The sequence below is a fragment of the Mesorhizobium sp. B2-5-13 genome (assembly GCF_006440535.1).
Taxonomy (GTDB): domain Bacteria; phylum Pseudomonadota; class Alphaproteobacteria; order Rhizobiales; family Rhizobiaceae; genus Mesorhizobium; species Mesorhizobium salmacidum.
The window spans coordinates 277,602-334,572 of record NZ_VFUI01000005.1 but is presented as its reverse complement, the minus strand read 5'-3'; the positions used below and the strand labels follow the sequence as shown (position 1 = coordinate 334,572).

Below are 56,971 nucleotides of genomic sequence, written 5' to 3'. Positions count from 1 at the left end.
CTCCGACCTCTGTCTGGTCAGATCACCTTGGCCCATTCATCGATGGTCTTCGGGTTAAGATCGATCTGCTTGTTGGCCCGGATGACATGGCTCGAGGCGTCCACCTCACAGGGCCCCATGCCCGGGATGTCGACGCCGTTCTTGATCTCCGTGCCGGCCGCGACCGTCTTGCCGAGCGCGACCATCGCATACCCTGAATCGACCGGGTTCCAAAGGAAACCACGGGTGATGGCGCCGGACTTCATCAGCTTCTGGCCCTGGCTCGGGATGAATGGCCCGACAACGATGACCTTGCCTATCTGGTCGCGGTCGCTGACGGCATTGCCCGCACCGATCGGCCCGTTCGCGCCGAAGATGAGGAACCCCTTCAGGTCGGGATTTGCCTGCATCTGGTCCATGGCGGTCTTGTAACTGTCGTCGACGCTATTCGAGACACCAAAGCGGTCGCCGACCTGTTGCATCTTAGGATATTTCTGCTTCTGAAGTTCAAGCGCAAAATCAGCCCACAGATTGTGCTGCACCACAGTCAGGCCGCCGACGAAGACGACATACTTGCCCTCGCCGCCGATCGCCTCGGCGAAGGCTTCGAGATGGGCCTCGCCAAAGGCCTTGTCCTGGATGAGTTCGATGTCCCAGTCGGCATTCTTCTGGCCGGGCGATTCATTCATGATGACCTTGATGCCGGCGCTCTGCGCCCGCTTCAGGACGGGCTCGAGCGCCTTGCCGTCATTCGGCACGACGCCGATCACGTCGACCTTCTTGGCGATCAGGTCCTCGATGGCCCGCACCTGCTCGGCGGGATCGTCAGTCGTCGGATTGATGATCGACGCGTCGACGCCAAGATCCTTTCCGGCCTTGAGAACGCCTTTCTCGACGTTGTCGAACCACGGGATTTTGACCTTGCCTACGATGCCTATCTTGGCCGGTTCGCCGGCTGCCCGGGCGGCGGCAGGTGCTAGGGCCGTTATCACGCCTAAAGCCGTCGCGCTCTTCATGAACGTGCGGCGGGAAATGTCGCGCATGGAAAGTTTCCTCCCATTCCAAAGTGGACAGGCCACTTTAGCCCGACCCACCTTCGAACGCAAGTGTCGCTTGTTCGAGTCAGCGTCGCAGCGCCGATATGCGTGAGAGTGCGGCGACGTCGGACTCGATCATCGCGCGGGTGCTTTCCTCGATATGGTCGAGATGCGCCGACATGGCCTCCGCCGCGCCTACGGCGTCGTGATCGGCAACGGCGCGAACGATCCTTTTATGTTCGCCAAGGCTCCGGCGGATGAGGGCAATGTCCTCGGTGGCGCGGCGGCGCACATCGAGCCCCATGTTGTAGAGCCCGTAGGCTATGCGATCGAGAACCGTGTTGCCGGACATATGCCAAAGCCTGCCATGAAACTGCGCGTCGAGAATTCTGAAACCCACGGGGTCAGCCAACACGTTCTCATGCGCCACCAGCATGCCGTTGAGCGCCTCGACATCGGCATCGCCAGCATTGACTGCCGCCTTGCGCGCGATCTCGATTTCGATGATGCGGCGGCTCTCGAATACATCCGCAAGGTTGGAGGGTGTGAGTGACAGGAAGAAGTCGAGCGGCGCAAGCAGGGTTCGCGCATCGAGGCTGGTGATGTAAGCGCCGCCGCCGTGCCGGCTGTCCACCACGCCTAGCGTCGACAGGGCTCGTATCGCCTCGCGCAGACTCGGCCGGCTGATATTGAGGATCTCGATCAGCTCGCGCTCGGAAGGCAGCCGGTCTCCGGATCGCAACATGCCAGTTCGCACTAGGTCGAGGATTCGATTGACGACCGCCTGGGCAACGCCGGTGTTGGCGGCCTGCAGCGTCTCAGCTATGGGGTGCAGCTTCGTGCCTGCCCGCTTCGACGGCCTGTCGGAACGTTGTGTCATGAGCTTTCCCATGCCTCCGCGGGTTTGAATTCGCCCCAGCTCGGTATGGGCAGTTGTAGCCCGTTTTTGATCCAGAGAAATCGCCCGTTTATGTGGGCGGCGTTTTCGCCCATCAGCCTTTCGATGAGCTCGCTCGCCTTTTCGGGATCATCGCCACCCGTCCGCTCGACCCAGGCCGCCCACTCGCGATAGCGTTCGGCGACAGGTCCGAGATCCGACACGCCGTCGCGGATATCGGCCCACATCTCCGTCTTCACGTCGCCCGGATGGATCACATTCGCCGTTACGCCGGTGCCTTCGAGCTCTGCGGCGAGATGGCGCGTGAACTGATTGAGCGCGGCCTTGCTCGTGCCATAGGCGCTGTTGATCGGCCCCGGCTCATGCAGGGCAGCGGCGGAGGTAATGTTGACGATGCGCCCCCAGCGCTTGCGGACCATGTCTTCGACGAAGGCGCGGCTGGTCAGGTAAGGGCCGATCGTATTGATCATTACCGTGTTGATCCAGGCCGCCGGATCGGTTTTCCAGACCAGTTGGATGGGGCCAAAGATGCCGGCCGCGTTGACAAGGATCGAAGGCGATCCAAGGCGCGCTTCGACCTCGCTCTTGATCGAGGCGACGGACTCGGCGGATGCCACATCGCCAGGGATGATGATGCCGGACCCGCCCTTCGATTCCAGCTGCCCCAGCGTGTCCTTGAGCTGGTCAACGCTTCGCGAAACCAGCGCGACCCTTATGCCGTGTCCCGCCAGGCGAAGCGCCGCCAGCCGCCCAATGCCCCGGCCCGCGCCGGTGATCAACGCAACCTTACCTGCCAAGCCTTCCATGCTGTCCTCCAGCAATTGCGCAGAATGGATAGCGAAATTGAAGTGGTCTGTCCACTTGGTCATCTCGCATCCCTTACTCGGATTTGAAAGGCCTCTTGGACCCGTCGCTTGGAGTGATTGTAGGGAAGAAAGTTGGGGCGGCCGCGGGCGTCCCGGGAATGCCGACAATTATGGCTCGTTGAAAGCTGCGTCCAGCCAAAGGCGAAATGAACCCATATGCTTCGCGCCCGCCAGAGCCGCTTCTGTGTCTGGCGGCGGTTCGATTCCGATTTCCGGATTCGAACTGGATGCTGCTAAGATACTAAAAAATAAAAGAAATCCACAAAGTTGGCTTTTTATCTTACGAAATGACGGAAATACACCCGATGGGTTAGACACCAACAAAAATACCAACATAGCGTCTTAAGTAGCGCTATAGTTGTACCAAGAAATTATGTCGAAAAAACAAAAGCTTACATGGATAAAAAGTGCCCAGATGCGGAATCCAAGCAAAGGAAATCGGGTTTTGTTTTTCAAGCGCTTGGGACCCGCACAACGCCAGCACTAGCCAACACATATACCAACAAAATATTTCTGCGGATTGGTTCGGTTCCCGAATATTACTCGCGGGCCCCGGCTCGGCGCAGCTTGACTGCCGCCGGTCGCCGTTAAGGCCGTCTGAGTTCGTCAAGCGCATGGCGCAAGTTGACCGAAGTGACCTCCTACTGACGTCTTGAACGTCTGCTTCGCGCCCAATTTCCGCCCGTTGAGGTCAACTCTGCTACTCACCATAAGTGGACAGTGCCCGGGCAGGGCTCGTTCGTTGGAGTTCTGACCCGAAGCAGCCAGAGCCAAAGATCGAGCTCAGCCATCACCCCCTTCGGGCAACAGTCTCGACCGACGCGATCAGGCCGGCTGAAATACTTTCGCTCATGTTTTTGACCATCTCGGGGCGCCGCGCTCCCATGAGTGTCTGGACGCCCAGTACTGCTCGCCCTGTAGTCGCCTGGGCGCGCTGCCGCGCGAAATGGTCAAGCGCAACATCGCGCCGCTGGCGCTCTGACAAAATCTCGAACCCCGCCGCGGAAAGCGTGTCACGGTACTGCTCTGGCGCGGCGATCGCGTTCGTATCTGCCGTACTCGCCCATGGCAGCGGATAAGCCAGCTCGCCCGCCCCGGCGCGCATGACGTCGAAGACACCAAAACGCGCACCGCGCCAAGCACCCGCGCAACCTCCGAAAACAGTGCGCCCTTGTCGGCAATGTTCATTCCAACGTGCAACATGTAAGCGGCGGTGAACGATCCATCTGGGAAGGGCAGCCCCAACGCATCGCCTTGCTGCAACGAGACGAGCTCCTCGAGATGGAGCCAACTGGAAAGGACATTGCCGGCGTCAATGTAGTCGCGAGTAAGATCTATGCCAGTCACCTGGCAGCCGTAGTGCGCAGCAATTTGTCTGGCCGGTCCGCTGAGGCCGCAGCCGATGTCGAGCACTCGATGCGGTAAGCGCAAGTTGCCCTGCCAACTCTCCCGTGGCGGCGCGGCCGCCAATATGAAACTCGTCCACCGGCGAAAGGTCCTCGGCCGTGACCGTGCTTTCGGTTTTCCCCATGGCGGCAAGACCGTCACGGATGTCTGCGATCAGCGTGCCTTGTGCGTAGTGGTTAGCAACCTGTGAACGCGGCGCTGCTTCCATGATCATCGGCAGCTTCGTGGATCATCTCAGCCGACCATCGACATTCCCGAATTCGGTCGGTCCGACCATCATACCGTTCGATCCGATGAAGCCAAATGCGGCGACACGCCCAGTACGGCTATGGCCCAGCGATCGTGAAGGGTGGCCCGGTAATCTCCATGTCGAACTGGGCCGCGATCGCCTTGATTGCGGCCAGATCTCGCGGAATCTCCAGTCCCTGCCCGGCAACCGCCGGGAAAAAGCCTTCGAGACCTCCCGGGGACAGGATGGCGATCCATTGCGCAGGCTCGACGACGACGAACGCGTGCTCAACGCCAGCGGGAATGTGGAATATTTCTCCGGCGCTGCGTTCGGAAGTTTCCCCGGCGCGCCAGAAGCGCAGCCGTCCATGGAGAATGACGAAGATTTCGTCGGCCTCGAAATGGCGGTGGCGTGGCGGTCCGTCGCCCGGACCAGCATTGGATGCAAATGCCCCGAGCTTGCCGCCGGTCTCGCGCGCCGTCAGGAGCGTTTCGTAGTGCGTACCGTTCCAATCGGTCTGAGTACCAGGTGCTGCCCGCGTTTGCATCTTCGCCACATGTGGTTGGAGTGAAGCTTGATGGCGTCACGATAGCTACACGCTGACCTCGGGCGGTCGCCTCGTATGAACATATGAGATGCGGGGAGAATGGTTGTCAGCAAAGCCGGCTTCCGGCAGACTGCAGATCCTTCAGGTGAGGGAGCGGTGAAACCGGCACGCATGCACGACTTCGACGGCATGGTCGGACAGATCTACGATGCGGCGGTCGAACCCGGCCGCTGGCCGCAGGTTCTCGAGACGCTGTCGGATTTCCTCGAAGGCGCCGCCACCAAGCTGACGTTTCAGAACGCAAGGACGTTGCGCAGCGAAGCGAGTTCGGTGCGCATGCCGCCGGAGGCGGACCTCACCTACGCGCAGTATTACTACAAGACCAATGTGTTCCTGCCGCGCATCGCCAGGCTGCGCGCCGGCGCGTTGATTCCGGTGTGGGACCTCCTGCCGCGCGAAGTCTACCAGCGCTCCGAGTTCTACAACGACTTCTGCCGGCCCGGCGACATGTGCCACCCGATCGGGGTCGTGCTGGCCAACGAACCGGACATGCGCGTCGTTTTCACCTGCGGGCGCTCCAGGACAGCCGGCGAGTTCGAGCCCGAACATCTCGACCGGCTGCGCCGCGTCGGGCCGCATCTGGTTCGAGCGGCGAGCGTGGGATTGCGCCTCTCTCGTTCGGAGATCGCCAGGAGTGCCAATGTCGAGGCGCTCGACCGCGTCGCCCAGGGCGTGCTGATCGTGGCGGCGAATAGCGAAATCCTGTTCGCCAACCGGGCGGCCGAAGTGCTGCTCACCGAAGCCGACGGAATCAGGATCGAGAAATCGGCGCTGCGCGCAAATAAGCAAGCGGATGCCGCGCAATTTCGCCGGTTGATTGCCACGGCCGCAGAGCGGTCGGAGAACGCGGGCGGTGTCATGGCGCTTACGCGCCCGGCGCCGCGTCGGCCGCTGAGCGTGCTGGTGGCGCCGCTCAAAATCGAGTCGACATGGTTCGTGCCCGGCCGCCCAGCCGCGATCGTGTTCGTGGCCGATCCGGACAGAGCACCGCGGACCATGCAGGCCCAGTTGCGCGATCTCTACAGGCTGACCCCGGCCGAGGCGGCCGTGGCCACCGCGATCACCCGTGGCGAAGGGCTGCAGGCGGTCGCAGACGAAGTTGGCATCAGCCTGACCACGGCGCGCACCCACCTGCAGCACGTCTTCGAAAAGACGGAGACACGGCGACAGGCGGAACTGGTGCGCCTCATCGCGGCCAGTGGGTTTTACGAGCGACAATCGCTGGAGCGCAGCAAGGCTCGCCCAAGCTGGTCGCAAGAGCCTTCTGCAACTCGACGACATAGCACGCCCGCGGATCCGGGGGGCTGATCCTCACTATCCCTCTGCAGACCTGCCGGTCCGCTTGCGGCCCCATTCCGGTCGAAGCGTATATCCTCACCATGGAGAGAGGGCCGAACCTATCAGAAGGGCTCGTTTGGGGTAGTTTCCCGCCGCACGCTCTTAGTCGACTTAACGAGGAAGCCGGCATTCTATCTGGGCCGGCTGACAATTCGCGACCGCTGACATCACCATTGATAACACCGGAGGCCGCGGTTATGTCTGGACGGCTTTTCGCCAAGCGTGCTTACGCGCGCGTTGTGAAAGTTGAGAGCTGATTGGTGTCGTAGCGGTTTCGCAATTCGGCAAGCGCTTTTGGATTTGGCGCACCCTGTGCCGTCAGTTTGGCGAGTTCCTCGAAATAATGCTCATGTCCGGGCGGCGAGACGGTCATCAGGACACGAGCCGGACTTTCACTGATATTGGTGATGTTGTGCGGCACCCCCGGTGGGATGAACAGATAAGTTCCGGGCATTGCGCGAATCGTCCTATCGCCGACATCCCACTCACACTCGCCCTCAAGCAGGTAAAAAGTCTCTTCCTGCACTCGGTGAACATGCAGCCCAGTCGCGAAACCCGCCGGAATTGTCCAATCGAACATGCTCGTGTGTTTGGTATTTTCGCCGGTGACGAGGAAAACCATAGGGTGCCCATGTAGCATGATGCCCTTCTTCTCGGACCGTCCGCATTCGGCCCCAGCTCGGTTATTCACAATGTGAGTCCTTGGCCAATTCGGGCTAAATTGGCATGTCGAGTCCGCAATCAATCTCGTTCTTTGTTTTCGGGTTCGCCAGACCATACGAGATCAGGATGCTAGCCATCCGGTGCGCCATTGGATTTTGTCGGGAAATTCACACCCTCCGGGCCCACCATATTATAAATATCAACGGGTTAAACCAAAATCTACAGATTTTGGTGTGCCATTCCAGGTGGTTAGCTCGGCAGGCCTGATCAATTGTCGTTCCGGTTGTCCAGCTTCCTCCTTCTGTTATCACATCAGCAACACTTAACTCAGAGCTTCTGGGTCGCAAAGTGCTTTGACCGATAGGTGCGGTGGGGTGCGGCGAAGGCGTACGAATAGGTCCGTGAGGCGTCGGGCTGACAGGGGCAGAGATTTCGATGACACCAGCAGGCCTTCGCATGAAGCTCCGGGCTGGCTCACGCCGCTTCCCAAACCTGGTTCAGAATTCGCGCAGCGAGTGCTGCCTTGTCTTGGGTAGAAAGCGCCTGTAGTTATGGGCGACCATGTCGGGCATGTCTTGGATGGCATAGGTGGCCTGCTCGTAGGAACCCGTCTGCTTCAGAATATGGGTCGCCAGGACGTCACGCCACATTGTGCGGTCCGTGGGGTAGAAGACCGGCAATGGCGCCTCGCTTCGTGTAGGGAATTGTGATCCCATACCGCTGGATTGTCAGCTGCCAGGAATAAGGGTCACATCAGCGTTGGTAGGTCGAAATCTTTACTTGGAATGCTAAAGATTTAGGCCCTGAAGTGACAATGACATGAGATGTGTCGCGAATATATTGTCGTTGGGAAAGCGAAGTGGGCTTTCGGATCACATCCCGACTGCGGTTTGCTTTTTTGATTTCCCGAGGAATCGGGAGGGACTACCTTACTTTACAACTCGACGCCGAGCGTCTTCGCCCAGGCCAGTCCATCATCGGTTGTGGCACGAGGCTTATATTCGCAACCCACCCAGCCAGCGTAGCTTAGGTGCTCCAGCGCCGCGAATATGGCAGTGTATTGGACCTCACCCTCATCAGGCTCAACCCTGCTTGGGACGGCAGCGATCTGCACATGGCCAATCAGCGGCAAGTGCCTGGTAAGCCGGGTCAGCACGTCGCCCTGGCTGATGGCGACATGGTAGACGTCGAACATGATCCTGAGGTTTGGAGCGCCGACCCGGTCAATGATGTCGGCGGCGGCCTCGATCGAGGAATAGAAGTAGTTTGGCTTGTCGCGCTGGTTGATCGGCTCCAGCAAGATCGTCAAGTCTGGCGCAGCATTGGTGGCGAAGGTAAGGTTCTCGATAAAGACTTCTTTTGCTTGGCGCCCTTTGTCCGGGGCCGCGACGCCCGCCATCGCGTGGATCGACGTCGCGCCGGCTTGGCGCGCATAGTCGGCGGACATCTCGAATCCTCTACGAAATTCGCTCTGGCGTCCATCGATGGCGCCCAGTCCGAAATCGCCCATGCCGGTATCGCCGAGCGGCGTGTTGATCCCGAGTAGAGTCAGGCCGTGATCGATACAACGCTGCCTTACCAATTCCGCCGGCGTTGCGTAGGGCCAATGCAATTCGATGGCTTTGAATCCAGCTGCCGCCGCCGCGTCGATGCGCTCGACGAGCGGGCGGTCTGGCCACAAGAATCCTAGGTTTGCGGAAAAGCGGAGCATAGTCGATCCATCATTGGACGAAGTGTCCTGGGTTTTTGAATCCGAACGCTGTCTTGTTGATCAGGGTTCATGGTCGCTGATTAGGATGGCGTTCGTGGCGGCCACCGGATCCGCCATCATCAGGCATCTTGCGTCGACCAATTGGAAGCGCGGTTTCCCGTGGACCACGCCCCAACGCTTCCCCCGTTGTCTTCACGAATGAGGTCGCTGCCCTTGGCACCGATCATAATCGACGCAGCATTGGTGTTACCGCCAATCAGCCTCGGCATGATGGAAGAGTCGATAACGCGCAATCCCTCGAGACCACGAACTTTGAGCCTCGGGTCGACCGTCGCGAGCTCGTCAACTCCCATCCTGCAACTGCCAACCGGATGGTAGTCGGTTTCGGCCGTTTGGCGGACGAAGTCGAGGATCTGCTCGTCGGTCTTGACTTCGGCTAGCGGCGCATAGGGGCGAGACACATAGGGCCTGAATGCCTTGGACTCCATGATCTCCCTGCCAATCCTAACGCAAGCAATCATCTTCTTGGCGTCAATCGGATCGGACATGAAGTTTGGGTCGATCAGTGGAGCATCCAGAGGGTTCGACGAGGCGAGTCTGACTTCGCCGCGGCTGACCGGGCGCATGTTATTATTGTGCAGCGTTATGCCATTGCCGGGCAATTTGGTGAACCCGTGGTCAATGACCCACGCAGGCAGGAAGTGGACAGAGATATCGGGCTCCTCAAGCCCGGCCTCGCTCTTAGTGTAAGCAACAGCCTCGCATCCCGACGATGTGACAGGTCCTGATCTGAAGAGCAGGTAGCGGGCGCCGTGGATATATTTGTAGGGGAATCGCCCTGCATTATCGTAGGTGAGTTTGGTGGTCGCGTGCCAGATAGCCGCCGCGTCGAGATGATCCTGCAGGCCTTTGCCGACGCCAGGCAGGTCATGGACGACCGTCACGCCGGCTTGCTTGAGCTCACTTGCCGGACCGATACCGGAAAGAAGGAGCAGCTTGGGAGAATTGAAAGCTCCCGAGCTGACGATAACCTCGCGTGCCGCGCTCACCCTTGTGGTGCGGTTATCATTTCCTAGCAGTTCGATTCCGACGGCACGCCCTTTCTCGATGATGATCCGCGAAACGAGGGTGTTCGCGTAAACGTCAAGGTTCGAGCGGGATTTGCGCGCCGGATGTAGGAAAGCGCGGGCGGAGCTCATGCGCCGTCCGTCTTTCACAGTGTACTGGAAGTGGCCGACACCGTGCTGGGTAGCACCGTTGAAATCCTTGCTGCGTGGTATGCCGACTTCCGTACAGGCTTCGATAAATGTCGCGGTCAGAGGATTAAGGTAGGTGAAGTCGGTGACGTTCAGCGGGCCGTTGTTGCCGTGATATTGGTCGTGCAACCGGGTATTGGCCTCAAGGCGTTTGTATACCGGCAGAACGTCGTTGTAGCTCCAACCTGTGCAGCCATCCTCGGCCCAACGGTCATAGTCCTGGTGGCTGCCGCGTATATAAATCATGCCGTTGATCGAACTCGTACCCCCGATCGCTTTACCCTGTGGGATGAACATTTCGCGATTGTTCAGGTGCTTCTGAGGGGCCGTACGGAACGCCCAGTTGTACTTGGTGCCTTCGATCAGGCTCTGGATGCCGGCAGGCATGTGGATCATCGGCGACAAGTCTCGGCGACCGGCCTCCAGGATCAGGACCCGGACATCTGGATCCTGGCTTAACTCGCTTGCGACCACACAGCCTGCGGAGCCTGCACCGATGATGATGTAGTCATAGTCTTTACGCATTTTGCGCACCAATCGTTCGGGCAAGGAGGTGGCAATGGCTTAGCGCCATTGCGCGATGAAAAGAGATGAACGGCCAACCCCGTTTGGAGCTGACCTGGAGAGTTTGGGCGCTTCAGGCTGCCACCAGCCGAGGCCGCGCTGTATCCGCACCTGGGATCGGACGTAGGTCGGCGATCTGGGCTGCACGCCAGAGGCGATCCAGTTCAGCCGCCTGCATGCGCAGTTGCGGCGAACGCACCACCGGGCGCGAAATCGCGCCCACCATGTAGGCCACTTCCTTGTAACGGGTGTGCAGGTCCGCATATGGGAAGCCGTAAATCGCATGGTTGAGTGGCGCAAGACGACGATGAAGGGCCTGCGCATTTAGCAGGTCGCCCTTTTCGACGAGACGCAGCATTTCCACGCACTCGTAAGGAGCGAGTGCCGCGAGCCCGGACAGGATGCCGTCGGCGCCTGTCGAGAGGTTGTGGAAGAAGGTGGACCCGACCGAAGGCAGGCAGATGATCTTCTTGTTGAGAGATTTCAAGGCGTAGTAGTCACGATCATAACGTACGCAGTCCGCGGCCTGCGCCATCTTCACTCCGACCACTTGGTCGATCTCAGACGCCATCTTGATCAATGCTTCATGGGGATAGGAAAGCTGGTCGCCGGAGGCCAGCTGGAACAGCAGAATGGGCATGTCCAAGCTTTCCGCGACCTCCTTGTGGAAGTGGAAGGCGTATTCGGGGCTATGGTTAGCGTTGTAAGCCGAGAGGTAGGGTGAGCAGACCATGACCGCGTCGGCGCCCGCTTCCCGTGCCTCCTCGCCTCGACGTATTGTTGCCGGTGGCGCCCAATCGAATATCGCCGCTACGACCGCCTGACCGGGGCGGATGTGCTCCTTGTGCACGGCGACTGCGCGCTGACGCTCCTCTGTGGTCAGCGCAGGGGACTCCGCGGCAAATGCGTTGACGACAAAACCCTGGATCCCGGGCACCGATGCCAGGTCACGCGTGCGCTTGGCCATTTCGTCCCAGTCGACCTCAAGGTTGTTCTTGAAAGGCGTTATATTGGCGATCACCACGCCACCATCGAGCTTCATGGTCTCCTCCTATTCCGTGAGGGCGCCGACAATTTCGGCCGGACCCGAGACAATCTTCTTGGCAAAAAGGCGTTCTACATCGGCGTCCGACAAACCCATTTCATGCAGGATTTCGGAGGTATGTGAGCCGACTTCGGTCGAGAGCGTATGAAGTTCCGGCACCTGGCCATCGTAGCGTAGGGGATGGTTGACGAGCGTTGCCGTTTTCCCGTTGACCTCGACCTCGCGGAAGACGTTGTTAGCGGCGATCTGCGGATCGGCGGCAACAGCCTCATAGTCCTGGACGATCCCGTACCATACGCCGCGCGCATCGAAGGCTTTTGACAGATCGTCATACGTCCAGCTGCGAACGGCTTCGGCAACCGCCGCCGCCAGCGCGTCACGGTCGTCGTAGCGATCTAGGTGTTGCAGCGCCCGCAGGGCATCGCTGTCTAGCGCCTCGGCGACGTTAGAAATGTCATTGGTCGGGATCACGACCTGGGCGTCGGCGATACGATAAACGCCGGTCGGAGCTTCGTGGAACCAGGTGATCAGATTTTCCTGGCGGTCGAATGCCTCTGTTCCGGGCCGGCTGGACATGTAGTTCGTGAGTGGCTCGGTTTGGAGGTCCAGGCCGGAATTCAAGAGACTGCCTTGAACGTGGGTGCCCTTGCCCGTCTTCAGCTTCTTGATGTAGGCGGCCAGAACGCCCATGGCGAGCAAAGCGCCCCCGTGCTGATCGACGATAGCGCACCCTGCCGCCGTCGGACGATCGTGTGGGCCAGTGGCGGAAATGAAACCTGAACGGGCCTGGATGATCAGGTCTTGCGCCGTTCGGCCGACCATGGGTCCATTCAGGCCCCAGCCCGTGCCGCTTGCGAAGATGATATCTGGCTTGCGCTTCTTCAGGTCCTCGTAGGAAAGGCCGAGTTTGTCCATGACGCCGGTGCGGAAGTTCTCTACCACGGCGTCCGCCTGATCGATGAGCTTGAGAACCAGCTCCTTGCCCTCGGCCGACTTCAGGTCAACGGAAAAGCTTCGCTTGTTGCGGTTGGCCGCCAGGAAGAACCCGCTCACGCCGCCGACGAACACCTTGGCGCCGGACCAGCTTCTCTCGAATGGGCCCTTAGCAGGTTCGATCTTGATGACGTCGGCCCCCATGTCCGCCAGGTACTGGGTCGCAGCAGGCCCCTGCAGAAAGTGGCAGAAACTGACGATTTTCATTCCTTGCAGAAGCATTGTGCATTTCCTTGTGCGGTAAACGGTAGTTCTAGGCCGCGATGACAGGGGTCGCGGCGCGTCGATCCTGACGGTCGGCGATGTTCTGTTGGGTCGCGGGGTCAAACACGTGGATCTCTTCAGTAGCGATCGACAGGTTGACGGCTTGACCTGGTGACAGGCGCCGGAATGGGTCGACACGGGTCACTGTCATTTGCTTCTCGCCGAGGCGCACCTGAACGAGTTGTTCCGAGCCGAGAAGCTCGGTGATATCTACGTGGCCGGATGCGAAACTGCTTGAGCCGGCCCCATCGATGACGATGTGTTCAGGACGCAGGCCGAGCAGCGCGTTGGCACGTAGTGCCAGGACTGCCGCTTTCAAACGATCCGGCACAGGCATCTTAAGGTCACCGGCCGTGAAGAACGAGCGGTCCCCGATGGAGGTGATGCCGACCTCGATGATGTTCATAGGTGGCGAACCGATAAAGGTAGCGACAAAAATGTTCCTCGGGCGATGGTAAATGTCTTCGGGTGTTCCGGCCTGCTGGACCTCGCCGTTGGCCATCACAACGACGCGATCGCCGAGCGTCATGGCCTCGATCTGGTCATGGGTGACGTAGATAGATGTGGCGGTGATGCGGCTTTTAAGCCTTTTCAGCTCCTGCCTCATTTCCAAACGCAGCTTCGCGTCCAAATTTGAAAGCGGTTCGTCGAACAAAAAGAGTTTCGGATTCCGGACAAGGCAGCGGCCGAGCGCAACGCGCTGTTGCTGTCCGCCTGATAACTGGCGGGGTTTGCGGTCCAGCAATTTCCCGAGAGCCAAAACATCGGCGGCGCGTTTGATCTCGCTATCCACCTGCGCCTTCGGCATGCCGCGGTTTCGCAGTCCGAAGGCCATGTTGTCGTAAACGTTCATGTTCGGATACAGGGCGTAGTTCTGGAACACCATGGCGATGTCCCGCTGTGCGGGACTGAGGTGGTTTGCATGCTGTCCCCTAATAGACAGCTTGCCGGATGTGATGGTCTCGAGGCCGGCGACCATGCGAAGGGTAGTCGTCTTGCCGCACCCAGACGGCCCGACCAACACCACGAATTCGTCGTGCCCAAGAGAGAGGTCGATATCCTTCACGACTTGAACGGCGCCGTACGATTTGTTTATTCCGACGAGTTCCACGCCCTGCATCGGCCTTCTCCTCCGCAACCCAATTGCGCTTGACTACCTAAGGCGCGGCTTGTAATCGATTACAAAACACTTGTCTAGAGGCCATACATTGTCATTTCTCGAACGTGTTTCTTTCAGCCATGCGACATTCGGACCGAATGCGTCGTTCCGAACGTTTTTAGAGACCGTGGCTGAGACGGGTGCACGTGGCGTCGGTGTATGGACCGAACGGCTTGATGGCCTGTCGCCTGCTGCAGCGGGTGAGCTCATCCGGCACCACGGGCTCGCGATCAGCGGCGTGAACCGCGGAGGCTTCTTGACAGGTTCGACAAAGGAACAGCGCAACGCCGCGATCGACCAAACGCTGCGCCAGATCGAGGCGACGGCGGAATTGCACGCCGACACTCTGGTCATAGTTCCCGGCGGTCTGCAGCCCGATCTGAAGGATATTCGGGTGGCGCGGGACCAGGTGAAGGATGGAATAGCCCGCGTCGCGCCATTCGCGCGGGATCATGGCGTCCGTCTTGCAATCGAGCCATTCCACCCAGCTCTGTCGGCGCTGCGCGGCGTCGTGAATACACTCGACCTGGCTCTGGACCTCTGTGAGGATCATGGCGACCACGTCGGCGTCGTCACAGACATTTTCCACCTGTGGTGGGATCCCGGTGTCTATCAAGCCATTGGCCGTGCAGGCACGCGCATATTCGGCCATCATCTCTGTGACTGGAAACTGGACGCCGTCGATCCCGTCGCCGACCGAGCGGTGATGGGCGACGGAGTTGCTGACATCCCGGGGATCACGGCCGCGGTAATGGATGCGGGCTACTCCGGCTGGATGGAAATCGAGATATTTTCCAAAAATGACCTATGGACCATGGGGCCCTCAGCTATTGCCTCGCGATGCCTCGAACGGGCGCGAGAGTGTCTTGATGAGGCGGAGAAGATGCGAAAAATTTGACCTTTCGGGCGCTGTTGCCTTTGAGTGGGCGATCGTTCGAAACCTGATGAGGTCGATGTGGTCGGGAGTGTCGCAGGGAAAATGGTGCGCAAGAGAGCGCCAAGGAACAACGGGGGGCAACAGCAACCTCGTTTGGCCGACGTCGCCAAGGCGGCGCGGGTAAGCACGGCTACAGTTTCACGCGTCATGAACACGCCTGAGATCGTGACCGACGAGATTAAGGAGCGGGTGCTCAGCGCGATTCAGAAGCTCAAATGGGTGCCGAACGCGACAGCCAAATCGCTCAGGACGAGCCGCACACACACAGTAGGGGCAATTATGCCCACCCTCGACCACCAGAATTTCGCCCGGATCGTCCAGTCTCTCCAGACGACCATGGCGGTCGAGAAATATGAGCTGCTGGTGGGCGTCACCTACTACAACCGCGAGGTCGCGACACAGCAGGCACGCGCCATGGTCGACAAGGGCGTGGAGGCACTCGTACTTGTCGGCGCCGATCATCCTGATGAGCTGATGAAACTGCTCGAGGAGAAAGGCATCCCATTCGTGCTGTTGTATGTAGCGCCGGGCAGCGCTCCTGGCCGCAATGTCATCGGCTACAACAACTACCAGGCCTTTGTGACCATTACCGAGCACCTGCTGTCGCTCGGCCACAGCGCCTTCGGTCTGATAGCCCAGGATACCTCGTTCAACGATCGAGCGCGCGCCCGTCAGGAGGGTGTTCGCACGACGCTTGCTGAGCGAGGCATCGCCATCCGCCCACGCCATTTTATCGAGGGCGAATGGAAATTCGAGGACGGCATGAAAGCCTTCGAGAAGATTATGCGCACCGATGATCCGCCCACGGCCATCATTTGCGGCAACGATTATCTGGCCATTGGATGCATGCTCAAGGCGCGCGAGATGGGCATCGATATCCCGGGTGATGTCTCGATCACCGGATTCGACGATATCGATTTGGCGCGACTTCTGCAGCCGGGCATCACCACCATGAAGGTTCCTGACGAACTGGTCGGTGAAATGGCAGGCCGTTTTTTCATCGACGTGCTGCGCGGCAAGGGCGGGCAGCTGGGCGAAGTGCCGCCCCCGGAACTCATCATGCGCGGGTCCACCTCCCGCCCGAAACCGAGTTAATCAGGAGCATTACAGATGGTCTACAAACTTGCCTCGGATCTAGACCTGGGACCGCGCTTGCCGATCGGAATGGTCGGCGGCGGCCGGGGATCGTTTTTTGCACCCTATCACCGTGCCGCGCTTCGCCTCAGCGGCCGCTGGGAGCTTGTCGCCGGCGTGTTCTCGTCTGAGCGTTCTAGGTCGCTCGAAGCGGGCACCGCGCTCGGCGTGGCTGCCGATCGCAACTATGAGACAGTTGCCGATCTCGCCCGGGCAGAAGCGGCGCGCAGCGACGGCATCCGGGCGGCGTGCGTTGTCACGCCTAACCATCTGCATTTTGATGCCTGCAAGACGCTGATGGAGAACGGCCTCGGCGTGATCTGCGATAAGCCGTTGGTTAACTCCTTGGAGGAAGCACGCGAATTGCAGCGGCTGGCCGCGAAGAGCGGTGTGTTTTTCGGGATGACGTACACCTATTGCGGCTATCCAATGGTGCGTGAGGCTCGCCAGTTGGTCGCAGAGGGCGCGATTGGACGCGTGAAATTCGTTTATGTCGAGTATCTGCAGGAGTGGCTCGCCGACAAACCCGAGAATCTCGGCGCGAAGGCCGGCGGCTGGCGTACGGATCCACAGAAAGCTGGACCGACAGGCACGCTCGGCGATGTCGGCACACACGCCTTCAACCTGGCGGAATTTGTCTGCAGCGCGAAGGTCAACCAGCTGTCGGCCAATCTAACGACGATCGTCGAAGGTCGTTCGCTCGACGATAACGATATCGTGCAGCTGCGTTTCGACGCTGGCTTTTCTGGGCTCCTTTGGGCGACTCAGGCTGCGCCCGGGCATCGCAACGGTCTCCGTATCAAGGTTGTAGGGTCGACAGGTTCGGTCGAGTGGCACCAGGAAGCACCAGAGACGCTTCGTCTCGGTGAACTCGCTCAAGCCGATCGGACACTTCACAGGGGGCAGCGGATCATGACTACAGCCGGGGCGACGCAGACGACACTCCCCGCAGGCAATCCTGAAGGCTACCATGAAGCCCTCGCAATCCTCTACAGCGACTTCGCGGATGCCATCGAGGCACCTGGCTCAGTCCCGCTCTTTCCGGCTCCAGGCTTGGAAGAGGGTGTACGCGGCGTGGCACTGTGCGACGTCGCCATCCGATCAAATTCCACCGACGGGAGTTGGCTTGCATTAGACAATCAAGATTCTCGTTGACAATCTTCTGTAATCGATTACAGATGCGCGAACGAAACGGGTGATCCTGGTCCATGAATGCACATCCTTCCACGCTATACGCTCTTCCCGACTCGCCCCGCGATTTCAGCCTGCTGATAGACGGATCGCTGATACCCGTATCCGACCGCGAGCCGATCGACCGGACCAGTCCGGCGCATCGTCGTTTGGTCAGCCGGTATCCCAGAGCAACCCCTGCTGACACCGATCGTGCCGTAGCGGCGGCCAAAACGGCCTTCGAGACGACCGACTGGGCGACTATGCCTGGCGCCGCACGCGCGCGATTGATCCTCAAGGTCGCAGAACTGATCCGCGAGCATAAAGCTGAGCTCGCTCAGATCGAGGCTTTGGAGGGCGGCAAACCCGTCTCCGCGATCGAAGGCGAGATCGATGTCTCGGTCGATCTTTGGGAGTATGCTGCGACCTTGGCGCGCCATGCCTATGGCGACGCTTACGACACCCTCGGAAAGGACACGATGGGGTTGGTTTTGCGCCAGCCGATCGGCGTCGTGGCCATGATCACTCCGTGGAACTTCCCGCTTCTTATCCTAAGCCAGAAGCTGCCTTTCGCGCTGGCTCTCGGATGCACCGCTGTGGTCAAGCCGAGCGAACTGACATCGGGCACGGCCCTCCTGTTGGGTGAGCTTCTTCAAAAAGCCGGCCTGCCAGCCGGGGTCGTCAACATCCTCGCCGGCGCCGGCTCGACGATTGGCATGCAGCTGTGCTCGCATCCCGACGTTGCGATGGTCTCGTTCACCGGTTCTACCGAGGTCGGGAAGACAATCAGCAAGGCCGCAGCGGACACGCTAAAGCGCGTCTCCCTCGAGCTCGGCGGCAAGGCCGCACATATCGTCTTTGCCGATGCTGATCTCGACGCGGCCGCCGACAAGGTCGCTTTCGGCATCTTGCACAACGCGGGGCAGTGCTGTGTGAGCGGCACTCGGCTGCTCGTGCAGCGCTCCGTAGCAAAGCAGTTCAGCCAAGCTGTAGCGGCCCAGATCAAATCCGTTCGCATTGGCGATCCGCTGGACCCGGCCGTTAAGGTCGGCCCGGTTATTTCCAAGCAGCAATACGAAACCATCGGCAGCTACATCGCGATCGGCAAGGAAGAGAACGCGACCTTGATGTTGGGTGGGACTCAGATCCTGCATTACGGCGGCGTAGATGGCTATTTCGTCGAGCCCACGATCTTTACTGATGTCACCCCAGATATGCGCATTGCGCAGGAAGAGATCTTCGGGCCGGTCCTTTCCATCATCCCGTTCGACACCGTCGACGAGGCGCTCGAGATCGCAAACAGCACGATCTACGGCCTTGCGTCCGGCGTGTGGACCTCGAACCTCGACACGGCTTTCAAATGCGCGCGGGGACTGCGATCGGGGACCGTCGAGGTCAACACGTACATCGCCGGTGCACCTGAGCTGCCCCTGGTGGGCCACCGTCAGAGCGGCGTGGGTCACGAGAAGGGTCGCTTCGCGGTCGAAGAGTTCACCGAACTCAAAACGGTCCAACTGCAGTTCGGCCCGCTGACCGATCGGTGGGTCCCCAAGGCTAACTAACAGTCAACATGAAGAGCGCTGCGGCGCCAAAGAAGGAGGAGTGAACATGCACTGGAATGTCAACAGACGTTCGTTATTGAAGACAAGCGCCGCACTAGCAGCCACTGCTGCATTCTCAGGACTTGCCGGGCGGTCTGCGATGGCCGCCGACAAGCTCGAAATTTTCTCTTGGTGGACGTCGGGTGGCGAGTCAGCGGCTCTCCAGACCCTGATCGACGGCTTCAAGGAGCACTATCCTTCCACGGAAATCACGAACGCTGCCGTGGCCGGCGGCGGCGGCACAAATGCACTCCCGGTGCTCCAGGCGCGCTTGGCTGGCGGTACCCCACCCGACACTTGGCAGGGCAACAGCGGCACAGCCTTCTTCAACTCCTATGCCGATCCCGGCTACATCGACGACGTCACGGACCTTTATAAGTCCGAGGGATGGGAAAAGACCATGTCGCCAGGCGTCCTCGACCTCGTCCGGAAAAATGGAAAATACTATGCCGTGATGGTCGGCGCTCATCGCTGTAACGAAGTGTGGTTCAACAAGCCTTTGCTGGCCAAGAACGGCATCGAGATCGGCGACTCCCTATCTTTCGACCAGTTCTTTGCCGCGGCCGAGAAACTGAGGGCGGCCGGCGTGAATGCCCTCGCGGTCGGCGACAACGGCATCTGGGCCAACATGCGGATGCTCGAGAACACATTCAACGGCGTGCTCGGCTATGAGCAGACCGTGCAGCTTTGGGATGGCAAGCTGGCCTTCAACTCGCCACAGATGAAGGAAGCCTACAAGATCCACCTTCGCATGCTCGATTACCAGAACCCGGACCACTCCGCACTGAGCTGGGACCAGGCCGTCAAGAAGGTGATCGAAGGCAGTTCCGCCTTCACCATGATGGGCGACTGGTCATACGGCGAGTTCGCCAAGGCTGGCGCCAAGGACGGTGTGGACTTCGGCTGGGTCAGCCATCCCGGCACGGAAGACATCTTCATCATCGTGACCGACGGTTTCCCGATTGCCAAGGACGCGCCAAATCCGGAGTCGGCCCGCAATTGGCTGAAGGTCATGGGTGACCCAAAGGTTCAGCTGGCCTTCAGCCTGAAGAAGGGCTCTGTGGCCACGCGCCTTGACGTCGACAAATCCACCCTACCCCCCTATCTCCAGTGGTCGTTCGAGAAGTTCGCGAAGAATAAGTTCACGGGCTCGAGCGTCAACGGCGAGCAGGTGCCGCCATCGTTCAACCAGAGCTCCTTTGATGCTTTGACTACCTTCGTGGTGGACAAGAACATCGATGCCTTCGCTGACAATATGCAGGCAGCGTTCGACGCCATTCCCAAGACGTAACGTCGCTGGGCCGCGTCCCTGTCTCCACCCGGGACTCGGCCCCCGCATTCCAGCAGCAACGACGCGCACAGTGCGGAACCCTAAATATGAGCACGTTTGATACTTTCACGCCCGAATTCCAGGTTGCGCCGGGAAGACCCGCGCACCGGTGGACCGCCGTTGGCGAGAAGCTGCAGACCGCACTGCTGATCGCTCCGGTCATCGTGACGACGCTGGTCTTCGTTTATCTCTTTATCATCCTGACCGTCCTGATCTCACTGTCTGACTGGTCCGTGGTGAATTTGGGGGGCGGCTTCAGCACGCCGTTGTTCAAGAACTATCATGCGCTTTTCGCCAATCCGCGTTTTCAGATTGATCTGCGCAACACCGTCATTTTCACGGTGCTGTTCCTAACGGGCTCTGTCGGCCTGGGGCTCATCTTGGCGCTCCTCATCAACCGCAACTTGCCCGGCAAAGGTTTCTTCCGCTCGGTCTTCCTGTTCCCGTATGCCATCTCGTTCATTGTCACGGGGGTGGCGTGGCGCTGGATCTTCAATCCGGAGACAGGCGTGAACGTCCTGATCAACCTGACGGGCATCAACTCGGTGCTGGCTGCGGCGGGCATGGGTCCCTTCAAGCCTGGCTGGCTGACCGACCCCACTGTCCTTGCCCCCCTGAACGACACACTGGGCGGCATCTTTCCTTTTCTTGAGACCATCCAGCTTAAGCTCGGCGTCCCCGTAGCCTTGATCGCAGTCGCGATCGCCGCATCATGGCAACTCGCTGGCTTTGCCATGGCGACATTTCTTGCGGGGCTTGCGACCATCCCTTCGCATATCAAGGAGGCTGCGGCGATCGACAATGCTAGCGGATGGACCTACTTCCGGAAGATAACCTGGCCCATGCTTGCGCCATTCACCGTGATCAATCTGGTGATCCTCGGCCACGTCTCCCTCAAAATCTTCGATCTGGTGTATGTCATGTCCGGTCCTGGACCGGGCTTTGCGACGGACGTGCCAGGCATCTTTGTTTTCGAAACCACTTTCCGTTCCTTGAGATATGGGGTCGGAGCCGCTGGCTCGGTGGTCATGCTCGCAATGGTGGCGGTGATTGTTGTCCCGTACCTGATCCGCACAATGCCGGACGACAAGTGATGTCAGCGCACGCACTTCAGACAGGGCAAGACGGCAACATTGCGCAGGTAGTTCGCCGTGGACTCACGTATGCCCTCCTCATTGCGCTCTCGGCGTTCTTTCTAATGCCGGTCTACATGTTGTTCGTGAACGGCCTTAAATCTGCCCGGGATGTGTCCGTGTCCGACATGTGGTCGCTGCCCCGCACCATAGGCCTCGGGGGATTTGCAGAGGCATGGGAGAAGCTCGGGCCGTCGTTCCAAAATAGCTTGATCATGACCGGGACCGCGACGATCGTCTCCTGCCTGATTGGCTCGCTTACCGCTTACATCCTGACCCTGTGGGGCGTGAGGTTCTCGCGCTGGATCTCGGTGCTCATCATCTTTGGTATGTTTATCCCCTACCAAAGCATCATCATCCCGCTGACTTTCTTGGCGCAGAAGCTCGGCCTTTACGGGACCTTGACAGGACTGATCATCGTGCACGTCATTTACGGGCAATCCGTCAATATCCTCGTGTTCGGAAACTACTACAGGACTATCCCAAAAGCCCTTATCGAGGCTGCAAAGGTCGACGGCGCCGGTATCTTGAAGACCTATTTCAAGATCATCGTGCCACTTTCGGCACCTGGCTTCGTGGTGGCCGGCATCTTCCAATTCACGAACATCTGGAATGACTTCCTGTTTGGCGTAATCCTGGTACCGAACCCAGCGGCCCAACCCGTGACCGTCGCCCTGTCGAACCTGTCCGGTAACTATTCGGTCGACTGGAACGTCGTCATGGCGGGTGCAATCGTCGCGGCTCTGCCCACGATCCTGATCTACCTGGTGCTTGGCCGCTACTTTGTGCAGGGCCTGACGTCCGGCTCCGTAAAATCGTGAAGGATGCCGACATGCCAGGAATCGCAATTGTAACGGGCGGCCGGCGCGGGATCGGCCGTGCGATCGCTCAGTGTCTCGCGCGGCGCGGACAGGGCGTACTCGTGGTCGATCTTGAGAATGACGCGTCCGCCGAAGAGACGGTGTCACTACTCAAGGAAAGCGGCGTCCCGGCCGCGTTCATGGCCGCCGACGTTGGCGACGAAGCGCGCCACGAGGCCATCCTGAACGCGGCCGGTGAACTGGGGACACTCACGACCCTAGTGAACAATGCGGGAGTATCTTCCACGGTGCGGGGAGACATGCTCGACCTCCCCGTCGAAAGTCTCGACCGTGCGCTGCGCATCAACCTTCGGGCACCTTTTCTGCTCAGTCAGGCGTTCAGTAAGCGGCTGATCCGGCGCAAGGCCGCTGATACACACTTTTGCTCCATCGTGAACATCACGTCGGTCAACGTCGAGATCCTCGGCGTCAACCGGCCCGACTACTGTATCACCAAGACTGGCCTCTCCATGGCGACCCGCCTGTTCGCGGCGCGCCTCGCGGAGGAAAAGATCCATGCTTACGAGGTAAGGCCGGGGATCACGATGACGGAAATGACCCAACCATCACGAGAGAAATATGATCGCGTGATCGAGGAGGGCTTGGTTCCCATGCGCAGATGGGGCGAGCCGGAGGATGTAGGGGAAGCGGTGGCGAGCCTCGCGTCCGGCGCATTCAAGTTTTCAACTGGCGACGCGGTCTGGGTCGACGGCGGCCTCCACCTGTACAGGCTCTGACATGGACCAGCATCTGCTCGAAGAGACACGAACCGATGGGGTATTGCTCCTGCGGCTCAACCGGCCGCAGCGCCGTAACGCGCTCACGAAGCAACTCGTGCTTGATATCTCCCAGGCGCTTGCGAAGGCCGCGTCCTCCAGCGCCACACGCGCGGTGATTATCACCGGCGATGAGCGTGCATTCTCGGCCGGAGCCGACATCCTTGAAGTGAACGAAAGAGGCATTGCTGCCATTCTCGATGAAGAGAGGTTGGTGGCTTGGCGGGCGATCGAGACATTTCCGAAGCCCTTGATCGCGGCGGTCCGTGGTTTTGCCTACGGCGCTGGCAATGAACTCGCGATGATCTGTGACCTTGTGGTCGCAGGAACCAGTGCGCAGTTCGGCCAACCGGAGGTCAAGATCGGGGGTATGGCTGGTGACGGGGGTACGCAGCGATTACCTCGCCTCGTGGGCCGGCAGATCGCCACCAAGATGCTGCTGACCGGCGCCCCGCTTTCAGCCCAAGAGGCCAAACAAGCAGGATTGGTCTGTGACGTAGTCGGGGACGACCTCGTCGTGCAGACGGCGATCGAACTTGCGAGTGCGATCGCTGCCAACGCGCCGCTCTCGATCGCCGTGACCAAGTCGCTGATCCGACGTGTTGATGAAGGGGGATTGGCCGACGGCATTCGCTGGGAACGCGATGGCTTGCTTAGGGTCTTTCAGTCGGAAGACCGGGTCGAAGGTATGACGGCATTCGCTGAAAAGCGCCGTCCGACCTGGTCCGGGCGCTAAACATACGGGATGATGCCATGCATGCAATGATCATCGGGGCGGCCGGCATGATCGGTCGCAAGTTGAGCGATCGGTTGGTTCAAGAAGGAGCGGTGGGCGGAGCCGCAATCACCCAGCTTTCGTTGGTTGACGTGGTGCCGCCGGTGAGCGTGGAACTCACCGGCGCAGCGGTAGATTGCATCACTTCGGATCTTTCGCAGGCTGGCGCGGCCGCAAGCTTGGCTGCGTCACGCCCGGATGTAATCTTCCATCTGGCAGCGATCGTCTCTAGCGATGCGGAAGCAAATTTCGAGAAGGGCTATCGCATCAACCTTGATGGCACCCGGTTACTTTTCGAAGCGATCCGACTCGAAGGCGAGAAGCGTGCATACCGACCCCGGGTCGTCTTCACATCTTCGCTCGCCGTCTTTGGCCAACCGTTGCCTGACGAGATTCCGGATGACTTTGTCCTTGCGCCGCTTTCCAGCTACGGGACACAGAAGGCGATCTGTGAGCTGCTTTTGGCGGATTATTCCCGGCGCGGCTTCTTCGACGGTATCGCGCTTCGTCTCCCGACCATTTGCGTCCGGCCCGGCAAGCCGAACAAGGCGGCATCAGGCTTCTACTCGGGAATCATCCGCGAGCCGTTGGCTGGCCAGCCTTCAGTGCTGCCTGTGCCGAGAACGTTACGGCACTGGTTCGCAAGCCCGCGTTCCGCTATCACCGCCTTGGTCCATGCCGCAGCGATCGACCTCAAGACGCTCGGAGCACGTCGAAGCATAAATCTCCCCGGCGTATCGGCGACAGTGGGCGACCAGATCGACGCGTTGCGCCGCGTCGCGGGGGACGGCGCGGTGGACCTGATCCGAGAAGAGCCGGACCCCGCCGTCTTCGAGATCGTGTCGTCATGGCCTCGGGGTTTCACTGCAACCCGCGCGAAGGATCTGGGTTTCGCCGCCGAAACCTCGATGGACGAGATCATCCACGTTCATATCGAGGACGAGCTCGGCGGCACCTTAAACTGAACAGACTTCACTTCTGATATCTGGGAAATTTCATGCTTCTCGGCTGTATAGCAGACGATTTCACCGGTGCGACTGACTTGGCGAGCATGCTCGTCGAGGAAGGGATGAAGACCATCCAGTTCATCGGCGTGCCCACCAAGGCGCACCTGGACGCCGCGCGAGGCTATGATGCAGTTGTTGTCGCCCTGAAGTCGCGCACCACGCCGGTCGCCGAAGCGGTCGCCCTCTCTCGGCACGCCCTGGATTGGCTGCGCGAAGCAGGTGCAGAGCAGATATTCTTCAAATACTGCTCGACCTTCGACTCTACGCCGGACGGCAATATCGGCCCGGTCGCGGACGTGCTGGCCACGGAAATCGGCGCGTCGATTACCGTGGTCAGCCCGGCTCTGCCCGCAAACGGCCGGACAGTTTACAAGGGTCATCTGTTCGTCGGCGATCAGCCCCTTGACGAGTCGGGGATGCGCGATCACCCACTCACGCCTATGACCGATAGTAGCCTGATACGGCTCCTGGCGGCGCAAACGCCTGCGAGAGTTGACCTCGTCGAGCACGGAACGGTGCGGCAGGGGAGAGGGGCCATTCGCGCTCGCCTCGACGCCATGGCCGACATCGGCGTTCGGTACGCCGTCACCGATGCGATTGTCGACGCCGACTTGGTTGAAATTGGAGCCGCCTGCGCTGGGTTGAAACTCGTCAGCGGCGGTTCCGGTCTTGGGCTCGGTATCGCTCGCAACCTGTCGTCGTCCAAGGGTTCAGGCGCGATGAAGGCTGCAATTAACGGACCAGCTGCGGTTATATCCGGCAGCTGCTCGCTGGCGACAAATCGGCAAGTGGCTCTCATGCAAGCAAATGGCCTGCCGACGTATCGGATCGACCCGCTGGCCTTGGCGAAGGACTCTGATGCCGTCGTCTACGATTTCCTGGACTGGGCCGCGCCACAGCTGGGTGATGCGCCGATACTGGTCTATGCGACTGCGACGCCGGACAAGGTTCGCCAGGTCCAACAGGAATTGGGAGTTGCCGCCTCAGGGCAGCTAGTCGAGTCGACGTTGGCGCGCATCGCGAAGGAGCTTGTGGAGCGTGGTGTGCGCCGGCTAATCGTCGCAGGTGGCGAAACGTCTGGCGCCGTTGTAGGGGCGCTGGGGATCGACGCCTTGGCGATCGGCGCAACGATTGCCCCTGGGGTGCCCTGGACGATCGCAGACGTTGACGGTTCAAAAGTGGCGCTGGCGCTTAAGTCCGGAAATTTCGGGCCGGTTGATTTCTTCTTATCAGCTTGGAAGAAGCTGTTATGAGCAGTGTTGTGCCATCTCGCGAACGGGCTCTCACTAACGCCCGCGACGGCATCATGAGCCATGCCCAGAGCCTGTTCACACGCGGCCTGACTGCGGGCAGCAGTGGCAACCTCAGCGTTCGCGTCGAGGGCGGCTACGTCGTAACGCCTACCAATGCTTCTCTGGGAGCTTTGGACCCGGCACGGCTCAGTGTCGTCGACTTCGCAGGTAAGCTGGTGGAGGGCGACGCTCCTTCCAAAGAGACCGTGCTCCATCTGGCCATGTACGGCGCGCGGCCGCAGTGTGTGGCGATCGTTCACCTTCATGCGACACACTCCGCGGCAGTGTCGTGCATGTGCGGTCTGCCGGAAGATGACTGCTTACCGCCGCTTACACCGTACTTTGTTATGAAAATCGGCAAGCTGCCATTGCTCAGGTATCGCCGACCTGGTGACCCAGCATTAGCCCCTGACATTCGCGCAGCGGCTGTGCGCGGCCCGGCCGTTCTTCTTGCGAACCATGGTCCGCTCGTCTCCGGTAAAAGTCTTGAAGCGGCAGTCTATGCGATCGAGGAACTTGAGGAGACAGCTAGGCTTTTTCTGCTTTTGCGGGGATCAAAGACTCAGCCCCTAAATACTGACCAAATCGAGGAGCTCCGGGCGACTTTCGGGGAGCCATGACCGCCCTTGCTTCTTGGCCCGACATTCCCAACAATGCCGCCTCGCTGGCCTTCGTCCCCGTGCCGACGATAACAGCATCGTGTCGGCGCACCAGGCCGCGCTCTCGGTCGCCTATGGGGCGTTGCTGTTCTTCCTCGTCTACCCCGTTGCCACGTTTGTTCTCGTGCGCCCTTTATCGACTCTTTTGTAGGATAAGGTAGAGACACGCCTTGCATTGAACACTAGCCCTTCTCCTGGTCCGAAGGTTCGCCAGACCATACGAGATCATACGAAGGATACGGGTTGGCTAGCCATCCGGTAAGCCATTGAAATTCACACCCTCGGCGACTAACATAATCGTTATTTATCAGTGGCTTATGAAGCGGTTCGCCAAAGTTGATTCAAGGAGCGGGTCCGGCCACTAGTGCAATCGCATTTGCCGTCTACGGAATGCCGCTTTGCGCCTAATATCGGACGTTAACCTAACCTTCTGTTTCATCGGGAAGCGGACATTTCGGAACCGAACAGAGGCAACGCCGGTCCTGCCGAACGCAGACGCAGGGCAAGTGCTTCGCGGCGTGACCACGCTCGTCAACAGCAAGTCGATGCTGACCGACGAGTGTGCGATGGGCAGCCATCTCAAGCAAAAATGCGAGGTGTACTGTGTGACCGGTGAGCCGAGCCCGCTGCGCGACAGCATCGATGAAGACGCCCGGTATCGCCGATCCCGGTGATCGCTCGAGGCCGGCGGCCTGCAGTGCTTCTGCGACGCGCTGTGTGGTTAGGAATTCGCACACCGGCCCAATTCCGGATGGCTGTGCAGGTCGTGCCGCGTCAGCTCGGGGACGAGATCAGCTTATCATGGCGAGTATGCACCTTGCACTCCGTTATCGAGAATCGGCGTCGCTTGCCGTTCCGGGCTGCTTACGATATTCACTAAAGTGAATGACGTCACTATCCTGGCCTGCGCCGTCGGATAGCCTGGGGAGCGGCGCACCTGCGTCCGGCGAACTCGGGATTGCATAAGAAGGTTCGGTACAATGAAGGCCACGAAGACGGATGCGGAGCAGATCGCGGCCATGACGCCCCGATCTGAATCCATTGCCGAAGCTGTTTCTACCAGCGCCGTCTCTCTTGGCGAACGGGTGCGCAGCCTCAGGACGGCGCGCGATCTGACGATTGCCGAACTCGCTCAGCGCGCCGGGCTGTCATCCGGCATCATCAGTCAGATCGAGCGTGGACGATCAAACCCTTCGATCCGCACGCTACAGCTGCTGCGGGCAGCCCTCGGGATGAATCTGTGGGAGTTTCTCGAACGACCGGGCAGGGCTGTGACCGTAAGTGGCGCCGAACGGGAGATTCCTGACTTCATATGCCGCAAATCTCAGCGCCAAACGTTGGTTGTCGGCAAGACCAAGCTTGTCAAAGAGCTGCTTTCGCCACGGAACGACCAGAACCTGCGCTTCATGATTGTGACGCTGCCCTCAGGCAGCGAAAGCGAGGATGTGCTGCAAAGTCCGGGGCAGAAAGGTGGTTACATGCTGTCCGGGCGCGCACGCCTACAGGTTGGCGACCGCTCAGGCGATCTGGAGGAGGGCGACAGTTTTCAGTTTCCCGCCGATATTTCCCACAAGATCGACAATCCTTATGAAGAGCCCGCGCAGGTGATGTGGATCATGAGCATCCTGGATGCGCATCTCTAAGGCTTTGCTGCGGACCCCATCAATGCAGTGATACGGAGGCGTTGCATCAACGTTCACTCTATGCAACAAAATGAACCTGTCAGCATTATGGTGAACCAAGGAGGCTAAAATGCCCGCGAATGGGACCGGTACTCAAGTTTCTCGCCGTGATTTTCTCCGACACACAATTGTCATCGGCGCCGGCTTGATGGCCGCGCCGCTGCTCAGCCGAAGTGCTTTGGCGGCGGCGCCCAAGTTCAAGACGGCTGAAGACGGCTTCATCACCATCGCCATGAGCGGCGCGATGCCGATGACCGGGTATGAAGGCGGCAAGTTGATGGGCAGCGACGCCGAGATGATCGCCGCAATCGCCAACAAGCTTGGCCTCGCCGTAAAGCCGGCGATCATGCAGTGGTCCGCGACGATCGAGGCGATCAAGTCCGGCCGTGCCGACATCATGGTCGGCAACATGTCATGGACGCCGAAGCGGGCGGACGCCATGCTGTTGACAGACGCCATCTACTACGCCGGCAACCTCGCCACGATGCGCGCGGATATGCCCTTCAAGGACTCGATCGGTATCGCGGACTTCAAGGGCTACAGCCTGGGCACCAGTGTCGGGTACAATTTCGTCCCCGATCTCAAGAAGATCCCCGACACCAAAGAAGTGAAGCTCTACGATACGGACGACGCGGCGATCCGCGACGTGCAGGCTGGGCGCCTCGACTTTGCCTTCCTCGACGGTCCGGAAGTCGACTACATGGTGCTAAAGAATGGCGACCTGAAGCTGAAGCAAGTGCCGCTCCGCTCGACGGAAGGCTATCCGCTCCTAACGGACAAGGGTATTGCTGTGATGGGCATGAGTCTCGACAACCCTGATCTCTTCGATGCATTCAATGCCGGCGTGAAGTGGCTGTGGTCTTCCAAGACCAACGGCACGATCCTGACGAAGAACGGCATGACGAGTCCCGATTACCTTGTGGCGCCGCAGGCAAATCCGCGTATTGGCGTCGACCGGGATGAAAGCGGCAAGATTCTCGGAGCGGCCGCGCACACGCCGAAGGATTTCTCGTCGCTGTTCGGATGAATTTGCGCGCGCTCGCGGCTGGTGGGCCGATGGGTCCGCTGGCCGTTGCGCATCGGGGCTGTCCGTCAATGCCTTCGCTGCGGTCGATGACATGCCGGACGAGAGGAAATTACGCCCATGCATGACGCAGTTCAGGTAACCGCGGCAATCGAAGGCGCAACGGGAGGGACTGCTTGGGATCAGGCTATCGTCAGGATCGAAGGACTCCGCAAGTGCTATGGCGCCCTTGAGGTTCTGAAGGATATCAATCTCGACGTCATGCGCGGCGAGAAGATCTCCATTATCGGCCCAAGCGGCTCCGGCAAGACGACCCTGCTCCGCTGCATCAACTGGATCGAGAAGCCAAGCGGAGGCCACGTTTACATTGACGGCAACCTCATCGGTGAAAAGCTTGTGGGTGGCCGCCACGTCGCAATGGACGACCGCGAGCTTGCACGCCTTCGGGTTGGCACGGGCATGGTCTTTCAACGTTTCAACCTGTTCCCACACCTGACCGCGCTGCAGAACATTACGATCGGGCCGCGCAAGGTGCTCAAGATGCCGGCGACCGAGGCCGAAGCCGGGGCGATGACGCTGTTGGATAAGGTCGGACTGACGGCCAAGCGAGACGCCTATCCCGAAATGCTGTCGGGCGGCCAGCAGCAGCGCGTCGCGATTGCGCGCGCATTGGCGATGCGCCCGAAAGTCATGCTGTTCGATGAAGCGACGTCGGCGCTTGATCCCGAGTTAATCGGCGAGGTCCTTGCCGTCATGCGGCAACTCGCCGGGGAGGGCATGACGATGATCATCGTCACCCACGAGATGAAGTTCGCGGAAGAGATTTCGGACCGCGTGATCTTCATGGATCATGGAGTGGTAGTTGAGCAAGGCAAGCCCGAGCAGTTGTTCCGCTCGCCGGCTCAGCAGCGAACGCAGACTTTCCTGCGTGCCGTCCTTGGCCGACAGGCTTACCAATGACGGAGACGGACTGGGCCGCGGCCATCGCGCATCTTCCTCATTTCCTCGGTGCTTTGCTGACCGGGGCGGTAATGACCGTCATTGTCACGGTCGGCGGGTTTGTCGGATCGATCGCCCTGGGTGTTTTGTTCGGTGCGTTCTCGACCTCGCAGATGAAGCTGCTGCGTGCCGTTGCCCATCTCTACGTCGAGATATTCCGCGGCCTGCCATTGCTGACATTGCTGTTCATCATCTTCTTCGGATTGGCGAGGGTCGGCATTAGGCTTGACCCGATCTCCGCTGCAATCGTCGGTTTCAGCATCAATGGCGGCGCCTATCTTTCGGAAGTATTCCGCGCCGGCATCGAGTCGGTTCACGCTGGCCAGAGCGAGGCCGCTCTCTCAATCGGCATGACGCGAATGACGGCGTTCCGCTACATAATCCTGCCGCAAGCCATCCGCGTGGTTCTGCCGCCGCTCGCCAATTTTGCCATAGGTCTGCTCAAGGACACGTCACTTGCGTCTGCGGTAGCGGCGCCGGAGATGATGTTCAACGCCGGCAAGCTAGTGTCCGAAACCTTCTTCGCGACGGAGGTGTACCTGTTGGTAGCGACGATCTATCTGTGCATGAGTTTGCCGCTGTCCTTCGTTACCCGAATGCTTGAGCGCAGGATGCGCCAGGGAAGCGCGCAATGAGTCTCGCCGAGCTTCAGGCTATTGCTGCCGACTGGACGCCCCAGCTCCTGGCGGCAGCAGGCTACACGCTCAAGATGACCGCGGTGGCCTACATTATCGGCGCCGTCGCTGGCCTGCTCCTTGCCTTGGCGAGGCTGTCGCAGCGCCGCGTCATCTCGCTGCCTGCCCTGGTCTATATCGAGTTCATCCGTGGCACGCCGACCCTCACGCAGCTCTTCCTGGTGTATTTCAGCCTTGCACTGGTCGGCATTGTCCTTCCCGCGTTTGAAGCCGCCGTGATAGCCCTAGGCCTACACTATGCGGCCTACATGGCGGAGACCTATCGCGCGGGTATCGAGGCCATTCATCGCGGACAGCATGAAGCCGCGCAGGCGATCGGAATGACCCGCGCGGAGACGATGCGCTACATCATCTTGCCGCAGTCCCTGCGGATCATTCTGCCGCCGATGGGCAATTCCGCCATATCGCTGATGAAAGACACGTCTGTCGCTTCTCTCATCTCAGCACCCGAGTTGATGTTGCGGGCGCATGATCTCACCAGCGAATACTATATGCCAATGCAGCTCTACCTCATCGTCGGCGCAATGTATCTCATCATGACCTATCCCCTTTCGATGGCGGTTCGCCACCTAGAGCGCATGGCGGGGAAGGGTCGCCTATCCGGAAGGCGCCGATGACGGTCGATATCCCTGTTTGGACGGGCCGAACGCTCCGGCGGCGAGAAAGGTTTCACCCATAATGTCGCCTACAGTCCTGCGCATTCCCAGCGATGACGTTCTTCCGGTCGCGGTGGATGCCGTCGTGATTGGCGGCGGCATTGTCGGTTCGGCCGCAGCCTACTTTCTCGCCAAGCGCGGCATCTCCGTCGCCCTGATCGAGAAGGGGCATGTTGGCGCAGAGCAATCGTCCCGCAACTGGGGTTGGTGCCGCCAACAGAACCGCGACGAGCGCGAACTGCCGCTGGCGGGCATATCCATGCAGTTATGGGACGAACTGAGGCAAGAGACAGGCCGCGATCTCGGCTTCCGGCGATGCGGCCTCGTCTATGTGACGAACGATCCTCGTCAGTTGGCAGAATGGGACCACTGGCGCACGACGGCCGCGCGCCAGTTCGAGGTGAATACACGAATGCTGTCAGGCGCTGAAGCGACCGCTGCGACGGCCGGAACCGGCCGCAACTGGCTGGGCGGCGTTCATTCGATCGACGACGGAAAGGCGGAGCCGTCGCTTGCCGCTCCGATCCTCGCCGAGGCGGCGCGTGGCGCCGGCGCGAAGATCATCCAGAATTGCGCTGCTCGGGGACTCGACATCAGCAAAGGCCGGGTCACCGGCGTGGTGACGGAACGCGGGTTGATCAAGGCCGATGCAGTGCTCTGTGCCGGCGGGGCGTGGGCTTCCGCCTTCTGCCGCCGCCATGGGATCTCCTTCCCGCAGGCCAGCGTGCGGCAAACCATCCTGCGGACCAAGCCGGCACCGAAGTTGCCCGAGGCGGTCTATACACCGGACTGCGCGCTCACCCGTCGGCTCGACGGAAGCTACACGATGGCGATCAGCGGAAAGGCGACGCTTGAGATCACGCCGCAAGGGCTGCGCCACGCGCGGTCTTTTCTGCCGATGTTCAAGCAGCGCCTGAAATCGATCGAGATCGGCATCGGCCGCTCGTTCTTTTCGGGACCGGAGGCGATCGGAAACTGGCGCCTCGACGCGGAGACGCCGTTCGAGCGCGCACGCGTTCTAGATCCGGTGCCGAACCCCCGTACCGTCGCCAAGATCCTCACACGAGCCAGGGGCCTTTATCCTGTGCTGGCCGGCGTGGACGTCGCCGAGAGCTGGGGCGGTTTCGTCGATTGCACACCCGATGCCGTTCCGGTCATCTCACCGGTCGAGGCTCTGAAGGGCTTCTTCCTGGCCGCGGGTTTCAGCGGCCATGGCTTCGGAATCGGTCCCGCGGCCGGCAAACTCGCCGCCAATCTCGTTGCCAACGATGTCCCGATTGTCGATCCCAGACCGTTTCGTCTCTCGCGACTGTTGGACGGCTCGAAGGCCGAGGTTGGCGCGGTCTGATGCCATGCGAAGGGACGAAAGCGCTGATCTTGAGCATCGCGAGAGTCTTGAGGTCTGCCGCTCAGGCGACGCCGAGAAAGCGTCAGCCCTCCTTTACGCGCATATTATTCATGCCTGCGAGTCTTTGCTCATGGCCTAAAAGCGGGAAGTGAGAAAGGTGCAACATCGCGCAATCCTGAATCACAGCGATTTCGGCAAGGCGCATTGCGTCGAACCGATCGAAGATGAACCAAGATATGGTGTATTGGAGCGGCGAAGCCTGCCGATGAACCGCGCGCGGCTGCGGGACCATACGGAACGATACGGGAAGAGTTGCTGAATTGGTCCACGAAAAGACCAATGAAATCAATGGCCAGAGCGCACCCTCCGGGCCCACCATAACCATTGATTTCGTTGATGAAAACTGGCCTCGGCCCAAAATGTTTTGGGCCCTTTATGGCCCGGGTATGCTGTGGCGGCCACCTTTTGTTCCAGCTCGATCTGATCACTTGACGACTCGGACTGCCGCTCGGCGCTTCATGGCGTCGCGTTTGGCCTCGCGCTCGTTGATCGCACGAGCGATGTCGACCGCGATCCGCTTCTTGTTTGCCTCAAGCACGTAGTCGTCCGTTACGGTCATAGAGGAATGCCCCATTGCCTCCATGATGGCGTGCGCCTGAACGTTGCATTCCGCGAGGTATGTGCCGAATGTACGGCGCAAACCGTGAAGCGTGTACCCGTGGGGAATTTCCGCCTGGCGCGTCCAGTGCTGCATCATCCCGCTCAGGCTCTTCTCCGAGAAGGCCCGTCCGTAAGCATTTTTCAGGACGGTGCCACCCGCCGAGCGATCGAGTGGTTCCAAGGCCGCCGCCAGTTTGTCAACGATTGGAATGAACATCTCTCTTCCGCCGTGGCGATTGCGATTCTTCTTCTGACGAAAGCCAAAGGCTTCGATCAACTCGAGCGAACCGTCGAACAGTTCAATCTCCTCGGCTACGAGATCCTCCCACTCCAAGGCGGCGACGTCGCCGCGACGGTTTCCGAGCCAAAAGCCTAGGGCATAGCAGGTGCGCGCGGCCGTGCCGACTGGATGCCGTGCCTCGAACTTCTCGCGAACCGCAATCGGCCAAGCGGGATTCTTGGTGGATCTAGGCACCCGCACGCGGATGGACAATGCGGGATCGTTTTGCGGCTTGATCCACTTCTCGACCTCAATCGCGACCCATAGCAGTTTCTTGATGGCGACCAGCATGTGTTTGGCAACCGTGCGGTTTGTCGCAAAGATGCCTTCCGTTAGGCGGTTCGCCACGGTCGTGCCTTGCACGAATGTCGTATCACCCCTCTTTGCCCTGGAGCCGTACAACTACAGCTATCAAGGATTGGCCAGTGGCCGAACTGCAGACCGTGCGGCGCCGGATATCATGGCGCGAACTCTATCCGCTGCGGCCCGACCTGCGGCCGGTGAATGAGTGCCATGCTCAAGCTGTCAGCCACTCATCAGCAGCACGTGCCGCCGCCACTTCGAGCGCGTCGGGCGCGAGGATGCCGCGGGCAAGCGCAAAAGCTTCGAAGGCAATGCGCGCTGTTTCGACGTCTTTGTCACCGACCAAAGCAGATTGGCAAACACAGAGCGCGGCTGTGAATGTCGGGCTGCGGCTGCCCGGCCACTCATTCAGCATTTCGTAGGCCTCCACTACCGACACAATATCGCGCGGGAAGCCCATCCCGACAAATACTGGAACGGGCTTTGAAAACAGTTCGGGTCTCATCGGTGACTCCGTTGATTTGCGTGCCGAAACAACACGCAAATTGTAGAGTGGTTGCGATGACCTCGACAGTAGACCAAACGGGTGTATTGACCACTTCCCACCTGCGCCCAATGGAGGTCTCCCTGCGCCAGCAACGCCTTTTGGGAGACCGCGTCTGCCGCTTCGCGCGCACTATTTAGAGTGAAATGTTGAGGCCAAAAACGCAGGAGGCGAGGCTAGGCTTTGAGCGAGTGCGGGCCATTGGATCATGGCGGCTGTCGGTCGCAGCGCATCGATTTATCGATCGACGCAGGCGCGCGTCTTCACACGCCGCAGTCACGTCAGGAACGATGGCAGGTCGGGACTCAACAGGCTGGCCAAATCAGCGGCCCGGTTGCATCGGGGGGACTAGCTTCTTCGGGGAAGTGCAACCGGGCCACACCGGTTTCCTCCCGGCAATCCAACCATGATGGCGAAGCGGGATGAATACAAGCCATCTCTACAAGAGTTGCGGTGCCGACCAGGCATGCCACCATTCGGCGGCGGAGCTATCCGGAAGACTTACTTGCATACCCGTCGAGCCTGGGACCTCCTCTAGATTGTGCAGTCTCCTGACCCGGAGCACCGCCTCGCCTGAGCCCGTGTTCCAAGAAGGAGGAAGCCCGCTGCGTGTAGCGTACTGGAGCGGGTCTTTGCGTCCTCGGTCATTGCTTTGTCGATCTTAGGGAATGGTCGGTTCCTGAACGCGCCAGGGCTGTAGTGCCACTAACCCTGGATTCCGTGAGGATGCCGAACGACGTTGTCTCGGAACCTTGACCACAAGATCGGCGGGGCCATAATGGCCGTATGGCTCGCACTTCCATGAGCCATACTGGGAGGAATTATGAAAAACAAAATAGACGATGACCGACGCAATCTTCTGACCTTAGCGGCTGTTGGCGGTGCCGCTGCACTTCTGGGCGGCTTCGGGATCAGCCAGGCTCGCGCCGCCGCCACGGCCTCCGGGCGTTCCGAAAAACCGCTCAAGGCAGCGTTCTCCAACGCCGGACTTCAGGCGACATGGTGCGCCCAAGGTAAGGCAGCGGCGGAATACTGGGGCAAATTATTCAACGTCGAGGTGACTTGGTTCGACGGGGAACTCGATGCCGTAAAGCAGCGCGCGGCGATCGACAACATGGCTTCCCAGAAATGGGATTTCGTGGCGATCCAGGCCTTTGGTATCGGCACGCTGGTGCAGCCGGTGCAAAAGATGATCGACGCCGGGATCCCTGTCATCGACATGGACACCCTGATTGCGCCACTCGACAAGATCAATGTGCACAGCTTCCTCGCGCCTGATAATGAATTCATGGGATCATCGGTGACCCAGGCGCTCATCACCGCCATCGGCGGCAAGGGCAAGGTCATCACCACGCAGGGCGCGCTCGGCCACACGGGCGCCCAAGGGCGAAACCGGGGCTTCGAATCAATCGTCAAACAGCATCCCGACATCGAGGTTCTGGAAAACCAGCCGGCCGACTGGGACGTCACCAAGGTGGCGCGGCTATGGGAGACCTATCTTACGAAATATCCGCAGATTGACGCGGCCTATTTCCACAACGACGACATGGCGCTTGCAGCGTACAACGTCATGAAGGCCCATAACCGTATCAACATCAAGATCGGCGGTTGCGACGCCATGCCCCCTGCCATAGCCGCCGTTGCCGAAGGGCGCATGCACGCCACCGTGCGCAATCCGTCCTGCCGTATTCATGGCGGCGCCATTGTAGCCGGCGTCGCCGCGGTGACAGGTGGCGAGAAGTCAGGCGAAGGAATTCCGAAAAGCGTCGTAACCGACGGTCCCGTGGTTACCAAGGAGAATGCCTCCGGCATGCAATGGATGGAAGACCATTTCCTGATCTGATCTTCGTCCCAAATGGCTGGCGGATCATCCGCCAGCCATTCGCGCAGCACTGGAAAATCGCCACGCGGACAGAATGAACGCTCAAGCTGAAGCCTCCGTGCGAGCGGTCGCGCCGCGCCTTCGCATGGATGGGATATCGAAATCCTTCGGCGGCGTGGTGGCGCTGCAGGATGTGGATTTCGTGTTGCGCGCCGGCGAGATCCATGGGCTCGTTGGGGAAAACGGCGCCGGCAAATCAACCCTGATGAAGATCATCGCCGGTGTGCACGCCGAATATAACGGCCGCATGTTCATCGACGGAGAGCAGGTCCATTTCCGCTCGGCCCGTGATGCGCTTGCGGCGGGCATCGGCATGGTGCATCAGGAACTGAGCGTCGTTCCCGATCTCACAGTTGCCGAAAATGTCTTTCTTGGAAAACAGCCGACGAAGGCGGGACTGATCGATTGGTCCGGTATGATGGCCGCAGCCCGGGAACAACTCGCCAATCTTGGCATCGAGGTCGATCCCCGCGCGTCGATGGGATCATTGTCGATCGGCCTCCAGCAACTGGTCGAACTCGCCCGCGTGCTCTTCTCGGGAGCGCGGATCATCATACTAGACGAGCCTACCTCGGCGCTGTCGCCGCCAGAGGTGCATCGCCTGTTCGAGGTGCTTCGCGGTGTTCGTGCGAGCGGCCGCAGCATGATCTTCATTTCCCATTTCCTCGACGACATCCTATCAGTTTCCGATAAGGTGACCATCTTCCGCAACGGGCGCCGTGTTGTTACCGAAGCCGCGGCCTTGATCGACAAAGGCTGGGTTATCGAACGTATGATCGGCAGCGGTCACGAGGAGCTGGAGGAAAGTTATACCGGCGCGATCGCACTTAATAGCAAGTCCGCGGCGCCCGTAATCCTCTCGGCGCGAGGTCTTGCGGTGGGGCGCGCCTTCGCCGATGTGTCGCTTGACGCGCGGGCCGGCGAGATTCTCGGCATCTATGGTTTTATGGGCTGCGGCCAGGTCGAACTGGCGCGGACATTGTTCGGCAAGCTCAAGCCGAGCACCGGGACGTTGTCAATTGAGGGCGCGGCGAAACGTTTTCGCAACACGGCGCACGCTCGCCGCGCGGGAATCGCCTTCGTGCCGGAGAGCCGCCGTTCCATGCTGTTCTACCAGGAACCGGTCTATAAAAATGTCTCGATCAGCGTGCTTGGCCGCATCTCGCGCCTCTGGTTGAAGCCGGCAGCGGAGCGCGAGATCGCCAGCCGCCATGTTGAACTGCTGAATATCCGTCCGTCGAATGTAATGGCGCTGCTCGCCAGTCTTTCCGGCGGCAACCAGCAGAAGGTCGCGCTGGCGAAATGGCTGACATACATCCCTAAGGTGCTGATCTTGAGCGAGCCGACCCGAGGCATGGATGTTGGCGCCAAAGACGATGTTGTGAAGATCGTACGGGCGCTGCGCAACCAGGGCCTTGCTGTCATTGTTGTCTCGGCCGAGCCCGAAACCGTCCTGTCGCTCGCCGACCGTATCATCGTCATGAAGAAAGGCCGGATTGTGCACGAGTTCGCCGGCGAGACGATCAGCAAGGACCGGCTGCTCGACGCGGCTTGAGGGAGAACGCCAAATGACAATGCAGGTTCAGGAAGCCGTAAAAGGGTCCCCGTCGCGGGCTGGCGCCTTCCTGCGCAACCGGATGCGCAACATTGCGCCTTTCGCGACGCTGATCATCCTGCTCGCGTTCTTCAGCATCGCCAGCCCATCTTTCCTCAGCGTCGACAACGGGGTCAACGTGCTGACGCAGATTTCCGTCACGGGCGTCATCGCGGTGGGGCTCACTTTTGTCATCCTCTGCGCCGAGATAGATCTTTCGGTAGCGGCTATCGCCAATGCTACCGGCATCGCCGTTGCCTATTTCACGATGCAGGAATCCTACGTCAACATTCCCAACCTCCCCCTGCCGGGCTATGCGGCGATCGGGTTGGCGCTGCTCATCTGCGCCTTCCTGGGCCTGGTCAACGCCTTCGGCACGACGCTGATTGGAATTCCCTCGTTCATCATGACACTTGCCATGATGCAGATCGGCGCTGGCATTTGCGCGCTTCTGGTGCGCGGTCAGATCGCCTATGCGGTTCCCGATCTGGTTACGATGATGGGTTCCGGCACGATAGCCGGCTTTCCGTGGATCATCATCGTGCTGGCCGTATTCCTGCTGGTCGGTCATATCGTTTTGACCTACACGCGCTTCGGCCGATACGTCTACATGGTCGGTGGCAACCGCGAAGCAGCGGAATATTCTGGTGTCAACGTTAAACTGGTCTTGGGCGCGGTGATGGTCATTTCGGCGGTCTGTTCCGGTGTCGCCGGGATGATTGGTGTGGCCCATTTCGGCAGCGCCCAGCAGAACGAGTTCGACGGCTATCTGCTTGACGCCATCGCAGCGGTGGTGGTCGGTGGCACCAGCCTCTTTGGCGGCCGTGGCGGGATCGGCAACACGATCATCGGTCTGTGCATACTGGGCGTCCTCAACAATGGCCTCGATCACGTTCAGATCGACAGTTTTTTGAAAATCCTCATCCGCGGCATCATTCTGCTCGTCGCACTGATCATCAATGTCTATGTGCAGAATCTGCGTGATCGTCAACGCATCTGATTACCGGCGGTTGCCAAGGCACCTAAATGTGCAACTTCCTCCAGACACTCGGCGGCGCGAGAGCTGCCGGGATTTGCGCCCAGGTATGGAGCTTCGGCCGGCCTGCACCTCTGCCAGACGTAGCAGGGCGATCATAGGAGCGATTTCAGTTCCGGAGCTGCGTGAGTGACTTAGTGGTGGTCAATCGAGTTCGATCCAAGCTGGCGCAGGGTCGCTTGGCTTGTCCCACCCGCGCAACTCGACGTCCACGCCGGCATTGCGGAGCTTGTCCGAAAGGGAAGGGCTCACGAGCAGATGGTCCATTCGGAGGCCGGAGCTTCGATCGTAGCCGCCCCGGTATGAGAAGTTCCAGTAGGTGCTGCTTGCGTATCGGCTAACGGCAGCTCGTCTTACCTGGATCACCAAAAGCGGGCGGACTATTTTCCGCCAAGAATGCGCCATTCCGATTTTGCGATGGCAGGTGCTGCTCATTTTGACCGCAGCCACGGGCAGTTGCCCACTCTTAGGAAAAGACGCTTGGGGCAATCGCTCGCTCCCGCAGCTGTGAGCAAAGTTCGGTCCACGACGGATCAGAAACGAAACTGCTCAGACCTCCACAGGCATCAGCGAAAGGCATATCGCCGAAGCGGTCGATGACCTCCCTGGTTTCGCCTATGCTGCCCTTTCGGATTGACTCGAATGGATCCTCATCGCATTCAATGACGCGATGCCCCCAAGCTCCTGGCACATCATCGCTCGCGAGAGCGCGTCGAAGGTCCGCATCCATGTCTGCGGTCTCTAGAGCCCGACAAATGACGTAGCGCATCAGGGGATAGTAGACCGGCTGGTGACTGCCTCCGAGCGCGCGCACGCCGGGCAGGATCGACAGGACCAGAAACATAAGGAGCAGGTTGGGAATAAGGCTGCGGTTCGCCAGCCGCTCAATGATATCGGGAGCCGCGAAGCGAGCTACCTTCGTTCTGGTCGCCAGATTGATGAGTTCTCCACCCACCATGCGCAGCGGCAGGCGCTTTCCGTTTTCATAGTACCAAAAGAAATCGGTACCGCGCGCGAGCCAGCCACCCCAGGGGCCAGCCGCCAGCCTGTCGATCTCGTCAAGGATATTCAAAGCCAGCTTTGGGCTTTCATGTACTCGCCCAACAGACCCAAGCAGATCGAGTTCGTGACCCAGCACCTCAAGGAGGGTGGCATCTTCGTCTTCGTCGAAAAATTCAGGGCGGCCGATGAAAGCGACTACCAGCGTCGAGAGTACCAGAAGGATTATGGCTTCAAGGCGAGGTACTTTCCCCCGGACGAAATCGCAAAAAAGAAGACGGACGTCCTCGGGACCATGCTCAACAATGAGGTGACGCTGGCAGAGATGGCGCGCTCCGTAGGTGCGCATTTCAAGTACTGCACGATGACGTGGAACAGCGGCAATTTCTACAGCCTTGCGGCGAGCAACAGCAAGGAAAATCTCGACCTCTACGCTTCACAGATGTCAGCGCCCGCCATTCCGCATGAATATGTCTACGAGACCAGCGTATCTGACGCAGCGACGATCGCCATAACGGACAATCCGATGTGACGCAGCCATGGGGTGGCAGCTGCGCGAGGCTCCAGGCGGGCAGGCGAGACTGTTGATCCGCCTGAGTGCCGCCTGTCCGCAATACGGATCCGATCGCATGGCGGTGGGACAGGCGCCTCCTGCAGCGATGGTCACGAAGCTCGAGGGACATGACGCGGAACGGGAACGCCATCCAGTTGCTGACCTATGCTTTTGCGGCCATGGATCACGGCAGCTTGCGTCAGGCCGCAAGAGCCCTGAGAGTCCAGGAATCCTCGGTCAGCCGCAACGTCGTCAAACTCGAACAGCTTCTCGACATGCAGCTGTTCGAGCGCGATGTGCGCGGCGTTCGCTTGACGAAGACAGGCCGCGCCTGGATCGAAAACGGTGCGGGCTCACTACGACGGCCTGCTCGATGCTTTCGCCGAGGGTGTGCGCGATAACAAGGATGCCAAGACACTCAGGATTGGGCTGTGCTGGGTGACAGGAGGAGAATTCCTCAAACGCCTCATCGAGCGTTTCGGCAAGCTGTACCCGGACGTAAGGCTGACCATTGAGGATGTCCCATCGGGCCAATACCTTTCTGCAATACGCCGCAGGCGCTTCGACCTTATGTTCACACATCACATTGGCACCTCCAAATTCTGCAGCAGCGAAGTGTTCTGGCAAGAGCGCCTCTTCGTGCTCCTGCCGTCCTGTCATTCTCTTGTCGAGAGGCCGGTGCTCAGATGGTCCGACCTCGCGGACATGCCTCTGCTCGTCCTGGTTGGGGTGGAAGGGCCGCCGTCGGACCTGTGCCTGCTCGAACGCATTGCGGCCGATGGCGGGCCGGCCATTCATACGTGTCGCGCGAACCAGGCGACAGTCATCTTCCAGGTGGGACTGGGGCAAGGCGTCACTTTAGCCGCGGCGAGCTATGCCAGGACAGTCGCCACCGATTCTGCCCTGTGGAAGCCGCTTCGCGGGAAAAACAGCGTCAGTTCGATCAGGGGCGTGTGGCTAGAATCGAATCCAAAGCGTGCCGTCCTCCGGTTCGTCGGGCTCGCCAAGAACATGGCGGAGGGAAGTCCAAGACGGCGACGCGCGAAGCCCGCAAGGTTTATTCCGGGGGCTACGCCCAGCTAGGGTCAGGACTCATTGATCCAGAAGATGAAGACTGCAGCGAAAAGTCGACATACCTAGGTTAACCGCGCTCGGGTCGTGCGCGGTGTGGCCAGGAGAAGGCTGGTTTCGCTGCCTGTTATCCCGGCAATGAGCCGGATGCGGCGCAGCACCGCATCGAAATCAGTCAGCGAGGCGGTCCCAAGCTCGACAACCAGATCCCAGCGGCCATTGGTGGTATGGATAGTCGAAACTTCGGGGAAGCCCCCCAGCGTCCGGACCACGCGGTCGGCGGCATGCCCCTCGATCTCAATCATCATGATACCGCGAATGCGCTGGTCGACAGCGTCAGCGCGCAGCACCACCGTGTATCCGATGATGTCGCCGGACCGTTCCAACCGCTCCATACGTGCCCTGACCGTAGCGCGCGAGACGCCGAGATCGACGGCGAGATCCGACACGCTGCGCCGAGCGTCATGCCGAAGCAAGGTAACGAGCCGTTCGTCCAGCGCATCCATCGAGTTACCATTTTGACCAATTTTGCTGCCATTACAATTAAACATTGTTCCCGAATTGCCAATTCTGCCCGTTCATATCGCCGGCTCGCCATGGTCTCCTCGCGGGTTATAAGAACTTGGCCGCGGGAAAAACAATGCGTTGCAAAATCGTCGGGGCGCCGGTGCAAGACGGCGCTGGCAGAATGGGATGTGAGATGGGGCCGAGCGCGCTGAGAACCGCCGGACTTGTCGAGGTGCTGTCCAGCCTCGGCCATGCGGTGGAGGATATGGGCGCCGTCCAGGCAATCCCGGTAAGACGCGTCGTGCACCGCAACCTGGCGCTGAAGGCTCTGCCTGAAATCTCGGCGTGGACATCCGCCATTTCCGAGGCCGCCTATGCGGCGAGCGAAGATGCCATGCCGATCTTTCTCGGCGGCGATCATTCAGTCTCAGCAGGAACCGTATCGGGCCTTGCCCGCCGCGCCGCCGCGACCGGACGCCCGCTGTTCGTGCTGTGGCTGGACGCTCACCCGGACTTCCACACGCTCGACACCACCGCGAGCGGCAATCTGCATGGTGTTCCGCTCGCCTACGCCAGCGGCCAGCAGGGCTTCGCCGGTTATTTCCCGGATTTGCCGGCAGCGGTCGATCCGTCGCGTATCTGCACGATGGGACTTCGAAGTGTCGATCCGGCGGAGCGCAGGGCCCTCAACGAGGCAGGCGTGATCGTGCACGACATGCGCGCCATTGATGAGCATGGCATCGCGCCGCTGCTGCGGGACTTCCTGGCGCACGTGTCTGCGGAAGCCGGACTGCTGCATGTCAGTCTCGACGTCGACTTCCTCGATCCTTCGATCGCTCCGGCAGTCGGCACCACGGTTCCCGGAGGCGCGACGTTCCGCGAGGCGCATCTGGTGATGGAGATGCTGTCTGATAGCGGGCTCGTCTCCAGCCTGGACCTGGTCGAGCTGAATCCCTTTCTGGACGAGCGTGGCCGAACCGCGACGCTGATGGTCGACCTGACGGCCAGCCTGATGGGCCGCCGCATCATGGACCGCCCGACCCGCAGCCATTCCGGGAGCTTTTGATTATGACCACGGCAAAGCTGAACGTCGTACCCTTCGTCAGCGTCGATCGCATGATGAAGCTGGTGATCGCAATCGGCGTCGAGCGCTTCCTGACCGAGCTCGCCAGCTACATCGAGGAGGATTTCCGGCGCTGGAACCTGTTCGACAAGACGCCACGGATCGCCTCGCACAGCCATGACGGCGTTATCGAACTGATGCCGACAAGCGACGGGCGCCTTTACGGCTTCAAATACGTCAACGGCCATCCGAAGAACATGCGCCAGGGTTTGCAGACGGTCACCGCCTTCGGCGTACTTGCCGACGTCGGGAACGGCTACCCGATGCTGCTCACCGAAATGACCATCCTGACCGCCCTTCGCACCGCCGCCACGTCTGCGGTCGCCGCCAAGTACCTGGCGCCGAGCGGAACGCGCACTATGGCCGTCATCGGCAATGGCGCCCAGTCGGAATTCCAGGCGATCGCCTTCAAGGCGCTGACCGGCGTCGATACGCTGAAGCTGTATGACCTGGATCGGTCCGCGTCACAAAAATGCGCGAAGAACCTGGCTGGCATGGGCTTTGACATCACCATCTGTGGGACTGGACAGGAGGCGGTCGAAGGTGCGGGGATCATCACCACCGTCACCGCCGACAAGCAGTGCGCCACCATTCTCACCGACAACATGGTCGGTTCCGGCGTCCACATCAACGCCGTCGGCGGCGATTGCCCCGGCAAGACCGAACTGCACAGGGACATCCTGCTGCGCTCCGACATTTTCGTTGAGTTCCCGCCACAGACCCGCATCGAGGGCGAGATCCAGCAGCTGGATCCAAACCATCCCGTGACCGAGCTCTGGCAAGTGATTGCCGCCAAGGCGCAAGGCCGCCGAGACGCCAAGCAGATCACGCTGTTCGATTCAGTCGGCTTCGCGATCGAGGATTTTTCGGCGCTGCGCTATGTGCGCGACCAGCTGCAAGCGACCGGCCTCTATGAGGAACTCGACCTGTTGGCCGACCCCGACGAGCCGCGCGATTTGTTCGGAATGCTGCTGAGGGCGGCTCTGCAACCCGCTGCGTGAGGAATTTTGCCATTCGACGGGTCGGCGCAACCGATGGGAAGCCGACCTCAGCGGTCATTCCAAGTCAGCGGTCATTCACGACTGTCGCGGGATCTTTCATTCATATCGACTCATGACCGACTTCATGCGGCGGGGATGGCTCGCGCTCGTAGCGTAGCACCGGCTCGGCCAGCTCCAAGTCCGTCAGTCGCGAAAGTCCGCACGCGCAAGCACCCGGCTCACCGTTGCTGGCGAACGCCAACCTCATGCGCGATATCCTGACCGGTGAGGCGCTGGCGCCGCAGCGCCACGATCCGCTCAACGATCGGCGGTTCGGTGGCGCTGGGGATTTGCTTGGGTCGCGACGAGCGGTCGGCCATGCCGGCCGGCCCTCAGCTTTATAGCGCTCGACCCAACGCGCCACGATCTTCGCCGTCACCGCATATTTCAACGCCGCTTGGGCTTGAGAAAGGCCGCCTTCTATCGCCGACAGCGCCATCTCCTCTCGACGCAGCGGCGTCAGACGGCCATTCTTATGGATGTTCATTCGGACGCTCCGGTGAATCTAGACTTGATAACTCCAGTCTTCATAGTCGGGCCGAATGGATGATCTATGGAAAGCTCACAACTAGATGACTGAGCAATTGCCTAGCGGCGCCTGCCTGTTAACCGCTGCACTACTTATCCTTCCTCTGCCTGCCACGGCCGCGCCGCTGTCAGGCGTCCCCTCTGTCATCGACGGCGACACCATCGAAATTCACGGGCAGCGAATTCGCTTGAACGGCATTGACGCGCCCGAAAGCGCGCAGCTGTGCCTTGACGCCGCCGGCAAGAAATATCCTTGCGGGCAAAAGGCATCTCTCGCGCTGGCGGACTTTCTCGAGGCGCATCGCCCGACATCCTGCATCGAGGTCGACCGCGACCAGTTCAGGCGCATGGTGGCCGTCTGCACGGCAGGCGGTGTCGATATCGGCGAATGGGTGGTCAAGAAGGGCTATGCGGTCGACTGGCCGAAATACGGTGCTGGCTTCTATGACAAGGCCGAGACTGACGCCAGGAAAGCCAAGTACGGCCCATGGGCAGGATCGTTCGACAGGCCTTGGAAATGGCGCAAGCAAATGACTGTCAACTAGGTCAGCCATTCGACGGAGATCGCGTCCTCCCGGCTCAAGCAGGGAGGGCGCGTCGCGCGACTTGCGGTTGGCGGCTTCGAGGAAAACCGTGAAGGCTTCGATCTGGCGGATGCTCAGCCAGTTGCGGTTGTCGTAGCGAAGCAGCCGCTTCACTACATGCCCGCCGCGATTTTTCAGGGCACCGGCAAGGCTTATCATGCTCGACCTCCTGCTGCCCGCCGCAAAACCGTCATATCCCGCAAAGCGTACAACGGAACGACGGTGTGTGTGAGCCGGCGTTAACGCGCCGGCTCACACAGTCGGAAGCTCATCAATAATTGCCGTTGTAGTAACGGTCGTCGCAAGGCGCGGTGTAGATGCGGCCGTAACGGTCCTGGTAGCGGCAGAGCTGGTCCTCCCGGCGCTGCGGGGTGGTGGCGGAGCCGACGACGGCGCCAAGCAGCGCGCCGCTGGCCGCGCCGATGACTGTGCTCTTAGTATTGCCGCCGATGGCCTGGCCGACGAGAGCACCGCCGGCGCCGCCCAATAGCGCACCCGTGGTGGCGCGCTGCTGGCCTTCGGTCTGCGACTGGCAGCCCGCGAGTGCCGCGGTGACCAGCACCGCTAAAATAGCCTTTCTAACGATCATGACTGGAACTCCTATGAAGCCCCGGGAACTGACAAGCGGGGGGCGATGGCCCGAGTGCGGCTGCATTGCGGCGGAACGGCGGCGCGCCGGCTCACGAAGTGAGACAAGGTTTGCCGGTAATTGAAAGCCATGGTTTCCAAAGCGGAAAGCTAGCCGGACGGACGATTCGATTAAACTGGACTGGAATTGCTATGCGCTGACCGCTAGGATTGACAATCGTCCCGATGGTGCAAGGCGATGGACAAGGTTGCTGCGGCCCGCGAACCTCCTAAGGAGAGGAGAAGGGTTCGCGCGGCTCAATATGTACGAATGTCCACCGAGCACCAGACTTATTCCCTTGAGAATCAGAAGGATGCAATCCGCAGTTATGCCGAGGTCATGGCGTACGATATCGTCGCCACCTATGAAGATCCCGGCCGTAGCGGGTTGCACATAGAAGGCCGGCCCGGCCTCAAGAAGCTGCTGTTCGACATTGAACACGGACTCGCCGACTACGAGACGGTCGTCGTTTACGACGTGAGCAGATGGGGCCGGTTCCAAAGCGTCGATGAAAGCGCTTCCTACGAATATCGATGTCAGATGGCGGGTGTACGGATCGAGTTTTGCGCCGAGCAATTCGCGAATGATGGCACCGTCGGATCCGATGTACTCAAGGCCATAAAGCGCAGCATGGCTGCAGAGTACAGCCGGATGTTGTCACAGAGGGTCTTTTTGGGCCAGGTGAGGATGGCCCGCATGGGCTTCCACGTAGGCGGCATGCAGGGGCTCGGACTAAGGCGTCTGATGGTTGACCAGTTCAGACAGCCAAAACTCATCCTCGCCCGCTACGAACACAAGAATTTCCAGACAGACCGGGTGATCATCGTACCGGGGCCACCGGAAGAGATAGCCACTGTTCGATTGATCTTTCGCCTGTTTGTCCGGTCACGCAAAAACGAACCTCAAATCGCAAAAGATCTGAATGACCGGGGGATCCTGAATGACTTCGGCCGGCCTTGGAAGAGCCAAGGCGTGCGCCGTGTCCTGACCAATGAGAAATATATCGGGAACAACGTTTGGAATAGACGATGCACCAAACTCAAAACCAAGGTTGTGTACAATCCCCCGGACCAATGGGTCAGAGCGGACAACGCCTTTGAACCTATCATCAGTCGCCAATTGTTCGACAAAGCACAGCAAATATTGAAATCGCTTTATCTTCACATGAGCGATGACGATATGCTGGCAGCCCTACGAAAACTCCACAAACGTCATGGGAAACTGTCTTATGACATCATTAACGCAGCGCCCGAATGCCCTTCGAGCTATCGCTATAGCGCGCATTTCGGAGGTCTGCTCGGTGCATACAAGCTGATCGGTTGCCTGCCGCCCAGAAAGTCTCATTTCATCGAAATTGACAGGCGCCTCAAGGCTATCCGCCATCGCGCAATGGAAGACCTGCTGGTCGCGATCGAACAGGTAGGCGGCCGAGCTTCCCAAGGCCCTGAAACGGAGCTCATCCGCATCAATGGCGAGTTGACCTTAGCGCTCGCGATCGCCCGGTGTCGCGTTTCGCATTCTGCCTATCCCCGCTGGTCTTCGAGGGCCGTGCGAGAGGCCAGGGCGGATATTTTCGTTTTGATCCGAATGCAGCCGGGCAATCTGATCATTCGCGATTACCTGATCGCTCCGACACACGAAATCTCTGAGTTTAAAGGAAATTTCCATGTCAACAATGGAATGAAGCTGGATGCGTTTCTTTTCCGATCACTAGATCCGCTCGTTGCGCTGGCTGAGCGAGCATTCGTAGGGAACGCCGCATGAAGGTGCGCCGCGTAGTTTTAGGCTTGGAAGCCGCCGACCTCATTTTGCAAAATAACCGCACAAGACACGCAGCGCTTTTGGAAAAGATGCACGAGCCCAACAGATGGTTCACCGGTCCATGGCTGTGCAAAACCTATCAGGCTGAATGCCAAAGAACGCGGGACATGATCGCCGAAGCGAGTATCTCTCGGCATCTGCTGGAGACGATCACAGAGGTGTTTCGATATCCGATTAAGCAGGAATCGTTCCGTCGCCTGCTATCGGCCGAAAGCCTGGCCTCTGTGCCGAAGGCCCTAACCGAAGGGCCTACTTTGAACCTGCTCGCGGACAGTTCAGCGCCAAGGCCGCTGGTCAATGGAGTCTCTCCCGAGGCTCTCGATCTTTTGCAGGATTGGAATGTGCCTCCACAGGTCTTCGCGTCCTTGCGCAAGATGGTTCCGGAAAGGCAGCTCAAAGCGGCAAGGCTCATGATCGCCCTGAAGAGAATGGGCTTCCACTATGCGCAACTCCTCTCAACGCTCACTCCGGCGTCGCAGTTGGCGGATCCCTTCGTGCCGAGAAAGAAGTTTGTCGGGGTGACAGCCGACCAGCTGGCCGCCATGGAAGCTGAGTTTGAATTGCTGAACGAAGAATTTCTGTACTGCGCAAGCCTTCGTGGCACCTGGGCGCTGGAGTTGATGGTGGCAAGGCTCTATCTCGACCGTCTGATGGAAAACGCACGGGTGGTCAGACACCTTGCGCGGGATTTCCCGGAGCAGCTCGGGAGGTTCCAATCGATACTGGACATTCCAGCAGGTGGGGAAGCTTTGACGAGCCAACCGGTAAAAACCGGGCTAAAGCGCACGCATTTCGTCTTTTGAGTTGACGCCTTCGGGCAAGATGCAGCCCGCTACTCATTGCGCCTCAGCCCTTCGGGCTTTACCATGGCATGATGCGAGCATTTTGTGCACCAGGCCCCCAAAGTGTGCCACTCACGGAGGTCGCCAAGGGAAACATCCAAGCCGGCGTGAACGCTGCCATCGATGATCGTTTGCGGCGGAATCACGACCTGGCCCGGTGTGATGATCTTTTCCATGACATGGCGACTGTTGTAGTGGATCAGCAGCATGCCGGGGCGGCGCCGGATGGCTGCCTGCCAAGCGGCTGGCTGACCATGGCATCCGGAGACCGACACATGGTTTCGAGATGCGTCTTCTCATCTCGGTCCCAGATTCGATCCGGAAATTGTCTCCGGTCGTGTCTGCCATCTAGGGTCGCGCCTTGTGCCAGCCGCGAGAGAAGCCGTTGGAAACTGCCGCGCGCGCCAGCGCGAGCTCGCGCTCGATTTCGGCGTTCCTGGCCAGAATGTTCAGCAGTGCGATCACGGCGTCGCCGCGGCCACAGCAACGGCAACGGCATGCTGCGCCGCCATTTCCAGTTCCGACATAGCTTCGCCGGTCGGCTTGTTTTGGCGCTTTCGCATCTATCCTCCAATCGACACGACGGTACGGCGACCCGGCCTACATGCTTGGGAGGCGTGTAGCGGTGCCGGCTGGCCACCGAGTGCCGTGAGAACGAATAAGGAACATTTTCCTTGCCCGTCAAGACGGATCGTGGAATCTATCCCGCATGAGCGACGAACCGACGAGCTTGCCGATGGCATGACGCCGGCGCCGCGAGAGCGCACCAGAGCGCTCGGCCACATCTGCGAGCAAACCCGTTGCGCGAAGCATGCCGGGCTCGGTTTTGCCAGGCCTCGTCAGGACCCATACTGGTTCTCTTGAGCACAAAAGGGACGGCGAGCAGTACCTATAGGAGACATGCCATGCTTTACATGGACGAAAGCCATCAGCCTGAGTTGAACACAAACCTCGTCAGCGACCGGCCGGAAATCGAGAAGACCGTCAGGCGCGTGTGCAAGTTGCTGAACAAGCTGTCGCAGGACGGAGCGATTTATGCGCACGGCTGGGTCGGCGCCGAACTTATCAACAGCCCGGTCGGTGACGAGGAGAGGGCCATCGAGCTATCGCGGATCATCCAGCGACAGATCGAAAAAGAATTGCGATCGGTGCATAGCGCGAAGGGATCGTCGACCAACTAAATGGCGGCGGCCCGTTCGAGATCGCAACTAGTCGTGGTTATGGCTGTGGCGCAAGTCGGCGTTGCCGTGGTCTTCGGAGCGCGAATGTTTTGGTCCGGATAACTTGGCGGCTCTAAGCCGTGTCACCGGGGTGGCAAAATGCAAGTATTAGCACTTGCTTGACGAAGCCGTTGACCGCCCAGAATCATCGTATGGCTCAGGGCATCAAGATCGGCGATGAGGTCGCGATAACCGCAACCGTCCGGCGGCGGGTAACTGAGGACCACGTGAGCGTTTCCATCCCTTCTTATGGACAGCCGCATTCGATTGTCGATCAAACAGCGAAGGTGCAGAAGGGGCAGCACATCGAGCTGATTGGCAGCGTCACCCACATCGACGAAAATCACGTGACGGTGAACCTAGGCATTCCCGTAACCCTCGATGCCGATACCGCCAGACTGGTGACGCCCTATAAGCCTCCGACGCGGAAGACGCCACGGATGGATAAGGCCACATAGAAAGCCGCCATCAAGCGGGACGTCTCACCCGCCTGGAAATGGCCCGCAATAGGTCCGCTTCGTTCGTGGTCCCGGCATCGAAAACCTGGAACACTTCCCTAGCCAGGGATTCCCGTTGTTCCCTGTCTTTTTTGGCTAGGCGGCGCTCGCTACACAGCCGGTCAAACACCCGCTGGAGCTTATCCAGATCAGCGGGCCAGTAGACACTACTGTTGCTCGACCAAGGCATTGCCGCCGACCTCGGCGCGGCTTTGAGAAGACACCATTGAGGCAGCAGGAACCCGCTCCAGAACGCTACACGGAGCGGGTTCCTATTCCTATTCCTGACCACAGGGCGGGCTCAGGCAAGCGCTGCTGCGGCCAATGGAATTGCTGAAAGGGTGTTGCCTGCCGCGGTGGGAACGCAAGTAGGTCTTCCGGATGGCACCACCGCCGAATGGAGGAACTCCTCGGCACGAACAGAGTTGCCGACGCCGGGACATGGCCGGATTGAACCGGAGCCGGTCAAAGGCAGAGGCAGGGTCTGACAAGGCCGTTGCGTCCCACCCTCGCCCTCTCACGAGAAACCCCCAGAGCGGGGTTTTGTTAAGGCGACGCATGCAGCTTGCGTGACCCACAGGCATCGGCTCCCAACAGCGCATCGAGTATGATGGACATTGCGCTATCCTCCGTTGAACCTGACCATCAATGCACATCTCGGCGGGGCGCTTTTTGGCCTTCAGGTTCGATGGGAATTCCCCAGGTCTCTGCGTGGCTGAAGAGCCCGCACCGCTCCGGGCGGTGCGGGCCGACCAGAGATCGGGTCTTTGGTCAGCGACAGGCCGGTGCAACGCTGTCGCCGTTGGGTCAATTTTCAGCGACGGACAAGGTTCCGTGCTGCGAAAAAGCCGGCCACCTTTCGGCAGCGGGAGGGCTGGAGTGGTTGCGACGGGTTGACCGATTGAGGCCGAAGCTACGTCCAAAACTGTCGTGTTCTGTAAAGCGGTGGTCTATGCCCATCGCATTCGCGATTTGGGTGGTACGCAATTGGTCCATTTAATGATGTGATCCCTCCTCAACGTAGGTCAGGGCCGGCCGCAATAAACCCGCCGCCCCATTCACGGCAGCGGCGGGCGTCCCTAGGGATGAACCAAGGGACTGCCCGGGGCGGGGTGACCCAGGCTCATAGCAAGATGCAATTTCGGTGCCGAGTGAACTGTGCCGCCATTGAACACTAATGAAAAAGCCGGCCGCGTGGCCGACGGACTCGGAGGTGACTGCAGCTGAGGAATTGACCACCGCATGCTCAACATGCCGTGCCAGACAAGGTTCCGAGCACGAAGCCGGCCGGGTCGGAACGGGCTCCGATCACTCAACCTGAATCGGTCAATGCCACGCCGGATCTCGGCGGAACCGGTGAACGCGTGATCGGCAATGCCGTGAAGGGATATCGGCAACAGAGATGGGGAGGAAGTTGACAGCATTTTCGCGGTCATGGTCGATGCTGTCGCCAACCTCGCCCGAGATGGAGGAGTCTCGTGACACTTCGGCGGAACGGGTGACGACTTCGAGTGTTCTTACTGGCAGCAACAAAAGGAGCAACGTCATGGCGGCACCCCGAGCGGTTTGGAAGGGCTTCCTGAAGGTCGGGTCGGTTTCGTGCGGCGTGAAGATTGTCGGTGCGACCAGCGAGGCCTCCAAGATCCACTTCAAGATTTTGAACCGCGAAGATGGCCTGCCTGTCAAAAGCGCGTATGTGGATGAAGAGACCGGGGATGTCGTCGAGAGCCAGGACCAGGTTAAGGGTTATGAGGTGGACAAGGACCATTTCATCAATATCGAGCCTGACGAGATCAAGAAACTCAAGCTGACATCGGCCCACACTCTCGAGGTGGATTCATTTGTCGCGATCGAAGACATCGACACCCGATATCTGGAAAAGCCCTATTACCTGATCCCGGCGGACGGTGCCTCCCTCGAAGCCTTTTGCGTTCTTCGCGACGCGATGGCGAACAAGCGCGTGGCTGCGCGCTCTTGCGTGGTGCTCTACCAGCGCGGGCGCGAGGTGCTGATCCAACCTTTCCAGAAGGGGATGCTGCTGACCGAATTGCGCGCTCACAGCGAGATGACGTCGGAAAAGACCGTGTTTGAGGGCTTGAAAAGCCATAAATACGACGAAGACCTTCTTGAGATAGCCGAACTGTTGATCGACAAGAAAGTCACCAAGTTCGACCCGTCGAAATTCGAAGACACATATGAGGACGCGTTAATCGCCATGATCGACGCCAAGCGCAAAGGCAAAGCGCCGCCCAAGCCGGTGCCCGCACCAAAAGAGAATGTCGTCGATCTGGCCTCGGTCCTTCGCAAGAGCCTGGCCAAGGAAGGCATCAAGGGCGGCGCCAAAGCCAAGAGCCGAAAGTCGGCGTAGAAATGCTGGCGCTTGTCAAGCGTCCAGGTCTTCGTTCTGTTCCTGGAAGAACGCCGAAGGGGCTCCCATGTGCAATGACTACGAGCAGCACGTCCTCTGGGCCGAATATTGCCGGATGATGGCCTCGCTGACGTTGAAGATCCCGAACCATCAGACCGAACTCGATCTGTCGCAGGCAGACGACATTCGCATCAACGACCCAGCTCCAATTATGCGTGCCGGCGGCGGCGTCATAGAACTTGCATCGATGACGTTCGGGTTCCCGCCATCAGGACCGAAAGGGGGACCGGTGTTCAATTTCCGCTCGGAAGGCAGGCAATTCGCAAACAGCAACCGGTGTCTGGTCCCGGCGTCTGCATTCTTCGAATTCACTGGCATCAAGTATCCAAAGGCCAAACATCGGTTTACGCTCAACGGCGCTCCGTTTATGGCGATTGCCGGCTTATGGCGTGAGGGCACCGGCAACAAGCCGCCGACCTTCACGATGCTCACGACCGATCCCGGGGCGGACGTGGCGCCATATCACAACCGCCAGGTGGTTGTGCTCAAGCCTGAAAATTGGCGGGCTTGGCTCGATCTTACGAAGCCCGAGGCCGAACTCTTGCGGCCGCTTTCGGCCGGGGCGCTCTCGGTGGAGACTGTGCGGCCCGAAAGCGCGTGACACGGCGGCGCCTATTCCATGTCTGGCACATCGCCACTGACCAATAGCGTTGTGGGCGGACCGTAATCGCCTAGTGCAGGGTCGGCATCTCGGCTCCAGGCGATCACGCCAATATGCTTCGAGGCGAGCCCCTTGGCCATCCTGATCGCGCGCTCCTCGCTTTGCTGATCAGTCGGGCCATAGGCCGTGAACAGTTCGCCATCTTCACCGCGGTCGAAGGCCACGACAACGATGAGTTTCGGCTTTTTCTGGGAAGGCAGGCCGTGGTCGGACATCAATCCACCAACTCAAGGAATTGATAGTTCTCCGGCACCGCATCACTTGGCCAGTCAGCGCAGCAGGCTATGATTGCCGCCTTATTGGCGTCTTTCCAGATCGCCGCCGCTACATCCTCGTCCTTCGAGGGTGCTTCATCGTCGTCAAAACTGGAATCGTCCCAGTTTTCGAGCGCGAACATCCCATCCGTTGCCTCTTCCGCGGATATTCCCGCTGCGGCAAGGACAGCTTTGGCCGCTTCGATGCCGCGTTGCTTCTCTTCCGGCGAAGCGCCTTTGATTTCCAGCTGAAGCCTCATCACTCGCCTCCCGCGGCCAATCTGGTCAACAGTGAACGAAATAAGAACAAAAAGTCAAGAGCGGCCTTGACGAGGCAGGAATAGATTCCTTATTCCTGAAAGACATATGAGCAGGAAAGGCTATGGGAAAGCGCCAGAACGCGCCGGGCGGCGAAGCTATGTCGGATTTGGAAACCGCGGTGCAGCAGGCCATCGCTGCGGCGGGCGGCGATTGCGTAGTCGCACTGCTGCACGTTCTATCCAGGAAAACTGAACTCGAACGTGAGCTCGCGCTGTCGCGCGCGGCAGTTTCCAACGGCTTCTCTCGCGGCTGGCACAGGGGACGCGACCTGATGGCGAATACGGCCGAGGACAATTTCCGCATCGAAGTCTGGGACAGGGAGGAAAAGACCCATCTCGAAACAATTTCAACGTCCCCGGATGCGACAGTCAGCCAAGCCGCCTGGCAGGCTGCAATTCGCCGTCGACCCGGCATGCTGCTGATCCACTACAACAGCCGGCATGTCATGGAAAGAATCTTGACGCCTGGGGAGGTGAAGATCCCGCCACAGGCAATTGTCGACGGAAGCATTCATGCCGGTCTGGACGTCTCACTCGGGGACTTACGCGAATGGCACAAGCTGCGGGCGTGGTGCAAGACTTGCTCTCATCACGCCGAGGTGAAGGCGGCCGCGCTGATCGGGCGATACGGGAAGGCCGCGCTATTCAGTACCGTTGAGCGGGCGCTTCTCTGCACGAACTGCGATCGAGGTGGCCCAGTGAGATTGGAAATCCACAAACTTCCCCGGAACTGAGAGGATGTTCAAAATGCACGATCTGATCACTTTCTTCCAGACCAATGCGACTCTGGTGATCGCCAACCCTATAGCCTTTATGACTTTCGCAGTTCTTTTTGGAGGCGGAGGGTTCATCGTTGGCCGCTACTTTTTGACAGAGCGCATTGCAAACTTGGAAAGCCGGATCGCAAGGCGTGATGACGAAATCGAAGCCCTGAAAATTGGACGTAAGCGCAAGCCTGAAGAGCCGTCACTGATCCCAATAAAAGGCACTTCGGCAATTGAGAACGATGCAACGCCGCTGTTGGGACAATGGCCGGATCGGCGCCGGCCAGGAACACTGTCTGCGCCACCACGTCAGCGACGCGGCTAACCATCTGGTTGTTTAGGCTCGGTCGCCCTTAAATTCTGAAAGGGCCTGCGGGGAATTTCTGCGCGAGATATCGAACGACGCGCACATTGTTTATCAGGAAGCTTCGCGAACCTTTGCCGTTGCAGTAATCGAAGCCGACCGCAACTGACCGCCACCAGGTCCGAATGGACGACCTCCTGAAAGCTCACATCTACCGTACAAATTGGATGGTTGGGTAAGACGAACAAAGTCTGCAGACGATCCCTTGCTTTCCGGCCATTCGCGCAACCAGAGTACGAAGCTTCTAGCCATCGTGATGACCGGCGTGCCGCCGACAATTTTTGCTCAGCGGTCAGGTTTAAAGAAGCATTGAACTTCCTCAGCCTAGGCCGTGTACTTATTAACCAAGCGTCATGTGACTGGTGACGACATCCCGCTTTGCTCCTCTAGCGACGAAGTTCGTGCGGCAGGGCAGTATGTCGCGGTGGGCCAACAGCGGAAGTTCCTTGCTATGTTTGAGGGAGAGCCCTCACTCGTGCTATTGAAATGCACCACCTCTTCGCTTCCATTTTCCCGGGCGGAACATCTATGGCGCGCGTTGCTCGAGTCGATTTGCCGCAACGTTCGGTGCTTGAGCCGCTCTACGCCAAGGCGGGATTCGCTGACGCATTCGCGATCGCCTGCCGAGCAATGCGACGGGCGATGCCGAGCGCCTCGCCGCCCATATGCTTACGGGTCAGGCGCGGTGGGTTGGCTGGCTATAACTATAAGGCACACATTGGTTGCGGGGTTTGGCCTTAAGACATCGTCTGAGTTGCGCGATGACGTTGCGACCGACAGGATCGATTTCTTCCGGGTCTACGATCGGCGCCGTCATGAGATTGTTCTTGGCGAGGACGATCGCCATCTCGACTTCCGTTTGTCCGTTTTGGTCGAAGAGTCCGTTTCGTGCCGCCGACTCGTCGCTACAACGGTCGTGACCTTCAATCATTTGGGAGGGCAAGCCTATATTGCGGGAATTGCGCCTTTCCATCGCCTGATCGTAAAGTCGTCTTTGCGTCGAGCCGAGCGATCGGGCTGGGTGAACTGTGAGGTGGTGCGCCGCCGGCCTGGATCATGGCGACTCTCGAGGTCCTTCGCCTTGCGTTCAAGCGTCGCGTAGTCGTTGCCGTGTTGCTCAATTAGGTTGTGATGGCCGAGAACAACATTGCCTTCCGCTCCCAAGCGGCAACGGTACGGTAAATGTGGCAGGATGTGGAGCGGCGCGCGGCGACCCACGGGCGCCGCCTTAGGCTTCCAGCGTGGGGCCGTAGCGCCGCACCTCGGCGAGAACCCGCCTGGGTGAGACGCGCATTCCAAGCGCGCGCCGGCTGTGAACCCCCGGGACTACCGTTTCCCCCGCTTCCTTATTCTTGCAAGGAACCAATCGATGCA

General features: G+C 59.7%; 56 protein-coding genes and 2 pseudogenes. 38 read left to right on the top strand and 20 right to left on the bottom strand.

The genetic code is table 11. The annotated features are described in order from the left end of the window. Positions 1-17: 17 nt before the first annotated feature. The 5 genes from FJ434_RS12030 to FJ434_RS30205 form a co-directional block, all read right to left on the bottom strand. Complete coding sequence (locus FJ434_RS12030) at positions 18-1,022, bottom strand: substrate-binding domain-containing protein (RefSeq protein ID WP_246672774.1); 1,005 nt, start codon at positions 1,020-1,022, stop codon at positions 18-20. A 79-nt stretch (positions 1,023-1,101) separates the two neighbouring features. Next, positions 1,102-1,896 carry a FadR/GntR family transcriptional regulator gene (locus FJ434_RS12025; protein ID WP_181165900.1) on the bottom strand — a complete coding sequence of 265 codons (795 nt, stop codon included), beginning with the start codon at positions 1,894-1,896 and terminating at the stop codon, positions 1,102-1,104. Further along, positions 1,893-2,888, bottom strand: a complete 996-nt coding sequence (locus FJ434_RS12020; RefSeq protein ID WP_140747145.1) for an SDR family oxidoreductase — start codon at positions 2,886-2,888, stop codon at positions 1,893-1,895. Before FJ434_RS12020 ends, FJ434_RS12025 begins: the two co-directional genes overlap by 4 nt. Positions 2,889-3,570: 682 nt before the next feature. Further along, complete coding sequence (locus FJ434_RS30210; protein ID WP_246678275.1) at positions 3,571-3,885, bottom strand: hypothetical protein; 315 nt, start codon at positions 3,883-3,885, stop codon at positions 3,571-3,573. Positions 3,886-4,092: 207 nt separating this feature from the next. Beyond that, positions 4,093-4,401, bottom strand: coding sequence for a hypothetical protein (locus tag FJ434_RS30205; RefSeq protein ID WP_246678274.1), 309 nt, complete (start codon positions 4,399-4,401; stop codon positions 4,093-4,095). Here FJ434_RS30205 and FJ434_RS30200 point away from each other — a divergent pair. Both FJ434_RS30200 and FJ434_RS12005 read left to right on the top strand, forming a co-directional pair. Further along, positions 4,394-4,987 (top strand): hypothetical protein, encoded by a 594-nt coding sequence (locus tag FJ434_RS30200; protein WP_246678273.1) that lies wholly within the window; start codon positions 4,394-4,396, stop codon positions 4,985-4,987. The genes FJ434_RS30205 and FJ434_RS30200 overlap by 8 nt on opposite strands. Before the next feature lie 147 nt (positions 4,988-5,134). After that, positions 5,135-6,331, top strand: a complete 1,197-nt coding sequence (locus FJ434_RS12005; RefSeq protein WP_181165898.1) for a LuxR C-terminal-related transcriptional regulator — start codon at positions 5,135-5,137, stop codon at positions 6,329-6,331. Between the two features lie 256 nt (positions 6,332-6,587). On the opposite strand, the gene FJ434_RS12000 is transcribed toward FJ434_RS12005, so the two are convergent. The 7 genes and pseudogenes from FJ434_RS12000 to ugpC all read right to left on the bottom strand — a co-directional run bounded on the left by FJ434_RS12000 (position 6,588) and on the right by ugpC (position 13,977). After that, positions 6,588-6,983, bottom strand: a complete 396-nt coding sequence (locus FJ434_RS12000; RefSeq protein WP_246678272.1) for a cupin domain-containing protein — start codon at positions 6,981-6,983, stop codon at positions 6,588-6,590. A gap of 515 nt (positions 6,984-7,498) precedes the next feature. Continuing rightward, positions 7,499-7,765, bottom strand: a pseudogene (locus tag FJ434_RS11995) (hypothetical protein); the annotation flags it as partial. A gap of 193 nt (positions 7,766-7,958) precedes the next feature. Next, a complete protein-coding gene (locus FJ434_RS11990; RefSeq protein ID WP_140747130.1) occupies positions 7,959-8,735 on the bottom strand; it encodes a TIM barrel protein in 777 nt (258 codons plus the stop codon). 119 nt (positions 8,736-8,854) lie between these two features. Continuing rightward, entirely contained in the window at positions 8,855-10,516 is a 1,662-nt protein-coding gene (locus FJ434_RS11985) for a choline dehydrogenase (protein ID WP_140747128.1), read from the bottom strand. Between the two features lie 112 nt (positions 10,517-10,628). Beyond that, complete coding sequence (locus FJ434_RS11980; RefSeq protein WP_140747125.1) at positions 10,629-11,597, bottom strand: dihydrodipicolinate synthase family protein; 969 nt, start codon at positions 11,595-11,597, stop codon at positions 10,629-10,631. A gap of 9 nt (positions 11,598-11,606) precedes the next feature. Beyond that, complete coding sequence (locus FJ434_RS11975; protein WP_140747122.1) at positions 11,607-12,815, bottom strand: CaiB/BaiF CoA-transferase family protein; 1,209 nt, start codon at positions 12,813-12,815, stop codon at positions 11,607-11,609. 31 nt (positions 12,816-12,846) lie between these two features. Further along, positions 12,847-13,977 (bottom strand): sn-glycerol-3-phosphate ABC transporter ATP-binding protein UgpC, encoded by a 1,131-nt coding sequence (gene ugpC, locus FJ434_RS11970; RefSeq protein ID WP_140747119.1) that lies wholly within the window; start codon positions 13,975-13,977, stop codon positions 12,847-12,849. Positions 13,978-14,065: 88 nt separating this feature from the next. Between ugpC and FJ434_RS11965 the strand changes: the two genes are divergently transcribed. From FJ434_RS11965 to FJ434_RS11880, 19 genes are all read left to right on the top strand, one after another. After that, positions 14,066-14,914: a sugar phosphate isomerase/epimerase family protein gene (locus tag FJ434_RS11965; protein ID WP_181165897.1), complete on the top strand. Its 849-nt coding sequence runs from the start codon at positions 14,066-14,068 to the stop codon at positions 14,912-14,914. Between the two features lie 132 nt (positions 14,915-15,046). Further along, the gene (locus FJ434_RS11960; RefSeq protein ID WP_181165896.1) at positions 15,047-16,048 is read left to right on the top strand and encodes a LacI family DNA-binding transcriptional regulator; all 1,002 of its coding nucleotides are present in this window, start codon (positions 15,047-15,049) and stop codon (positions 16,046-16,048) included. Between the two features lie 15 nt (positions 16,049-16,063). Beyond that, complete coding sequence (locus tag FJ434_RS11955) at positions 16,064-17,242, top strand: Gfo/Idh/MocA family oxidoreductase (RefSeq protein ID WP_140747110.1); 1,179 nt, start codon at positions 16,064-16,066, stop codon at positions 17,240-17,242. Positions 17,243-17,295: 53 nt separating this feature from the next. Continuing rightward, on the top strand, positions 17,296-18,819 hold the full coding sequence (locus FJ434_RS11950; protein WP_140747107.1) for an aldehyde dehydrogenase family protein: 1,524 nt from the start codon (positions 17,296-17,298) through the stop codon (positions 18,817-18,819). 46 nt (positions 18,820-18,865) lie between these two features. Further along, complete coding sequence (locus tag FJ434_RS11945) at positions 18,866-20,149, top strand: ABC transporter substrate-binding protein (RefSeq protein WP_140747104.1); 1,284 nt, start codon at positions 18,866-18,868, stop codon at positions 20,147-20,149. An 86-nt stretch (positions 20,150-20,235) separates the two neighbouring features. Then, a complete protein-coding gene (locus FJ434_RS11940) occupies positions 20,236-21,282 on the top strand; it encodes a sugar ABC transporter permease (protein ID WP_140747101.1) in 1,047 nt (348 codons plus the stop codon). After that, on the top strand, positions 21,282-22,142 hold the full coding sequence (locus FJ434_RS11935; protein ID WP_140747098.1) for a carbohydrate ABC transporter permease: 861 nt from the start codon (positions 21,282-21,284) through the stop codon (positions 22,140-22,142). The genes FJ434_RS11940 and FJ434_RS11935 overlap by 1 nt, the downstream gene beginning before the upstream one ends. Before the next feature lie 11 nt (positions 22,143-22,153). After that, positions 22,154-22,918 (top strand): 3-ketoacyl-ACP reductase, encoded by a 765-nt coding sequence (locus tag FJ434_RS11930; RefSeq protein ID WP_140747095.1) that lies wholly within the window; start codon positions 22,154-22,156, stop codon positions 22,916-22,918. A gap of 1 nt (position 22,919) precedes the next feature. Next, positions 22,920-23,693, top strand: a complete 774-nt coding sequence (locus tag FJ434_RS11925) for an enoyl-CoA hydratase-related protein (RefSeq protein ID WP_140747092.1) — start codon at positions 22,920-22,922, stop codon at positions 23,691-23,693. Between the two features lie 17 nt (positions 23,694-23,710). Continuing rightward, entirely contained in the window at positions 23,711-24,697 is a 987-nt protein-coding gene (denD, locus tag FJ434_RS11920) for a D-erythronate dehydrogenase (RefSeq protein WP_140747089.1), read from the top strand. Positions 24,698-24,729: 32 nt separating this feature from the next. Further along, complete coding sequence (otnK, locus tag FJ434_RS11915) at positions 24,730-25,992, top strand: 3-oxo-tetronate kinase (protein ID WP_140747086.1); 1,263 nt, start codon at positions 24,730-24,732, stop codon at positions 25,990-25,992. Then, complete coding sequence (gene otnC, locus FJ434_RS11910; protein WP_140747083.1) at positions 25,989-26,651, top strand: 3-oxo-tetronate 4-phosphate decarboxylase; 663 nt, start codon at positions 25,989-25,991, stop codon at positions 26,649-26,651. Before otnK ends, otnC begins: the two co-directional genes overlap by 4 nt. Before the next feature lie 557 nt (positions 26,652-27,208). Continuing rightward, entirely contained in the window at positions 27,209-27,364 is a 156-nt protein-coding gene (locus tag FJ434_RS29770) for a hypothetical protein (RefSeq protein ID WP_181165895.1), read from the top strand. Positions 27,365-27,670: 306 nt separating this feature from the next. Beyond that, on the top strand, positions 27,671-28,333 hold the full coding sequence (locus tag FJ434_RS11905; RefSeq protein WP_140747080.1) for an XRE family transcriptional regulator: 663 nt from the start codon (positions 27,671-27,673) through the stop codon (positions 28,331-28,333). Between the two features lie 187 nt (positions 28,334-28,520). Then, a complete protein-coding gene (locus tag FJ434_RS11900) occupies positions 28,521-29,399 on the top strand; it encodes an ABC transporter substrate-binding protein (RefSeq protein ID WP_181165894.1) in 879 nt (292 codons plus the stop codon). Positions 29,400-29,585: 186 nt separating this feature from the next. Then, positions 29,586-30,356, top strand: coding sequence for an amino acid ABC transporter ATP-binding protein (locus FJ434_RS11895; RefSeq protein WP_140747214.1), 771 nt, complete (start codon positions 29,586-29,588; stop codon positions 30,354-30,356). Continuing rightward, positions 30,353-31,030, top strand: a complete 678-nt coding sequence (locus FJ434_RS11890) for an amino acid ABC transporter permease (RefSeq protein WP_140747074.1) — start codon at positions 30,353-30,355, stop codon at positions 31,028-31,030. Before FJ434_RS11895 ends, FJ434_RS11890 begins: the two co-directional genes overlap by 4 nt. Continuing rightward, positions 31,027-31,707 carry an amino acid ABC transporter permease gene (locus FJ434_RS11885; RefSeq protein WP_140747071.1) on the top strand — a complete coding sequence of 227 codons (681 nt, stop codon included), beginning with the start codon at positions 31,027-31,029 and terminating at the stop codon, positions 31,705-31,707. Before FJ434_RS11890 ends, FJ434_RS11885 begins: the two co-directional genes overlap by 4 nt. 61 nt (positions 31,708-31,768) lie before the next feature. Continuing rightward, positions 31,769-33,094, top strand: a complete 1,326-nt coding sequence (locus FJ434_RS11880) for an FAD-binding oxidoreductase (RefSeq protein WP_140747068.1) — start codon at positions 31,769-31,771, stop codon at positions 33,092-33,094. A gap of 484 nt (positions 33,095-33,578) precedes the next feature. Here the strand turns inward: FJ434_RS11880 and FJ434_RS11875 are convergent, their stop codons facing one another. Continuing rightward, positions 33,579-34,397, bottom strand: coding sequence for a site-specific integrase (locus tag FJ434_RS11875; protein ID WP_246675970.1), 819 nt, complete (start codon positions 34,395-34,397; stop codon positions 33,579-33,581). Between the two features lie 154 nt (positions 34,398-34,551). After that, positions 34,552-34,842: a DUF982 domain-containing protein gene (locus FJ434_RS11870; RefSeq protein WP_140714492.1), complete on the bottom strand. Its 291-nt coding sequence runs from the start codon at positions 34,840-34,842 to the stop codon at positions 34,552-34,554. An 862-nt stretch (positions 34,843-35,704) separates the two neighbouring features. On the opposite strand from FJ434_RS11870, the gene FJ434_RS11865 reads away from it, so the two are divergent. From FJ434_RS11865 to FJ434_RS11835, 5 genes are all read left to right on the top strand, one after another. Then, positions 35,705-36,724 (top strand): sugar ABC transporter substrate-binding protein, encoded by a 1,020-nt coding sequence (locus FJ434_RS11865; RefSeq protein WP_140714494.1) that lies wholly within the window; start codon positions 35,705-35,707, stop codon positions 36,722-36,724. A 73-nt stretch (positions 36,725-36,797) separates the two neighbouring features. After that, a complete protein-coding gene (locus FJ434_RS11860; protein ID WP_246678271.1) occupies positions 36,798-38,318 on the top strand; it encodes a sugar ABC transporter ATP-binding protein in 1,521 nt (506 codons plus the stop codon). A 13-nt stretch (positions 38,319-38,331) separates the two neighbouring features. Continuing rightward, complete coding sequence (locus tag FJ434_RS11855; RefSeq protein ID WP_140714496.1) at positions 38,332-39,357, top strand: ABC transporter permease; 1,026 nt, start codon at positions 38,332-38,334, stop codon at positions 39,355-39,357. Positions 39,358-40,183: 826 nt separating this feature from the next. Then, on the top strand, positions 40,184-40,924 hold the full coding sequence (locus tag FJ434_RS29765) for a hypothetical protein (protein WP_181165893.1): 741 nt from the start codon (positions 40,184-40,186) through the stop codon (positions 40,922-40,924). 366 nt (positions 40,925-41,290) lie between these two features. Further along, positions 41,291-42,028: a LysR family substrate-binding domain-containing protein gene (locus FJ434_RS11835; protein WP_140747059.1), complete on the top strand. Its 738-nt coding sequence runs from the start codon at positions 41,291-41,293 to the stop codon at positions 42,026-42,028. 53 nt (positions 42,029-42,081) lie between these two features. On the opposite strand, the gene FJ434_RS11830 is transcribed toward FJ434_RS11835, so the two are convergent. Then, the gene (locus tag FJ434_RS11830) at positions 42,082-42,522 is read right to left on the bottom strand and encodes an Lrp/AsnC family transcriptional regulator (protein ID WP_140508126.1); all 441 of its coding nucleotides are present in this window, start codon (positions 42,520-42,522) and stop codon (positions 42,082-42,084) included. Between the two features lie 134 nt (positions 42,523-42,656). On the opposite strand from FJ434_RS11830, the gene rocF reads away from it, so the two are divergent. Beyond that, positions 42,657-43,589, top strand: a complete 933-nt coding sequence (rocF, locus tag FJ434_RS11825; protein ID WP_140747056.1) for an arginase — start codon at positions 42,657-42,659, stop codon at positions 43,587-43,589. 2 nt (positions 43,590-43,591) lie between these two features. Beyond that, entirely contained in the window at positions 43,592-44,647 is a 1,056-nt protein-coding gene (locus tag FJ434_RS11820; RefSeq protein WP_140747053.1) for an ornithine cyclodeaminase, read from the top strand. 139 nt (positions 44,648-44,786) lie between these two features. Here FJ434_RS11820 and FJ434_RS11815 read toward each other — a convergent pair. Further along, a pseudogene (locus FJ434_RS11815) lies at positions 44,787-45,173 on the bottom strand (leucine zipper domain-containing protein); the annotation flags it as partial. Positions 45,174-45,402: 229 nt separating this feature from the next. On the opposite strand from FJ434_RS11815, the gene FJ434_RS11810 reads away from it, so the two are divergent. Next, positions 45,403-45,759 carry a thermonuclease family protein gene (locus FJ434_RS11810; protein ID WP_246675973.1) on the top strand — a complete coding sequence of 119 codons (357 nt, stop codon included), beginning with the start codon at positions 45,403-45,405 and terminating at the stop codon, positions 45,757-45,759. Positions 45,760-46,069: 310 nt separating this feature from the next. Here the strand turns inward: FJ434_RS11810 and FJ434_RS11800 are convergent, their stop codons facing one another. Further along, entirely contained in the window at positions 46,070-46,387 is a 318-nt protein-coding gene (locus FJ434_RS11800) for a YMGG-like glycine zipper-containing protein (protein WP_140508130.1), read from the bottom strand. 237 nt (positions 46,388-46,624) lie between these two features. Between FJ434_RS11800 and FJ434_RS11795 the strand changes: the two genes are divergently transcribed. Together FJ434_RS11795 and FJ434_RS11790 are read left to right on the top strand one after the other, a co-directional pair. After that, positions 46,625-48,190: a recombinase family protein gene (locus tag FJ434_RS11795; RefSeq protein WP_140508132.1), complete on the top strand. Its 1,566-nt coding sequence runs from the start codon at positions 46,625-46,627 to the stop codon at positions 48,188-48,190. Further along, positions 48,187-49,050 (top strand): plasmid partitioning protein RepB C-terminal domain-containing protein, encoded by an 864-nt coding sequence (locus FJ434_RS11790; protein WP_140714508.1) that lies wholly within the window; start codon positions 48,187-48,189, stop codon positions 49,048-49,050. The genes FJ434_RS11795 and FJ434_RS11790 overlap by 4 nt, the downstream gene beginning before the upstream one ends. A gap of 29 nt (positions 49,051-49,079) precedes the next feature. Here FJ434_RS11790 and FJ434_RS30190 read toward each other — a convergent pair whose 3' ends face one another. After that, a complete protein-coding gene (locus FJ434_RS30190; protein WP_246672780.1) occupies positions 49,080-49,298 on the bottom strand; it encodes a hypothetical protein in 219 nt (72 codons plus the stop codon). 696 nt (positions 49,299-49,994) lie between these two features. Here FJ434_RS30190 and FJ434_RS11775 point away from each other — a divergent pair. The 4 genes from FJ434_RS11775 to FJ434_RS11755 all read left to right on the top strand — a co-directional run bounded on the left by FJ434_RS11775 (position 49,995) and on the right by FJ434_RS11755 (position 53,835). Beyond that, entirely contained in the window at positions 49,995-50,270 is a 276-nt protein-coding gene (locus FJ434_RS11775; protein WP_140747047.1) for a hypothetical protein, read from the top strand. A gap of 191 nt (positions 50,271-50,461) precedes the next feature. After that, a complete protein-coding gene (locus FJ434_RS11770; RefSeq protein WP_140747043.1) occupies positions 50,462-50,767 on the top strand; it encodes a hypothetical protein in 306 nt (101 codons plus the stop codon). Between the two features lie 1,585 nt (positions 50,768-52,352). Next, positions 52,353-53,174: a Ku protein gene (locus FJ434_RS11760; protein WP_140508204.1), complete on the top strand. Its 822-nt coding sequence runs from the start codon at positions 52,353-52,355 to the stop codon at positions 53,172-53,174. Positions 53,175-53,241: 67 nt separating this feature from the next. After that, on the top strand, positions 53,242-53,835 hold the full coding sequence (locus FJ434_RS11755; protein ID WP_140747040.1) for an SOS response-associated peptidase: 594 nt from the start codon (positions 53,242-53,244) through the stop codon (positions 53,833-53,835). Positions 53,836-53,846: 11 nt separating this feature from the next. Here the strand turns inward: FJ434_RS11755 and FJ434_RS11750 are convergent, their stop codons facing one another. Next, positions 53,847-54,110, bottom strand: a complete 264-nt coding sequence (locus FJ434_RS11750) for a hypothetical protein (RefSeq protein WP_140747037.1) — start codon at positions 54,108-54,110, stop codon at positions 53,847-53,849. Further along, entirely contained in the window at positions 54,110-54,409 is a 300-nt protein-coding gene (locus FJ434_RS11745; RefSeq protein WP_140747035.1) for a hypothetical protein, read from the bottom strand. The genes FJ434_RS11750 and FJ434_RS11745 overlap by 1 nt, the downstream gene beginning before the upstream one ends. A 122-nt stretch (positions 54,410-54,531) precedes the next feature. Here FJ434_RS11745 and FJ434_RS11735 point away from each other — a divergent pair, with 122 nt between their 5' ends. The 3 genes from FJ434_RS11735 (at position 54,532) to FJ434_RS11725 (ending at position 56,699) form a co-directional block, all read left to right on the top strand. After that, positions 54,532-55,203 carry a hypothetical protein gene (locus FJ434_RS11735; RefSeq protein WP_246675983.1) on the top strand — a complete coding sequence of 224 codons (672 nt, stop codon included), beginning with the start codon at positions 54,532-54,534 and terminating at the stop codon, positions 55,201-55,203. A 13-nt stretch (positions 55,204-55,216) separates the two neighbouring features. Further along, positions 55,217-55,558, top strand: a complete 342-nt coding sequence (locus FJ434_RS11730; RefSeq protein ID WP_140747032.1) for a hypothetical protein — start codon at positions 55,217-55,219, stop codon at positions 55,556-55,558. A 490-nt stretch (positions 55,559-56,048) separates the two neighbouring features. Next, a complete protein-coding gene (locus tag FJ434_RS11725) occupies positions 56,049-56,699 on the top strand; it encodes a DUF2867 domain-containing protein (RefSeq protein ID WP_246678278.1) in 651 nt (216 codons plus the stop codon). The last annotated feature ends 272 nt before the right edge of the window (positions 56,700-56,971 follow it).

Excerpts from the sequence above, each read along its gene's own strand:
- FJ434_RS12030 (WP_246672774.1), bottom strand. The coding sequence starts at position 1,022 with ATGCGCGACATTTCCCGCCGCACGTTCATGAAGAGCGCGACGGCTTTA.
- FJ434_RS12025 (WP_181165900.1), bottom strand. The coding sequence starts at position 1,896 with ATGACACAACGTTCCGACAGGCCGTCGAAGCGGGCAGGCACGAAGCTG.
- FJ434_RS30210 (WP_246678275.1), bottom strand. The coding sequence starts at position 3,885 with ATGCGCGCCGGGGCGGGCGAGCTGGCTTATCCGCTGCCATGGGCGAGT.
- FJ434_RS30200 (WP_246678273.1), top strand. The coding sequence starts at position 4,394 with ATGATCATCGGCAGCTTCGTGGATCATCTCAGCCGACCATCGACATTC.
- FJ434_RS30205 (WP_246678274.1), bottom strand. The coding sequence starts at position 4,401 with ATGATCATGGAAGCAGCGCCGCGTTCACAGGTTGCTAACCACTACGCA.
- FJ434_RS12005 (WP_181165898.1), top strand. The coding sequence starts at position 5,135 with ATGCACGACTTCGACGGCATGGTCGGACAGATCTACGATGCGGCGGTC.
- FJ434_RS12000 (WP_246678272.1), bottom strand. The coding sequence starts at position 6,983 with ATGGTTTTCCTCGTCACCGGCGAAAATACCAAACACACGAGCATGTTC.
- FJ434_RS11990 (WP_140747130.1), bottom strand. The coding sequence starts at position 8,735 with ATGCTCCGCTTTTCCGCAAACCTAGGATTCTTGTGGCCAGACCGCCCG.
- FJ434_RS11985 (WP_140747128.1), bottom strand. The coding sequence starts at position 10,516 with ATGCGTAAAGACTATGACTACATCATCATCGGTGCAGGCTCCGCAGGC.
- FJ434_RS11980 (WP_140747125.1), bottom strand. The coding sequence starts at position 11,597 with ATGAAGCTCGATGGTGGCGTGGTGATCGCCAATATAACGCCTTTCAAG.
- FJ434_RS11975 (WP_140747122.1), bottom strand. The coding sequence starts at position 12,815 with ATGCTTCTGCAAGGAATGAAAATCGTCAGTTTCTGCCACTTTCTGCAG.
- ugpC (WP_140747119.1), bottom strand. The coding sequence starts at position 13,977 with ATGCAGGGCGTGGAACTCGTCGGAATAAACAAATCGTACGGCGCCGTT.
- FJ434_RS11955 (WP_140747110.1), top strand. The coding sequence starts at position 16,064 with ATGGTCTACAAACTTGCCTCGGATCTAGACCTGGGACCGCGCTTGCCG.
- FJ434_RS11950 (WP_140747107.1), top strand. The coding sequence starts at position 17,296 with ATGAATGCACATCCTTCCACGCTATACGCTCTTCCCGACTCGCCCCGC.
- FJ434_RS11945 (WP_140747104.1), top strand. The coding sequence starts at position 18,866 with ATGCACTGGAATGTCAACAGACGTTCGTTATTGAAGACAAGCGCCGCA.
- FJ434_RS11940 (WP_140747101.1), top strand. The coding sequence starts at position 20,236 with ATGAGCACGTTTGATACTTTCACGCCCGAATTCCAGGTTGCGCCGGGA.
- FJ434_RS11935 (WP_140747098.1), top strand. The coding sequence starts at position 21,282 with ATGTCAGCGCACGCACTTCAGACAGGGCAAGACGGCAACATTGCGCAG.
- FJ434_RS11930 (WP_140747095.1), top strand. The coding sequence starts at position 22,154 with ATGCCAGGAATCGCAATTGTAACGGGCGGCCGGCGCGGGATCGGCCGT.
- FJ434_RS11925 (WP_140747092.1), top strand. The coding sequence starts at position 22,920 with ATGGACCAGCATCTGCTCGAAGAGACACGAACCGATGGGGTATTGCTC.
- denD (WP_140747089.1), top strand. The coding sequence starts at position 23,711 with ATGCATGCAATGATCATCGGGGCGGCCGGCATGATCGGTCGCAAGTTG.
- otnK (WP_140747086.1), top strand. The coding sequence starts at position 24,730 with ATGCTTCTCGGCTGTATAGCAGACGATTTCACCGGTGCGACTGACTTG.
- otnC (WP_140747083.1), top strand. The coding sequence starts at position 25,989 with ATGAGCAGTGTTGTGCCATCTCGCGAACGGGCTCTCACTAACGCCCGC.
- FJ434_RS11905 (WP_140747080.1), top strand. The coding sequence starts at position 27,671 with ATGAAGGCCACGAAGACGGATGCGGAGCAGATCGCGGCCATGACGCCC.
- FJ434_RS11900 (WP_181165894.1), top strand. The coding sequence starts at position 28,521 with ATGGCCGCGCCGCTGCTCAGCCGAAGTGCTTTGGCGGCGGCGCCCAAG.
- FJ434_RS11890 (WP_140747074.1), top strand. The coding sequence starts at position 30,353 with ATGACGGAGACGGACTGGGCCGCGGCCATCGCGCATCTTCCTCATTTC.
- FJ434_RS11885 (WP_140747071.1), top strand. The coding sequence starts at position 31,027 with ATGAGTCTCGCCGAGCTTCAGGCTATTGCTGCCGACTGGACGCCCCAG.
- FJ434_RS11880 (WP_140747068.1), top strand. The coding sequence starts at position 31,769 with ATGTCGCCTACAGTCCTGCGCATTCCCAGCGATGACGTTCTTCCGGTC.
- FJ434_RS11870 (WP_140714492.1), bottom strand. The coding sequence starts at position 34,842 with ATGAGACCCGAACTGTTTTCAAAGCCCGTTCCAGTATTTGTCGGGATG.
- FJ434_RS11865 (WP_140714494.1), top strand. The coding sequence starts at position 35,705 with ATGAAAAACAAAATAGACGATGACCGACGCAATCTTCTGACCTTAGCG.
- FJ434_RS11860 (WP_246678271.1), top strand. The coding sequence starts at position 36,798 with ATGAACGCTCAAGCTGAAGCCTCCGTGCGAGCGGTCGCGCCGCGCCTT.
- FJ434_RS11855 (WP_140714496.1), top strand. The coding sequence starts at position 38,332 with ATGACAATGCAGGTTCAGGAAGCCGTAAAAGGGTCCCCGTCGCGGGCT.
- FJ434_RS11830 (WP_140508126.1), bottom strand. The coding sequence starts at position 42,522 with ATGGATGCGCTGGACGAACGGCTCGTTACCTTGCTTCGGCATGACGCT.
- rocF (WP_140747056.1), top strand. The coding sequence starts at position 42,657 with ATGCGTTGCAAAATCGTCGGGGCGCCGGTGCAAGACGGCGCTGGCAGA.
- FJ434_RS11820 (WP_140747053.1), top strand. The coding sequence starts at position 43,592 with ATGACCACGGCAAAGCTGAACGTCGTACCCTTCGTCAGCGTCGATCGC.
- FJ434_RS11800 (WP_140508130.1), bottom strand. The coding sequence starts at position 46,387 with ATGATCGTTAGAAAGGCTATTTTAGCGGTGCTGGTCACCGCGGCACTC.
- FJ434_RS11795 (WP_140508132.1), top strand. The coding sequence starts at position 46,625 with ATGGACAAGGTTGCTGCGGCCCGCGAACCTCCTAAGGAGAGGAGAAGG.
- FJ434_RS11790 (WP_140714508.1), top strand. The coding sequence starts at position 48,187 with ATGAAGGTGCGCCGCGTAGTTTTAGGCTTGGAAGCCGCCGACCTCATT.
- FJ434_RS30190 (WP_246672780.1), bottom strand. The coding sequence starts at position 49,298 with ATGCTGCTGATCCACTACAACAGTCGCCATGTCATGGAAAAGATCATC.
- FJ434_RS11775 (WP_140747047.1), top strand. The coding sequence starts at position 49,995 with ATGCTTTACATGGACGAAAGCCATCAGCCTGAGTTGAACACAAACCTC.
- FJ434_RS11770 (WP_140747043.1), top strand. The coding sequence starts at position 50,462 with ATGGCTCAGGGCATCAAGATCGGCGATGAGGTCGCGATAACCGCAACC.
- FJ434_RS11760 (WP_140508204.1), top strand. The coding sequence starts at position 52,353 with ATGGCGGCACCCCGAGCGGTTTGGAAGGGCTTCCTGAAGGTCGGGTCG.
- FJ434_RS11755 (WP_140747040.1), top strand. The coding sequence starts at position 53,242 with ATGTGCAATGACTACGAGCAGCACGTCCTCTGGGCCGAATATTGCCGG.
- FJ434_RS11750 (WP_140747037.1), bottom strand. The coding sequence starts at position 54,110 with ATGTCCGACCACGGCCTGCCTTCCCAGAAAAAGCCGAAACTCATCGTT.
- FJ434_RS11745 (WP_140747035.1), bottom strand. The coding sequence starts at position 54,409 with ATGAGGCTTCAGCTGGAAATCAAAGGCGCTTCGCCGGAAGAGAAGCAA.
- FJ434_RS11735 (WP_246675983.1), top strand. The coding sequence starts at position 54,532 with ATGGGAAAGCGCCAGAACGCGCCGGGCGGCGAAGCTATGTCGGATTTG.
- FJ434_RS11730 (WP_140747032.1), top strand. The coding sequence starts at position 55,217 with ATGCACGATCTGATCACTTTCTTCCAGACCAATGCGACTCTGGTGATC.
- FJ434_RS11725 (WP_246678278.1), top strand. The coding sequence starts at position 56,049 with ATGTTTGAGGGAGAGCCCTCACTCGTGCTATTGAAATGCACCACCTCT.